Genomic DNA, 45495 nt, shown 5'->3' on the forward strand with positions numbered 1-45495 from the left:
GTATCGGTCGGGTGGTTCGCCGACGCAGGTGCGGGTGTCGCCGGATCTGGTGGCGCCGGGGTCGTTGCCGCCGGTGGGGCCGGGCACGGACATGACCGCGGTCACCACGTTGGTGCAGGCGCCGGAAGTGACGCCGCAGACGTCGGCGCCGCCGCAGCGGCAGTATGCGCCGACGCAGGTGATGATCACGCTTCCCGGTCTGCCGCCGATCCCGTGCGGGATCTTCTGCCCGCCTCCGCCGCCGGTGAATCCCTGTGTCGCGCAACCGGTTCCCGCTCCGATGCCGCAACCGGGACAGCCCGGCGCGGGGCGCATCCCCTTGGCGCCGGGGCAACGGTACGGCGCGGCCCCCGGGCAGCTCCCCGGCCCGGACGTGAACAGTGCCGAGGCCGAAGGCATTCCGCAAGCTGCCGGTGCCGAAGCTGTCGACTGCACGCAACCCGGAGCGGACACCGCCACCGGCCCCGCGCCTGACGCTCCGCGGCGGGACGGCGCACCACGCAACCCCGAACCTGCCATCACCACACCGCCCGCGCCGGAACCCGAGCCCGAACTGGTGCCCGCCGGAGAGCCGACACCCACGCCGCAGCCCGGGATCACCCTGCCCTTCGGCATCGTCATCCCACTGCCCGGGCCGCCCCCGCCGCCTCCGGCGGGCTGACCCAGAGCCCGACACACCGCCTGCTCGCATCGCCTGCCGCTATGCCGCCTGCGGGGTGTCACGGCGGTAGTTCTGAGGATGAACGGCGGCATCGGCCGCAGACCCATTGCGCTCGGCTTGTCCGCCGGAGGGATGCGCGAAATCCGATCCGAGTGTGGGCGAAGTCGCCGGGCGACTGAAGGAGTTCTTCGAACATTGCGTCCGGCTGGGCCGGATCATGGTTCGCCCGGCGGCGGGAGCCTACTTCGGTAAGAGATCGCACGCACTCGAAGGCGGCCGCAAGCGCGAGAGTGCACGACGCTGCCGCAAAGGCGTATCCGGACTGCGTCAACCAACGTATTGTGGTCGGTAGCTATCGCGTGGCATCTACCAGCGGCGCCCAAGAGACCCAGCGGTCTTCGAGGACGCCATTTCGTGCGGTGGGCGCTCGGCGAACGGGTGGTCCGGTGCACCGACCGGCGCCGATCGCCGGCGGCCGCGGTGACGAACCTTTACCGAGACCGGTCGAGCAGAGGTGATCTCATGAGGGCCACAGTCGGAATATCAGCGGAGCAGGCGGTGGTGCGCGGTGTGATGGTCTCGTCGACGGCGCGACGAGGCACTCGCCCGGCCGTGCTGCGCGAGATCGAACAGCCGGTCGAGCACTCCACCGCCGCCTCGGTGGCCGCCACGCTGGACGCGTTGACGTCCGCCGCGGGATCGCGCACCGAAATCGATGACGTCGCGGTCGCGTACCGCACCGTTGCCGAACGGCGGGCAATCGTCTCGCAACTTTCGTCGGCCACGTGGCGATCGTCGTCGCTGGTGTCGACCAAGACGGCGCTGCTCGCGCTGCTCGAGGAGATGCCGGGCCTGGGCGAGTACGACACGTTGCTGGTATCGGAGGTCGTCGGATACCACACGTCGTATCTCGTGGCCGGGCCGAATCGGGGCGAGATCCTGGTTTCCGGCACATGGTCGTCCGGTGTCGTCGACGCCGAGAGCGCGGATTCGGCGGTCGATCGGATCCGGCCCGCCCTGGAGGCGGCCGCGCTGCGGCCCGACGCCGTTGTGCTGTGCGGCGCGTCGGCGGGAGATCCGGACGTGGTCTCCGCGCTGCGGACCGGGCTCGACGCCCCGGTCATCGTGGTGCCCGACCATGCCAACGCCGCCGCTTACGGTGCGGCCTTGGTCGCCGCAGCTCCGTTCCGGCGCGCGGCGGAACCGGCAGTGGCCGATCGCAGGCATGGCGGCCGCGTGATCCTCGCCGGGGCCGCCGTCGCCGCACTGCTGGGCGGAGCCGCGATCGCGGTCGCGCAGGCGCGGGAGGACCGTCCGGCCGACGCCGAGATCGGCGGCCCCGCGGAGGCGTCCCTCACCGCCCCCCAGCCCGTCGACCCGAATCCAGCGCTCGCGACCCCGACGCCGGCGGCGGAGCGGGCGCCCGTGTCCATCGTTCCGGAGGCGGCGGTCACCCCGGAGCCGTATCCTGAGCCGCCGGCGCCGCATCCCGCGAACGCGCAGGCTCAACTGCCCCTGCCGGTGCCCCCTGGCCCCGAACCGCCGCCGGCCGAGCAGCAACCGCCGCCGCACCCGCGCACCACGACGGAATACCCCGAACCGACGACCGCCGCCGCCCCGAACGACACCTTCCTGTTCCCGGGCGAGTCGCCGCCGCCACCCTGGAACGCCGACCCGGCAGCGGTTCAGGCCTGGTGGGACAACCACGCGAAGCTGAAGGAGAGCTGGCTGAACGGCCGCTGACCCCGATCGGTGTGCCGCCGCCGTGATCGGCGGGGCGGCGGTACCTGCGGCCGGTCGATAAGCTGGCCGGGTGAGCGCACCAACGGTGGGATCGGTGGCGATCGTCGACGACCTGGAGGCCGTGACGACCCGAGGCCCTGAAGACGATCCCGCGGCGACCGGGATCGGCCGCGCCGGCGTGGAGGCGCTGTGGGCGTCGGTGCAGGCGTGGTACCGCTTGGGCACGACTCCGGCGATCCAGGTCTGCCTGCGCCGCGAGGGCAGGATCGTCCTGAATCGCGCCATCGGGCACGGCTGGGGCAACGCGCCGGGCGACGGGCCGGACGCGGTCAAGATCCCGGCTACCCCGGACACGCCGTTCTGCGGCTTCTCGACCGCGAAGGGCGTTGCCGGAGCGCTGATGTTCATGCTCGTCGAGCAGGGGGCGTTCACCCTCGACGAGCCGGTGTCCGGCTACATCCCCGAGTTCGCGTCGAACGGTAAGGCCGCCATCACGATCGGTGACGTACTTTCGCACTCCGCCGGGATCCCCTTCGTCACACCGCCGTATCAAGGCGTCGATCTGGTGCTCGACGAGGAACTGGCCGTGCGTGGGCTGGCCGACCTGGTCCCGAGTTGGAAGCCGGGACGGTTCCGCGTGTACCACGCGCTGACCATCGGGTTGATCCTGCGGCTGCTGGTGCAGCGCGCCACCGGCAAGCGGATGCGGGACCATCTCACCGAGCAGGTGCTCGAGCCGTTCGATTTCCGCTGGACCAATTTCGGTGTGCGACTCGAGGACGTCGGCAAAGTCGTGCCGAGCGTGAAAACCGGTCCGGCTCCGTCGCGCACGGCGACCTTTCTGGCGAGCAAGGCCATCGGCGGACGAATGGACCGGGCGTCGCGCTCGGCGACCGACGCCTTCCTCACCGCCGAATTGCCGTCGGGCAATCTGATCACCACCGCGTCGGAGTTGTCGCGGTTCTACGAGATCCTCACGCGCGGCGCACCGGACGGACGGCGCATCATCAGGCCGGAGACCTTGGCCGAGGCGGTGCGCCCGGCTCGCTGGATACCCGGTGTCGCCGGACGTGTCAGCCGGGCGGGGTTCGAACTCGGCGGGCGCAGGTCGAAATTCGGCCGCGACACCGGGTCGCACTTCGGGCGCAGCGGATTGACCACCCAGTACGGGTGGGCCGATCCGGCTCGTGGGCTGTCCGGGGCGATCCTCACCAGCGGCAAGGCCACCACCGACACCGAGCGGCCGTGGCAGCTGGTCGCTCAGATCTCCGCCACTGTGCCTGCCGACCGGTAGCCAAGCACCGGGCGCCCATCCGCGCCGATCGCCTCCACCAGTGAGAAGCCTTAGCCATCCGAACGATTTAGTCTGTTAACTCGCTTGTTGCCAACCCGTCGGGTTGTGCTAGCGCTAGCGGAACAGACTGACCCGTCGGCTCTTTGGCGGTGAAAGCGTTGGTGTTGATGAGGATTGACCTTGACGTGGCGGTGAGCGCACCCCGGCACGAGATGTTCCCCGACGAACGCGGGCGGTTCGGCGTGTTCGGCGGCAGATTCGTCCCCGAGGGCCTGATGGCCGCGCTGCTGGATCTGGAGGACGCCTATCGCCTCGCGCGAGACGACCCCGGGTCCGTGGCCGAGTATCGAGAACTGTTGCGGGACCGGGTCGGTCGGCCCACGCTGCTGCATCAGGTACGGCGCTTCGGAGAGTTGCTGGGTGTGCCGGGCGCCCGCGTGTATCTCAAGCGCGAGGACATGGCCCACACGGGCGCCCACAAGATCAACAACGCCATCGGGCAGGCGTTGCTGGCCCGGCGGATGGGCAAGAAGCGGATCGTCGCCGAGACCGGCGCGGGGCAGCACGGCGTCGCGGTGGCGACGGTGTCGGCGATGCTCGGATTGACCTGTGTGGTCTACATGGGAACCGAGGACATGCGCCGCCAGGCGTCGAACGTGATGCGGATGCGGCTACTCGGCGCCGAGGTGCGGCCGGTCGATATCGGCTCGCGCAGACTGAAGGAGGCGATCAGCGAGTCGGTCCGCGACTGGGTGTCCACCGTGGACACCACCCACTACCTGTTCGGCACCGCGGCTGGGCCCGCGCCGTACCCGCGGATCGTGCGGGATTTCCAAACGGTGATCGGCACGGAGACCAGGAATCAGATCGCGCGCGTCGAGGGCAGGCTGCCCGATTACGTCCTGGCCTGTGTCGGCGGCGGCAGCAATGCGATCGGGGTCTTCCATCCGTTCGCCGACGATCCGCAGGTGCGGCTGATCGGCGTCGAAGCGGCCGGACGGGGGTGGACACCGGCGAGCACGCGGCAACCCTCTGTATGGGCAGCCCGGGTGAGATCGACGGCTCCTACAGCTATCTGCTGCAGGACGAGGACGGCCAGATCGCGCGGACGCACAGCATCGCGGCGGGACTGGACTATCCGGGTGTCGGTCCCGAGCTGAGCCATTTGAAGGACAGCGGCCGGGTGACCTATCGGGCCGCCACCGACGCGGTGGCGCTGCGCGGCATGCAGGCACTCAGCCATACCGAAGGAATCCTCGCGGCATTGGAATCCGCCCACGCCGTGGGCTACCTGATGGAGATGGCCGACCGCGGTGAGATTCCCGCGGGCTCGCTGATCGTGCTGTGCCTGTCCGGCCGCGGGGACAAGGATCTCACCGTGGCCGCCGAGCGGCTCGGTGTGGCATGACCGCTGCTATGGTCGAAAGCGCCCATGGCGCCGGAGAGGGACCGCGCGCTACACCCGCGCACGAGGACGAGCCCTCTTGAAGTTTGTGCCCCGCCTGATCTTGTTCCTGGCGATTCCCGCTGTCTTGTTCCTGCTGCCCTGGTGGACGCTGGTTGCGGCGACCACCGAGGAATCCGGCCCGCTGTTCTGGCTGGGTTCGGCACTGTTCCTGCTCGGGTTCGCGTGCCTGCCCGCGGCGATGTATCTCGGCCACGGGCCCGTGCAGTCGGACGCGGCCTCGATCGTCGGCGACACCTTGCTTGGCGTCATGTGGGTGCTGTTCAGTTGGTCGGTGCTGGGCAATCTGGCGCGCGCGGGATTGACCGTCGCGGGCGTGGACGACCCGGCTCGCTCGCGGATCGTCGCGGCGGGCGTGCTCGCGGCCGCGACGGTGCTGGTGGTGTGGGGTGTGATCGAGGCGCGCCGGGTGCCGCGGGTACGCACGGTGGATGTCGCGATTCCAGGTCTCGGCTCCGCGCTGGACGGACTGCGCGTGGTCGTCGTGACCGACACCCATTACGCCGCGCTGAACCGGCTGCGCTGGTCGGAACGCGTGGTCGAGGTGGTCAACGCGCAACGGCCCGACATCGCCTGCCACGCGGGCGACCTCGCGGACGGATCGGTGGCGAAGCGGCACGCGCAGGTCGATCCGCTCGGCAAGGTCGAGGCCGAACTCGGCCGGTTCTACATCACCGGCAATCACGAGTATTTCGGTGACGCGCAGGGCTGGATCGAGCACATGGCCGCACTCGGCTGGCAGCCGTTGCACAATCAGCACGAGGTCGTGCGCCGCGGCGACGACCGGCTGGTGATCGCGGGCATCGACGACCCAACCGGCATCGGCTTGACCGGTCACGGCCCCGACCTGCCCGCCGCGCTCGCAGGGGCGGACCCGGACGTTCCGGTCGTCTTGCTCGCCCACCAGCCCAGGCAGGTCGCGGAGGCCGCGGCCGCGGGAGTGGCGTTGCAGATCTCCGGCCACACCCACGGCGGCCAGATCTGGCCGTTCCACTATCTGGTTCGCCTCGAGCAGCCCGTCGTGGCCGGGCTGAGCCGCCACAGCGAGCGCACTCAGCTCTATACCAGCCGGGGCACCGGATTCTGGGGTCCGCAGCTGCGGGTGTTCGCCCCGAGCGAGATCACCGTGCTGATCCTGCGTGCGGAGTCGGCGACCGGGTGAACCCCGGGGCGCCGGTCAGCGCGGGCCGGGCTCGGCGTCGGCGCGGCTGACGGCATCGGGTGCCGACGGCGGCGCAGGGGAATCGCCGGAACTCCACGCCTCGGTGACACCCGGAATGCCGTCCTGAACGATGTAACTGGCGCGGGTACGGATCGGCGCGCCGGGATAGCGGACATAGGGCACGACACGAAAGTCGTTGCGCCACAACTGGTGATCGAGTTCCACCCGGACGTACCCACGCTGGGCGTTGAAGAACTTGACGTCCGGATTCGCCGCGAGCAGACCGCGTCCCTTGTCGCTCAGGTCCACTCCGTCGCCGTTGCTGGTGATCGAGGTACCGGTGAATTCCGCCGCCACAACCGGTGATCCGGGATCGGAGTAGTCGCGCCGCAGGTCGGCGGCCTGGTTCTCGTGCCGGTCGCCGGTGATCACCACCAGGTTTCCGGCGCCGCGCGCCGCGGCGGCGCCCAGCACCGCGTTGCGGTCGGCGACGTATCCGTCCCACGCGTCGGTGGAGACGCCGACCCGTGGACCGGGGTCGGAGTCGTTCTGGCTCATGCCCACCTGGTTACCGAGGACCTGCCAGCGAGCCGGGGAGTGGGTCAGACCGTCGATCAGCCAATCGCGTTGTGCCGCACCGAGGATCGTGCGGTCGGGAGAGAAGCGCTCGGCGCAGTCGCTGACCACGGCGCCGCCGCAGGCCTGCGGGGTGCGGTACTGGCGCGTATCGAGCATGGTGATCTCCGCGAGGTCGCCGAACCGGAAACGGCGATGCAGCCGGATGCCCGCCGCGGACGGTAACTGCGCCAGGCGCAGCGGCTGGTGCTCGTACATGGCCTGGAAGGCGGCGGCGCGGCGCCTGCGGAACAGGGCGGGCACCCGCCAGATGTCGAGGCCGATGCCGGGCGCGTCACCGGCCCAGTTGTTGTCGACCTCGTGGTCGTCCATGGTGACCAGCCACGGGAACGCGGCGTGGGCGGCGCGCAGCGGTTGCTCGGATTTGTAGAGCGCGTAGCGCAGCCGATAGCCGGGCAGGTCGACGGCTTCGTCGCGAAAGTGGGGACCCATCGTGACACCCGCCCGCCCACGCAGCCAGGCCCGCTCGTAGATGTAGTCGCCCAGATGCACGACCAGATCCAGGTCTTCCCGGCTCATGTGCTCGTAGGCGGTGTAGTAGCCGGAACTCCAGGACTGGCAGGAGGCGAAAGCGAAGCGCAGCCGCGCCAGGGCCTGGCCGGGCGCCGGGGCGGTGCGGGTCCGTCCTACCGGCGACACGGCCGACCCCGCCCGGAACCGGTAGAAATACCAGCGATCCGGGGTCAGCCCGTGCACCTCCGGATGCACGCTGTGGCCGAGCGCGCGAGTGGCCACCGCCGATCCACGTGCCACCACGCGGCGGAAGTACTCGTCGTCGGCGACCTCGTAGTCGACCGTGACCGGGTGCAGCGGCATGCCGCCGAGGCCGTCGGGCGCCAGCGGGTCGGGGGCCAGCCGCGTCCACAGCACCACACCGTCGGGGGCGGGATCGCCGGACGCGACGCCGAGCGAGAACGGATCGCCGAGCCGGCGCGGGGCCGGAAAACGGGCACTACCCGCCGCTGCGGTGCCCGCCAGGACCGCGGCAGACCCCGCGGCGCCGAACCGGAACAGTTCCCGACGTGAGAGGGCCATACATCAGCGTAAAGCCGCGTACGGCGACGGGAAGGCGTCGCGCGAGCGGGTGCGGCGTCAGAGCAGGCCGCCGCGGCGAGCGTGATGCAGCGCGTCGACGCGGGAATTGGTGCCCAGCTTGCCGTAGATGCCGCGCAGGTGGGTCTTCACGGTGTTGACCGAGACCCCGAGGTCCTCGGCGATCTGCTGGGCGGTGCGACCGGAGGGCAACTGCTTGAGCACGGTCATCTCGGTGTGGGTCAAGGCGGGGTAGGCAGGCCTGCGCCGCGCCGCGGGATGACGGCGGATCGACTCCGCGAAGCTCTCCGCCCGGCCGAGACGGCCCGCGTAGCCGTCCAACAAGGGCATCGCGGCGGGCACGTCGAGGAACGGCCGCAGCAGCCGGTGCGGCGTCGCGGAACCCAGCGCGTTCTCCAGCGCGGCGAGGGCTTTGGCCGGAGCGCGGGACTCGTGCTGTGCCGCGGAGTAGAGCAGCCACCCGGTGACCGCGCTGACCGGACGCAGCTCGCCCGCGCGGTCCAGCAGTGGTTCGAGCACCGCGCAGGTCGCCTTGCGACGATCGGCCGCGGCGTGCAGTGCCGCATCGGCCAACCGCACCTCGGGCAGTTCGCCGACGATACCGCGGGCGCGTTCGACCAGCAGTTGCGCCGTCCTGGCATCGTGCACGCGCAGCAGCGCCCACACCACCGGCAGGATCAGGCTGCCGGTCGCCGCGGGCACCGCCTTGTGCTCGAGCAGGACGAGCAGGCTGCGGCGCAGCGCGTCGACCGCGGCCGACTGCTCCTCGGCTCGCTCGAGTTCGAGCAGGCGGCCCACGACGTGCGCGCGCCATCCCGCGACCGGACCGTGGGATCCGTCGTGGTCGACCCGCTCGGTGAGCACCGAGGCGATCTGCGCCGCGCCCGGCGTCTCGCCTTGCAGGTAGGCGCCGTAAGCGGCCACGGCGGTCGCCTGGACGGCGTCGGTGGTCTCCAGCAGCCCGTGTTCCTCCGCGATCGCCAGCGCGCGCGCCGCGCGGTCCCGCATCGCGGTGGCGGCGTCGACGGCGTCGGCGGCGAACGCCAGCCGGGTCAGCGCACGCAGCACCAGGCGAGGGCGCCCCGCGTGCTCGGCCAGCGCGAGCCCGGAGTGCAGCAACTGTTCTCCACGCGTGACCGCGCCGCCCGCGACGAAGGCGGTGGCGATCTGGATCTCGGTGTACGCGTCGAGATCGGGATCGCCGGTCGGCGCGACGTCCTCCGGAGACTCGGGCAGCACCGCCCCGGTGGTCGCCGCGACGTCGATGGTCGCGGCGAGGGTGAGCGCGTCCAGCCGCTGCGCGTCGGCGAAGGAGGCCTTGGCCGCGCGCCGCGCCGCCGCGGTGTCCAGGCACGCCACCGCGGCGGCCGCGCTGCCCGCGACGAGAGCGTCGACGACGCGCACCAGCCAGAGAAAGGGGTCGTCGAGCAACGCCGGCGCCGAACGGGCCAGATGATCGAACAGCGTCCGGCCCGTGCCGTCGAGAACCATGCGCAGCGCGCACGCCGACAAGAATTCGCACAGTTGCTCGTGGTCCGCGCTCGCGAGCTGATGCGGCAGCGCGGTCTCGGGCAGCCCCGCGGTCCGCAACCAGCGGGCCGACCGGCGATGCAGTTCCGCGCACACGTGCGGCCCGAGGCGGCGAGCTTCGGCGAGGAAATAGGCGCGCACCAGCGGATGACAGGAGAACCAGACGTCGCCGTCGCGCACGACCGAGTCGATCGGGAAGCCGATCAGGTCGAGTTCGTGCAGCGAGTGCCCCGCACCGCCGCCCACGAGTTCGTCGGCGAGCTGCTCGGTGAACGCGACGGGAATGCTGGTGCAGGTGAGGAACCGGCGCAGCGTGGGCGGCAGTACCTCGACGAGTTCCCCGAGCAGGAAATCGGTGACCGCGCGCGCCGGGCGGGCGAGAACGGCGAGCGCCGCGGCGCGGTCGTCGGATCCGGCGGCCAGATGGATGGCGGCGATGCGCACGAGCGCGGCCCAGCCCCGGGTCAGGGCGCCGAGCGCATCGAGCTCGGCGCCGGTGAGTTCGCACCCGTGGTGGCGGCACAGCGCGTCGATCTCGTCCGCGGTGAAGGCGAGTTCGCCCGCGCCCCAGCGGGTCAGCCGCGCGTGCAGTTCCAGGACGTGCCAGCGGATCGGCGGAGCCGAGCGGGCGCACAGCATCGTCGTGACGGTGGGCGGCGCATGGTGCAGGAAATATTCGATACCCGCGAGCAGGAGCGGATCGGTGAGCAGATGAGCGTCGTCGAGCACGAGGATCGTCGGCGTCGTGCGCGCGGCCAGTGTCTCGACGAGCGCCGCGGCGTACGCGGCAGGGGGACAGGCGTCGGTCGTGGTCGCGATCTCGAACCGCTCGTGCAGCACCGTCCACAGCGACGCCGCGTCGTCGAGCTGCTCGGTGACGGTCAGCCAGGCGACATCGGATCCGCCCGCGGCGTGCCGGGCGGCCCAGTCGGCCGCCAGCACCGACTTCCCGGTCCCGGCGGGTGCGCGCAGCAGTAGTACGTGCCCGGTGCCGGACATGCTGTCGGCGGCGGCGTACAGATCGGGCCGGGGAATCGGAGTGAACGGCAACGCCGGTATTTCGGCAGCGGACCGCGCCGCGGCGGGGATGCGGCGTAGAGCGGGGACGTGCGATGTGGTCACCGTGCCTCCCGGGCCGTGTGCTGGCAGATCACTACCGCGCCTCGGTAGCGGAACATACCCGGTGCGAAGTCCGCTCGATCAGATCGTGTGTCGTCGTTATGGAACTTTCATTTCGCGCGAACGCGAAATATCGGAGTCATCCGAAACGGGTGAAGTGCTGGACGGGGCGACTGGTGGAGATTCGGAAGGCGTCCATTACTTCCCGAGAAAGGGGGCGACCGATGACGCACATGACCGAACCGGAGGCACACCCCGTTCGCCGTGGCATCGCGGCGGGCACGTCCATCGCGGCCGCGATCCTGCTGCTCACCGTCGGTGTGCTGTCGATCTTCGAGGGGATCTCCGCCGTCGCCGAGGACGAACTCATCGTCGTCGGCGCCGACTACGTCTACAAGTTCGACACTACGACGTGGGGCTGGATCCACATCGTGCTCGGCATCCTCCTGGTCATCGCGGCGCTGGGCTTGATGACCGGCGCGACTTGGGCGCGGGTGGTGGCGATCTGCCTGGCCGCGCTGTCGATCATCGCGAACTTCCTGTGGCTGCCGTACTACCCGGCGTGGTCGATCCTGGTGATCGCGCTGAACATCGTCGTGATCTGGGCGGTCGCCACCTGGCGTCCGGAAGCCGTCTGACCGGGCGAACATTGTGGCATGTCACTACTCCGGCGTGCGGGAATCGTGGTCCGCCGGTGTGGGTGGGACGGGGGTGGCGGCGATACCGGCTCGGCGGGCAGCGTTGCGGAGAGCAAACTCCGGCGATCGCCCGGTGAAGTCGGGGTTTCCGCTGCCCCCATAGGTGAGGTTGTGGTATCCACCTTCGAGACCGCACTACGAATTCGAAGGGACGCCAATGCCCAGCAAGCCCCCGCTCGTTCTCCTGCACGGTGTCACGATGTCCGAACGGGTGTGGGATGACGTCACACCCTTGCTCGCCGCGCGGCACGAGGTGATCACGCCGACCGCGGTCGGGCATCGGGGCGGACCGCAGGCCCTGCGGCGTCCGGCCCGGGTCGAGCACTTGGTGGACGACATCGAACGGCGGCTGGACGGGCTCGGACTGCGCCGGGTACACGTCGCGGGTAATTCGCTGGGCGGCTGGATGGCCATCGAATTGGCCCGGCGCGGGCGAGCCGAGACCGTCTGCGCGCTCTCGCCAGCGGGCTTCTGGGAAGCGGGGGGCCGAAGCCGTTCGGCCGCGACCCGCCGCATCGCCCGCGAGGTGAGCACCGGGCGGCTGCTCGGCTTCCTCGCCCCGGTGGGCCTGCGCAGCGCGGTGGTGCGGCGAACGGCGTTGCGCAACATCGCCGTCCACGGTGATCGCGCCTGCGCGGCGCAGGCCATGACGTTCCTCCGGGACCTGCTCGGCTGCACCGTCACCGCCGATCTGCTCGGCACCGACGAACAGATCGCCGCGCTGGACCCGTTGCCGTGCCCGATCAGGGTGGCCTGGTCGGAGCACGATCGTGTGCTGCCCGCGCAGATCCACTTACCGATCGCGCGGGCGCGGCTGCCCGAGGCCGCGTTCTCGGTTCTGCCGGACACCGGTCACGTTCCGATGATCGACGACCCCGAGCTGGTCGCACAGACGATCCTGACCACCACGAGCATGACCGCCGCCGAGGCATCCTAGGGCTGCCCTGATTCGCGCGGCCGCGGCTCACGCTCCATGGGAACGGGCCGCTCACACGTCGAGCAGGTGCGGCAGTCCGGCGCGGTAGCGGTCGGCGTCGATGCGTTTCCACGGGTCGAAGACCGGCAGGGACACCAAGGGAAAGACCGGGACGCGGGGCGCGGGATCGTCGGCGGCGTCGAGGATCGCGTTCGTGGCGGCGCGGCCGGATTCGTTGGCCCCCTCCATGGTGGCGAGGTCGATGTTGTTGCGCACGTGGTCGCCGCCGAAGAAGAGGTTCGGCACAGCGCAGCGGGCCTCCGGGCGATGGTCGTAGGAGCCGACGGTGTTGACCAGCAGTGGGGTTTCGTTGTGGATGCCGCTCGCGGTCCAGCTGACTCCGGGGTCCAGATGCCAGTAGCGGATGTCCTCGGGACGCAGCCAGCCCGTGCCGGTGTTGAGCCATTCGCTCAGCTGTGCCCACACCTCTTCGGCGATCTCGGCGGCGGTGCACTGTTTGGCCGTTCGGTGGAAGCGGATGCCTGGGGAGTCCCAGTCGGAGATGTCCACCGAAAGGCATTCCCGCACGGTGCCGTCGCCGTACCGGGCGGCGAAGTCGCCTACCCACATCGGCGCTTGACGCAAGGCGGTGAGCGCCCACGGCGAGCCGAGCGCGGCGATGTGGCCTTCCGGCAATTCGGTCGGGCGGGAGAGGTAGTACTGGATGCCGACCATCCAATCGGTCCGGAGTTCGCGCATGCCTGCCAGATGCGGGTCGGCGTCGATGATCTCGTCGCTCAGCAGCGCGACCGCCTTGTCCACCGGCATCGCGCACAGATACCAGTCCGCGGTGACCGCGCTGGAGCGGCCGCTGGGATCGGTGACGATTGCCGAGGCGATCCGACCGTCTCGCAGCTCCAGCCGCCTCGCCCGCTGCCCCAGCACGAATTGCACGCCCCGCGACCGCAGGTGCGTCACCCACGGATCGATCCAGGCTTCGTTGGTGGGGCGGTTGAGAATACGGTCGATACCGGCGGAGTATTGCGGGATCGCCCCGGTTCCCGCCAGGACCAGGGCCTCCCCGATGGTGCCGATCGTGCGGGCCGAACTCGACTGGGGTTTGGCCGCGACGGTGATGCGGGTGAGGGCGCTGACGAGGTATTCGCGGTAGGCCGCCGACTTGCCTTCGGCGCGCAGGATCTGTTCCCACGTCACGTATTCCCATTGCCCGAACCGCCGTTCGGTGCACGAGGTGAACCAGACGGCCATCTGTTTGGCGAAGAACGCCAGTTCGGCCGGGGGCAGTTCGGGAATGAAGCCGAAGGCGCCGATCAGCGTGTTCTGTATGCGCTGTGGTGTGAGCTGGTCGAGGCCCCCGAAATCGACCGGTGCAAACAGTGGCGGCCTGCCGCGGAATCCCGCGACCGTACCCTCGACGCGAACCAGGTTGCCCGCCACGCCATCGGCATTGCCGGGGAACGGAATTCGGCGCATGGTGTCCGGAAGATTCTGATAGCAGCCGGGGAAGAACCGGAAGCCGTGCTCGCCGGGCAGGTCCGCGCGGCCGTCGGCGCCGGTGCCCGGCACGCCCATACTGCGTGCCTTGCCGCCGAGGAACGCCGGTTCGTACACGGTGACCTCGTAGCCGCGTTCGATCAGTTCGTGTGCCGCCGAGAGCCCGGCGACTCCGCCGCCGAGAACCGCGACCGACTTTCCGCCGGTGCGTAGTCCTGGCGTTCGGCGCACTTCCGGTGGTGCGGCGTGGGCTGGGGCGGCGGCGACGGAGACTCCCGCCGCGAGCGCGCCGCGCAGCAGGTCGCGGCGGGTGAGGTCCAGGGTCGGCCGAGGGCGCGGGTCATGCATGTCGATCTCCTGAAGATGCCGCGAGACTGTCTCGCGGCGGCCGGGACGGGATGGCGTCGGCGGGCCCGGTGCTGGTGAAGGCCCGGGCTTCCCTTCGTTCGGAGACCGTGTCGCGGCATTCGCCGACCAGGTCGGCGAGGACGGGCCACGGTGCCCGCCACGAGTCGCGCAGCGCTCCCGCCGCGAACGCTGCGGCGCGTGCGGGAGTGAAGACGTCCTTCGGTTCGACGGTGCGGGAGAAGACTTCGGTGACCCGGTCGGCCAGCACGGGGTCGCCGGCGGCCTTGCGGTAGAGCTCGAACTCCAGCGGGCGCATCGCCGTGCCCCGGGCCAGGCGGTTGGTCCACTGGTAGACGCCTAGGCACTCGCGATCGCGCAGCTGTTCCCACGCGGTCAGGACGATGTCGAGATGCGCGGTGTCGTCGAGGGCGGGTGCGGCGAGTTCGCCGAGCAACCGGCCGTAGCGCAAGGCGTCGCGTATGCCCTGCGCGGTCACCGGGTCCTTGAAATGGCCCGCGTCACCCGGCAGCGCCCAGCCCGGCCCGGTCGAGCGCCGGAAGTAGGACGCCAGGCCGGTGGCCGCACGCACTCGCCCGACTCTGCGGCAGTCGCGCAGCCGCAGCCCAAGACCCGGTAGTCGGTCGATGGCCTCCTGATACCGGCGCTCGGCCCGGCCGGCGCCCGGCTCGGGAGGCTGCGCGGGCGGTTGGACCAGGCTGAGCAGCAGACCGTCGTCGCAGGGGAACGCGGTGCCGAGGTCGGGACCGCAGCGCCATTGCGCGGCGACGTGCCGCTGGTCGGTCGCGCCGTCGTGCCAGTACGCGAAGTAGCAGTCCCGCCCGCTCGGTGCGGACAACCGGGGCGGGGCGGCGCCGACGAGCCGGGCCACCGTACTGCGGCGGCCGTCCGCCCCGACGATCAAGCGGGCGCGCACCTCGTGCACGCCACCGGCTTCGGTGTAGCGGACGCCGACGCAGCGACCGCCGGACCACACCAGGTCGGTGACCCGGACGCCCTCTCGGATCCGCGCTCCGGCCGCGACGGCGGTGGCCACCAGCGCGGCGTCCAATCCGGTCCGCCGCACGCACATCGCGTGGCCGATGCCGTCCACCGGTGTGAACGACGACCGGACCTGAAGGCCGCCACCATCGGCGAAGGCCGTGGTCAGCGGGGGCGCGCCGAGCCGAAGGACGCGCTCTAGAGCGCCCACGCGGCGCAGTTCGGCCAGGCCGGCGGGCCACAGCAGGTGTGTCGAAAGGGTGTCGGACGGAAAGCGCGCCGAGTCCAGCGCGACGACGTCCCGCCCCGCCGTGGCGAACGCGATGGCGGCCGCGGAGCCCGCGCAGCGCGCGCCGACCACCACCACGTCGGTGTACTCGATTGCCGGAGAGGAGGATCCGCGCATCCCCGAACACCTCGGTCAGATAGTCTCGGACACTGTGTCCGATCGATCGTGAGCCGTGTGTGCCCGAATGTCAATATCGGTGCCGTGTCGGCAGAATGGACGCCATGGTGGGACGCACCCGACCGGCACAGCCGAGTAAGGCGGCCGCCGCGCCGCAGAGAGGAGCCGGATGCCCTCGCTGACCCGAGTCCCCAGAAGCGCGCGGAAACCGGTCGATGACCGGCGCGCGGAATTCGAACGACGTGTCCTCGCCGCGGTGGAGGAGTTGCTCGCCGACGGCACGCCCTACACCGAGATCGCCGTCCACCGGATCGCCGCCGCGTCGCAGTCGGCACGGTCGACGTTCTACCGGTACTTCCCGGACAAGAGTCAGCTGCTGATCAGGATGGCAGAATTGGCCACGGCCGATCTGTTCGAGGCCGCCGAGCGCTGGTGGCTCGCCGAGCACAGCGGGCGACAGGCCGGTGTGGTGGCTGCCGTGCGAACCATGATCGCGGGCTTCCGCGAGCACCGCTCCCTGCTGCTGGCGCTGAGCGAGGTGGCCGCCTATGACCGCGACGTCGGCGCGTATTGGCGCGGGCGGGTCGCGGAGTTCGTGCGAGTGGTGCGATCGCGATTGGAGACCGAGCTGGCCGAGGGCCGGATCAGCCCGGCGATCGACCCGCAGGCCACCGCCATCGTGCTCACCTCGATGATCGAGCGGGCGATCGCGGCGAGCTTCTCGTCCGGGTCGGGAGTCACCGACGACGCCCTGGCGGAGGCGCTGGGCCGCGCCATCTGGTTGACCGTATACGGCGACGCACCGTCCTCCTGACGGATCACTCGGCGGCACAAGCGGTCCCATTGCTACAGTCGCGCCCATGACGCAACCCGGACCGCCCCTGCGGATCGGCATCCTGGGCGCCGCACGCATCGCGCCCGCGGCTCTCGTGCGGCCCGCCGCGGCGAGCCCGGACGTGGTGGTCGCCGCCGTGGCCGCCCGCGAGCCCGGACGCGGACGCGCGTTCGCCAGGAAGCACGGCATCGCGCGGGTCTTCGACAGCTACGCCGCACTGATCGCCGCACCCGACATCGACGCGGTCTACAACCCGCTGCCCAACGGTCTGCACGGCCGGTGGACCAAGGAGGCGCTCGCGGCGGGCAAGCATGTGCTGTGCGAGAAGCCGTTCACCGCCAACGCCGCCGAGGCGCGGGAGATCGCGGCGCTGGCCGCGACGTCGGACCGGGTGGTCATGGAGGCGTTCCACTACCGCTACCACCCGATGACCAGGCGGGCCGAGGAGATCATCGCCTCCGGCGAACTCGGCGAGCTGGTGCGGGTGGACACCGCGATGTGCTTTCCGCTGCCGCGGTTCTCGGATATCCGCTACGACTACACCCTCGCAGGCGGGGCGCTGATGGACGCGGGCTGCTACGCGGTCCACATGGCGCGGGTCTTCGGCGGCGAGAATCCGGATGTCGTCGCGGCGACGGCGAAATTGCGTGGCCAGGATATCGACCGCGCGATGAGCGCCGAGCTGCGCTTTCCTTCCGGTCACACCGGACGGCTGCGTTGCTCGATGTGGTCGTCGGACGTGCTGCGCATCGGTGCGCGAGTGGTGGGCGAACGCGGTGAACTGCGGTTGCTCAATCCGGTGGCGCCGCAGCTGCCGCGCAGGCTGTCGGTGCGTTCGGAGCGCGGCAGTCGCACCGAGCAGGTCTCGCGCCGCAGCACCTACGCCTATCAGCTCGACGCCTTCGTCGCGGCGGTGCGGCACGGCGAGCCGGTCCTCACCGCGCCGGACGACGCGGTGGCGACGATGACGGTCATCGACGCGATCTACGCGGCGGCGGGTTTGCCGCTACGGCAACCGGCCTGACGCGGCGATCGCCTCGGTGTAGACCGCGACCAGGCGTTCGGTGAACCGGGACTGCAGCGTCCGATCCGCGTGCCGCGCCAGCACCTCGCGCATGGCGTCGAGCCGGTCCCGATGCTGCGCCAGCAGGCGCAACGCCTCGGCGAGCGCGTCCGTCGAGGCGTCGCGCGCACGGAATTCGCCGCCTTCGGGGACGGTTTCGGTGACGTCGGGGTCGCAGTGCAGCACCGGAATCCCGGCCGCGACCGCTTCGAGCAGCACCATGCCCTGCGTGTCGCACCCGGCGGACGGGAACAGCAGCACGTCGTTGGCACGCATGGCCGTAAGGCACTCCGCCTGGCTCACTTCGCCGTGCAGCCGGACCCGCTCACGCAGGCCGGGCCGGTCGACGGCCGAGCGCAGGCGCGTTTCCAGCGCTCCCGCACCGTAGATGTCCAGGGTGCAGCCCTCGGCCAGGCGCACCGCCTCGACGGCGTCCAACGGTCGCTTCTCCGCGGAGAAGCGACCGCACCACAGCACACGCAGCCGCGGCCCCCGGTCGCGGGGACGCTCCGGGAGGGCGCGCACCAGATCGTCGTCGACTCCGTTGGACACCACGTGCAGCGGCCGATCCACCCCGTGAGCGGCCAACCGCTGCGCGAAATGCCGTGTCGGCACCACGACGTGGTCCGCGGCCTGTGCCTGCGCGACGAGCGGCCGCCAGGCGTGCCGCGCCGTTCGGCTTTCCGGCAGGCGCGGCAGCTCCTTGCGCAAGCCGACGAACCCGCCGTGCAGCACGCGCATGGTGAGGGCGGCGAGGTAGGGAAACGGCGAATTGCGTTCGATGAAGGAATCGTCGCGGCTGTGCATGGACTGGACGACGGGAAGTCCGTGCCTGCGCGCGGCGCGCAATCCGGCGATGCCCGCGCCGTAGGTGGTCTGCGCGTGCACGACGTCGAAACCGCGCTCGGCGAAGACCGTGTCGATGAGGCGCGCGTTCCTGCGGGTCGGCAGCGCTACCGGATACCCGTTCACGCTCATTCCGCCCGTGGTCGTGAGAACGACGATCCCGGAGTCCGGCGGTGTGGGCTCCGGCGGGGGAATGGTGAACACGGTGACGCGATGCCCGAGCCGTTCCAGCGCCGCGCGTTGCGCGCGCATCGACGTCTGGATGCCGCCGAGGGTGGCGGGGTGGAAATCCGCGAACATCGCGATGCGCAGCGAACGTCCCTCGCCCGGTGGCTCGCTCACGCCGTATCCCGCGTTCGGGGTGTGGAGCAGCCGTCGAGGAATTCGAGGATGTGCCCGTACACGTCGAGTGCGGAGCCGCGTCCGAGGAAGGTGTCGAGATGGCCGTAGGAAGGGATCTCGACGTAGCGGACGTCCAGCCCGGGGTGCCGGGCGGTGAGCACGTCGTGGCACAGCTTGTTGGAGTCGAGCCAGACTTCGTTGCGGCTGCCCGACAACAGCAGGACCGGGCAATCGATCCGGTCGGCGTGGTCCAGCGCGTTCTCCGGTAGCACGCGGTAGCGGTCGTCGTTGTCGTTCCAGCGCTGCACGGCATGCGCCAGCTCCATCCGCCGCAACTGCGGCAGCACATGCACCGGGACCGGCCCGAACAGTTGCGCCAAGCGGTCGTGGGTGCGCGGATCGAGATGGTCGTGGACGAACAGCTCGGCACCCATGCCCCAGCCGCCGTGGACCATCCGGCAGGTGGGGTCTGTGCATTCCCCTTTCCGGGTGAGCAGCGCGTACAGCAGCGTTTTCCGCGACCACAGCCCGACTTTGCGGAAATCGGACTCGAGGTGATGGACGCGGGAGCCGAGCAGTTCGCCGCCGACGAGCACGCGCATCCGCACCGCGGCGCTCACTTTCGGAGTGAGGAACACGCCTTGGGCGACGACTCCGGCGAGGCCGGGCACCAGGCCCGCGGCCATGCTCATCGACAGCGCCAGGGCGCCGACGCAATGCGCGACCACGAACAACCGCTGGTCGCCGATGCGTCCGCGGATCTCCTCGACGGCTCCGGGTAGGTCGTAGAGCGCCACGTCGTCGAAGCTGAAACGCGGGCCTGCGGCGTTGTAGGGCAGCCGACAGCTGCCGCGCCAGTCCAGCAGCCACGGCTGGTATCCGGCGTCGACGAGAGCGTCGACGATCGTGCGGATCTCCGGCAGCAGGAACATCTCCGAGGACACGCCGTGGCCGTGGACCAACAGAACCGAGGGCCGCTCGGGATCGTCGACGACCACGCGCCGCAGGCCGAGCAGGGTCCCGTCGGCGGTGCGGAACGGGATCTCCTCCACGACCGGTGCGGCTCCGGGCCGGATGGGGGTGAGCATCAGCGCGACTCCTTCGCGTTGCGGCGCAGATCCAGCAGTTCGGTGCCCACGCGCAGCGCCGGTTCCAGCAGGCCCTTGCCGAGCTGGGATCCGAACCAGCTCAGCCACAACAGTTTCGCGGTCCGCCGCTGGCGTTCGGACAGGCGTGGGTCCACCCGGATGCCGTCGATCTGATCGTGCAGGTAGGTGTGCAGGGGGACCGCGACCTCGCCCGCGAGGCTCGCCGGTTGGTCCTCCCGGCCGAGTTCGACGGTCAACGTGCGTGCCTGCCGGATGATCGTGCGGCGCGCCTCGGCGTATTTGTAGCCCGACAGCCACCACGTCCCGCCGTCGGCGTCGCGCAGCGACAGCCGGTAGTGCATCAGCGGGTGTTTCAGTCCGTGCCGCATAGGGATGCCGTCGTGCGGACGCACCGACGCCACACCGGATACCGTGAGCGGGCCGTCGTGCAGACGCGCGCACCGCAGCTCGCCCCCGACATCGACCGTGCGCCCGGCCACCAGCTGGTGGGTGCTCGCGATGGACAGCCGCAGGTCGAACGTGCAGGGAGTGTCCGCCGCCGCGTCGACGGGCCCGATCGTGCCCACCAGGGTCTCCGCGAACCACAGATACGGTGAGTCCTCCGGCTGTGGCAGCCGTGCCAGGCCGGTGCCCGCGAGCATCTCCAGCGTCTTGTGTTGCGACCGGGCGCCGTAACGGACCGGTTGGGGCAGGTTGTGCGCGCGCAGGAAGGCGCGGGTGCGTTCGTCGGTCGCGGCCGGAACGGACGCCATCGTCTCCAGCGGATGACGCGCGGTAGGGCTGCCCAGCACCTGCGCCAGCGATTCCAGCTCCGGGACCGGCTCGGTGCGGATCCGCTCGACCACCTCGTCACACCAGGCGGCCCAGTGCCGCACCCGCATGTCCATGCCGATCGCCGCCGATTCACCCAGCATCTGCTCCAGCGTGGTCGGCGTGCCGGTGAGATGGTAGTTGTGGCCCCACGCCGTCGGTGCGCACACGATCGCCGCCGCGACCTTGCTCACCCAATCGACCGGGGCCACATGGAGATTGCGCAGCGCGGGGACGGTGCCGAACCGCGACAGCGCCGCGATGATGCCGCTGTTGAGGTCGCGCGGATTGTGCGCGCCGGTCTCGCGGTGCCCGCCGATTCCACCAGGGCGCAGCACCGTGACGACCAGTCCGTGTTCGCGGGCGCGCCGCAGGACGGCCTCGGCCGCCCATTTCGTCCGGTCGTAGCCGATCACGAGTTTGCCGATGTTCGCCACCGGATCGTCCTCGCCCATCGAGGCGATGCCGAGCTCGTTGAACACCGCGATGGAGGAGACGTGGTGCAACGGTTTCGGTCGTCCGGTTGCCGCCAGCCGGGCCAGGGTCAGCGGGCCGAGCACGTTGCCGCGGCGCAGCGACCGGTAGCCACGCAGGAAGTCGACCGCCGCGCCGACGTTGACGATCGCGTCGATCTCCTCCGCCAGCGCGGCCCACGCTTTCTCGGAGAGGCCGAGATTCGGTTCACGCAGGTCGCCCGGCAGCACTGTCACCCGCCTGCGCACCTCCGGCGACCACGGCAGCAGGAAACGCGTCAACGCGGCGGCCAGCCGGTCCAGGGCGTCCGCGTCGTCGCGCGCGCGAACGAGGCAGACGACGTGGGCGTCGCTGCCGCGCAACAGGTCCAGCAGCAGGTGGCTGCCGAGGAAGCCGGTGGCGCCGGTGAGCAGAACGCGGCGCGGCGCGACCCGCTCCGGCGGGTCGGTGAAGGGCAGCCGGTCGGCTCCGGCGACGTCGGCCATGAGCTGCGCGAGTTCGTCGTCCACGGTATCGGCCACCGGCGACCGCGTTTCGCGTTCGGTGGCTTCCGCTCGCGCGCCCAGCCAGCGCCGCGCCAGCCTGCGCGGCCGCGCGTCGGCGAACACGTCGTCCAACTCGAGGTGGACGTCGAGTTCCCTGGCGAGCGCCGCCACGAATTGCACCGCGGCGACGGATGTTCCGCCGCCGTCGAAGAAATCGGTGTCCGGCCCGAGAGGCTCGACGGTGAAGCGGTCGGCCACCTGGATGACCGCCGCCGTGAGCGACTCGGTGTCCCACGCGCCGGGACGCGCGATCGCCGCCGTCGCGGTGGCCACGTCGCCGCCCGCGCGGGCCAGCAACGCGGACACGTCCAGACCGCCGCCGCGTTCGATCGCCTCGGCGAGGTCGCGCCGATCGGCTCGCTCGGCGGGCGGCGGGTACGCGCCGTTCGGACTGCGCACAGGAAACTCCTTGTCGGCCATGGTCATCGCGCCCAGGATCGGAACGTGCGCAGACGCTCCAGCGGCACGTCGACCTCGATTCGTTCGCTGTCGATGTGGCCGCCGCCGAGCGCGGCGGCCAACCGGCGGGCGGGCACGTTGCGCGCGGTGCGGTGCACGGTCATACGCACCGTCGCGCGATCCAGCGCCGCCGCGCGGTCGGCCAGCCAGCCGAGCAGGCGTTCCTCGACGCCGCGGCCGAGGGCGCGGCAGCTGAGATGCCATCCGCGCACACACAGCGCGGTCGCGTCGGTGTGCATCGCCAGCACGGCGATCGTCCCGTAGTCGCCGAACCGGTCGCGCGCCGCGGCGGTCCACACCTCGCCGTCCTCCCGCCAGCGGTCGACATCCTGGTCGGTGCTCGAGCCCAGCGCGAATTGGCTGGTGCGCCGGACCAGTTGGACCGCACGCGTCAAGCCGTGGTCCGACAGCGGCTCGACGGTCACCTCCAGATCCAGTTGGTCCAGGAACTGCGCGAAATCGACGTGCTCCCTGGCCAAATCGCGTTCGCGCTCGTGCCGGTAGAACTCCGCACGGCCGGCGTCCTCCGCGGTCACCGCCACCGGTGTCACCGGCCACAACCGGGTCAGGAACGCGGTCAGCTCCTCGATCGGGGGACAGGTCACCGCGAGCACTTCCGGCAGGCGGGAACGCATCTTCGCGATCTCGACCGGGTTGTCGTCCAGATAGACCACCTCCTCCAGCGCGAGGCCCAACGTTCGCGCCGCCGCCTCGAGCCGGTCGGTCTTGCTGTCCCACCCGGTGCAGACGAGGGTGAAATCGGTGGCGCGCAGCGGACTGTCCGGGCGGTCCAGCACCGCTTGGACGGAGTCCTCGTCGTTGTTGCTGATCAGCACCAGCAGCGTGCCCGCGGCGCGCCATTGCCGCAAGCGCCGCGCCAGCGTGCGCCGCGGCGGATCGAAAGTGACCGCCGCGGGGCCGATCTCACCCACCACGCCACTCCACAGTGTGTCGTCGCCGTCCACGGCGATGACCTTCGGCGCGGGCAACAGGGCCGTGCGGGCGACGGCGGCGAGCGTCAGCGCCACCGCCGCCTGGAACTCCTCGGTGAACGGCAGGTGTGCCAGCGCGTCGGTCTGCGCGTCGAAGCGATGCGCCACCCGGTGGTCGCGAGTCCAGTCGGTTTCGGTGAGAACCGCGACGCCAGGGATCTCCCGTAGCCGCTCGGCGGTCAGCCGGTCCCACCGCGTCAGTCGCCCATCGGGTTCGGGCGACGGGAGGACGCCGACGATGATCGGAACGCGCGCGCGTTCGGCGGCTTCCCGGACGGCGGCGGGATACCGCGCGGCAAGTTCGTCGAGATCGTCGTCGGTGAGCGGTCCGAATCGCTCCAGGTCCGCCGCGCGCAACAGCACGATGCCCAGGGCGGTCGACGGTTGGGCGAAGACCCCGGACGGGTCGCGCAGCCCGGCCAGGACGTGGTGGTACGGCGCCTCGAACACGGTCGGACCGTCGATGCCGTGAGCGTGTGCCGCCGCGCGATACAGATCCGGCAGCTTGCCCAGCGCGAACGTGGCCGCGAACGCGACGCCGCGCGGCGCCTCCGGACGCGCGGGGCGCACCGGCAGCCCGGGACGCTCCACCACCTCCTCGAGCAGCGCGAGGTAGTCGCGCCCGAGCCGGGTGCAGCTCGCGTCATCGATGATGTCGGCGTTGTAGGTGAACCAGATGCGGTCCGCTCCGGCGAGCACCGCCACCATGAGGTCGAGATCGGAGTATCCGGTGCCCACCGGAATCAGGTCGGCGCGGTGCACCGGCGCATCGGCCCGCAGATAGTTGAAGTACACCGCGACCAGCGGCGCGTTGTCCCGATACAGGCCCTCCGCGGCGAGCGTGGCGAGCACGTCGGAGAAACCCGCACCCGGCACCAGCAGGCGCCGCAGCCGGTCGCCGGACCTGCGCAGTAGGTCGTCGATCGACTCGCCGGGCTCGACGGTCGCCGGATACGGCACGGGCACACCGAAGTAGCCGACCGCGGTCGGCGCGTCGGCGTGGATGCGGGTGTCCACCGGCACGGCGAGCGCGAAACGATCGGTGTCCTGCCGCCGGGCGAGCAGCACTGTCAGCGTGCCGAGGAACAGCGCCGCGGGCGTGATGCCCAGCTCCCGAGCGCGTCGCGCCGCCCGCTCGCGCAGCCCCGCGGGCAGCTCCAGCAGCACCTCGCCGGCACGGTGGGTGCGCTGAGCAGGCCTGGGCCGGGCGAGGGTGAGTTCGAGGCGGCCGCATCCGGCGAATTCCGCGCGCCACTCGGCGTCGGGCTCGGCCTGCGGCGCCTGGGCGGCGAGCAGATCGTGCATGTCCTTGTTGGACAGCGTGTCCGGGAACTGGGCGCCGGACAACTCGGCGCCGATCTCTTCGGCGATCAGCACCATCGACTGGACATCGCACATACCGTGGTGGGCTCCGAAGACGAGCTCCTGCTCGCCGGAATCGGAACTCAGCAGTTCGAACCGCCACAGCGGCCCCTCCGCCAAGTCGAACGGCTCGCGCATCAGCTCGCGGAACCGGACGCGCGTGACGGCGTGATCGAGCCGGTCGACGGCCGACGAGCGCAACAGCGGCCCGCCCGGTCGGGACCGCACCTGCAACCGGGTGCCGTGCTCGTCGCTGGGCACGATCACCGTGCGCAACGCCGCGTGCCGCGCGGCGAGGCGGTCGAGAATCGCGTCCAGTTCGGCGTGTTCCACCGTCCTGGGCAAGCGCATGGCCAGCCCGCCGGTCTGGGCGACGCTCGGAATGCCTTGCTGGGCCGTGCGCAGCAGCCGCATCAGATCGCGGGTGACGGGCAGCGTGACGACCTCGGGGACGTCCTGGTCGTCCGGGCGCGCGGCGGGCTCGCCCGTCTGCGTGCGCGCCGCCTCGCCGACGAGATATTCCGCCAGCGCGGCGGGACTGCGCCCGGCGAAGATCTCGCTCAGCGGCACCAGGATGCCGGTGTCGTCGCGCAACCGGTTGCGCAGTTCCACCGCCATCAGCGAGTCCATGCCCAGCCCCTGGAACGACCGGTCCGCCGCGATGGCCTCCGCACCGGAGTGCCCGAGCACGTCGGCGGCCCGGCGCGCCACCACGTCGATCGCGATCGCGGTCGCCTCGGCGGGCGGCAATCCACGCAGCCGCTCGGCGAACCGGGACCGCACCGACGGGTCGGCGGCGTCGCGGTGCACGACCGTTCGGCGCGAAGGCGGACGGATCGTCCCGCGCAGCAGCAGCGGAACATATGGTGCGCGCCGCATCGCGTCGGCATCGATCCGCAGCGGCGCCAGCACCGGCTCGTTCCGGCGCAACGCCGCGTCGAAGGCGGCCAAGCCGTCGCGCGCGCCGAGCGGGCGCACGCCGGAGCGTTCCATGCGCCGGATGTCGGCCGCCGCCATCACCTCGTGCATGTCCAGGCTCCACGGACCCCACGCCAGCGACTGCGCGGGCAGGCCTCGGGCGACGCGATGGGTGGCGAGGGCATCGAGGTAGGCGTTGGCGGCGGCGTAGTTCGCCTGCCCGGGATTGCCGAGAAGGCCCGCGACCGAGGAGAACAGCACGAAGCACGACAGGTCCATGCCCGAGGTCAGCTCGTGCAGGTGATACGCCGCGTCGACCTTCGGCCGCAGCACCGCTTCGAGCCGTTCGGGCGTCAGCGAGCCCAGCGTGCCGTCGTCGAGCACCATCGCGGCGTGCACGACGCCGCTGAGTGCGCGTCCGCGCAGCATTTCGGCCAGCGCGGCACGGTCGGCCACATCGCAGCGGGCGAAGACCACGTCCGCGCCGAGACCGGTGATCTCGGCGCGCAGGTCCTCCGCGCCGGGGCCGTCGGCGCCGCGGCGGCTGGCGAGCAACAGCTTCGTGACCCCGTGCGCCCGCACCAGATGCCGCGCCAGCAGCGAGCCGAGCCGCCCCGGCGCTCCGGTGACGAGTACGAAACCGTCTCCGAAATCGGGGGCGGCACCACCGGACACCGGAGGACGCACCAGACGCGGCGCGAACAGGACGCCGTCACGCACCAGCGCCTGTGCCGCACCGGAGGCGAGCACCGTCGCGACGTCGACCTCGGCGTCAGCACTGTCGACCAGCACGATGCGGTCGGGGTTCTCCGACTGCGCTGTGCGGGCCAGGCCCCAGACCGCCGCTCCCGCGGTGTTTTCGATGTCCTCGCCGGGCAGCGCCATCGCCCCGCGGGTGCGTACCACGATGGTCGCCGCCGCGAGTCGCGGATCGTCGAGTGCCGCCTGCAGGCCTGCGAGCGCGTGCCGCACCGCCGTGTGCACCGTATCGATCGAATCGCCTCGAGCGGCTTCGATGATCACCGCGTCCGGCGCGGGCTCGTGCGGACCGAGCCGCGACCATGCGACGGCGGTGACCGGCCGCGGCGTCATCGGCGTCGGAAGCGCCGCCCACTCCGGCCGGAACAAGGTGCGGTGCGCGGCGGACAACGCGCTGTCGAGCAGCTTCGCCTCGGGTGCGGGCCGAAGGAGCAGCGACCGTATCGACACGACCGGTTGTCCGGTGTGATCCTCGGCCATGACCCGCACCCCGCCGGAGTCGTCGAGCGAGATCCGGACCCGCAACGCCGTCGCGCCGGAGGCATGCAAGCGCACGCCGGTCCAGGCGAACGGCAGCAGCGCCGAACCACTCTCGTCCGCGCCCAGCAGCAGCGCCGCGTGCAGCGCGGAGTCGAGCAACGCGGGATGGAGCTCGAAGCGTGCGGCATCGCCGTGGGCGTGCTCCGGGAGCGCCACGTCGGCGAAGACGTCCCCGCCGCGCCGCCACGCCGCGCGCACCGACCGGAACAGCGGCCCGTAGCGATGCCCGCGATCGGACAGTCGCGCGTACATGTCCTCGACGTCGACGGCCGTCGCCCCGGCCGGAGGCCACCGGTCGGCGTCGAGGCCGCCGGAATCGGTCTCGTCCGTCGCCGCCAGGATCCCGCGGGCGTGCAATGTCCACGAGGTGTCGAGATCGCGTTCGAGTCGCGAGTGGATCGAGACGGGTCGGCAACCGTCGGCGTCGGCGTCGGCGACCACCACCTGGATCTGCACCGCGGCCTCCTCGGTGAGCACCACCGGGGCGTGCAGCACGAGTTCGCGCACGTTTCCGGTGTCCACCTCGTCACCGGCGCGGATGGCGAGTTCGACCAGAGCGGTGCCGGGCAGGACGACCGCCGCGGGCGCGGCATGCTCGGCCAGCCACGGATGGGTCCGCAGGGAGATCCGGCCGGTCAGCGTCACGCTACCGGAATCCGGTTGCGGCACAACGGCGCCCACGAAAGGATGGCTCGCGGACCGCAATCCCAGCGCCGCGGCGTCCTCGGACACCGATTCGGTCCAGAACCGCCGCCGGTCGAAAGCGTAGGTCGGCAGGTCGACGCGGCCGTGCGCGGGCGTGAGGCGGGTCCAGTCGAGGTCGTGGCCGGCCACCCACAGCGCGGCCTGGGCGCGGGCCAGGCTGCGCGGACCGTCCTGGTCACGCACCAGCGAGCCGACCGCGACGACCTCGTGACCGGTGTCCTCCGCGACGGCTCGCACCGCCGTGGTCAGCAGTGGATGCACGCCGAGTTCGACGAAATACCGGTATCCGTCGCCGATCATCCGCTCGATCGTGCTCGCGAACCGGACCGGTTCCCGCGCATTGCGATACCAGTAGTCGCTGTCGGCGGGGTCGGTCATCCGCCCGCCCAGCACCGTCGAGTACCAGGGAACGACCGGCGCGGCGGCGGCCGCCCCGGCGAGTTCGTCGAGCAGTTGCCGCCGGATGGGCTCCAGCAGAGCGGAATGCCCGGCCAGCGCGGGTCCCGCGGCCAGCATCCGCACGTCGACCTGTTCGTCCTCCAGTTCGCGCACGAGCGCCTCGACCGCCTCGCGCGCTCCCGCCACGACCGTGGAGCGGGGGATGTTGATCGCCGCGATCGATACCGCTGTGTCCGTTGCCAAGCGTTCTTCGAGTCGCTGTGCGGGCAGGCCGATCATCGCCATCGCGCCCTGCTCGGTGATGCCGGCCATCAGGCGGCTGCGTGTCACGACGACGTGGGCGGCTTCGTCGAGGCTCAGCGCACCGGAGACGTAGGCCGCGGCGATCTCGCCCTGGCTGTGGCCGATCACGGCATCCGGTATGACGCCCGCGTCCCGCCAGGTGGCCGCCAGCGCCGCCATCGTGGCGAACAGCAGCGGTTGCACGAGGGTGAAGTCGCCCAGTTGCGCCGCGGTGAGACCGAACAGCGCGGTCGCCAGCGACCATCCGGTGCGGTGCCGGAACGCTTCGTCGCAGCGCGCGAACTCGGCGCGGAACACTTCGGAGCGAGCCAGCATGTCACGTGCCATCCCGGCCCACTGCACGCCCTGCCCGGGGAAGACGAATGCCGTCTTGCCCGCGGTGAGCGCCGCGTCCGCGCCCACGACCACATCGGGCGCCGCTCGGTGCTCGACCAGATCGCCGAGTGCGGAGAGCATTTCGCCCCGCTCGCCCGCCACGACGACGGCCCGCCATTCGAACGGCGTGCGGTGCAGAGCCAGCGAGCGGGACACGGGTGCGGGATCGAGTGTGGGATCTTCGGTGAGGTGATCGAGCAGGCGTCGGGCTTGACCGTGCAGCGAGACCCGGTTGCGTGCCGAGATCGGCAGCAGCGCGATCCCGCGACCGCCCGGTTCGTCGTCGAACGGGCCGGACTCGTCGTCTACGGCGGGCGCTTCTTCGAGAACGAGGTGGGCGTTGGTGCCGCTGAGCCCGAACGCGCTCACTCCGGCGCGGCGGGGCCGATCGCCTCTCGGCCACGGCGCCGAATCGGTCCGCACGGCCAAACCGCTGCCGTCCCAATCGATCTGCGGCGTCGGCGGCCCGTCATGGGCCATCCCCGGTATCCGCTCGTGTTGCAGCCCGAGTACCAGCTTGACGACGCCGCCGATGCCGGCCGCCGCTTGGGTATGGCCCACATTGGATTTCAGCGAACCCACGCCGAGCGGGCGTTCGGGCTCCCGGTCGGGACCGAAGACGCGCGCCAAGGCGCGTGCTTCGATCGGATCGCCGAGGGCGGTGCCGGTGCCGTGCGCCTCCACGTAGTCCAGGTCCGCGGGCCTCAGCCCGGCGGCGCGCAACGCCGCCTTGATGACCTGCTCCTGCGCGAATCCGTTGGGCGCGCTGATACCTTGGCTGCGCCCGTCCTGGTTGACCGCGGAGCCGCGGACCACGGCCAGCACCCGGTCGCCGTCGCGCCGGGCGTCGTCGAGCCGCTTCAGCAGCACCAGACCGGCGCCCTCGGCCCACACCGTGCCGTCCGCGCCCGCCGAGAACGGCGCGCACCGTCCCGACGGCGACAGCACACCGAGTTTGCACAGCTCCACGTGCGCGGTCGGTCCCATCAGCAGCGTCGCGCCGCCGGCCAGGGCCAGATCGCATTCGCCCGCGCGCAGCGCCTGCGCGGCCAGATGCATGGCGACGATCGATGAGGAACAGGCCGTGTCGAGGGTGACGGCGGGTCCGTGGAAACCCAGCGTGTACGCGACCCGCCCGGAGGCCACACTCGGGGAGAGCCCGGTGCCGACCTGCCCGTTCAACTGGCTCGGAGCGGGGTCGGCGAGATAACCGGTGCTGTACACCCCGAAGTACACCCCGGTCGTGCTGCCCTGCAGCTGTCTGGGGTCGCGGCCGGACCGTTCGATCGCCTCCCAGCTCAGCTCCAGCATGAGCCGCTGCTGCGGGTCCATCACCGCCGCCTCGCGCGGGCCGATGCCGAAGAACGCGGCGTCGAACTGGTCGACCTGGGTGAGGTAGCCGCCGCGGAAGGTGTAGGCCTTGCCTTCCGCCGCCGGATCCGGGTCGTAGAGCCCGTCGACGCTCCAGCGTCCTGGCGGCACCTCCGACAGGCCGTCGCGTCCGTCGTCGAGCAGGCGCCACAACGCTTCCGGATCGTCGGCGCCGCCGGGAAACCGGCAGGCCATCGCGATGATCGCGATGGCGTCGTCGCTGCGCTCCTGCTGCGGAACGGGCGCGTCCTCGGTTGCGGTATCGTGCAGCGCCGCCACGACTTGCGCGATGGTCGGGTGCTCGAAGAACAGGTTGGTGTCCAGACTCCGCCCGACCCGGTCGGAGAGCTCCACGACCAGTTCCACCAGATCCGCTGAGCCGAGACCGAATTCGACCAGCGGCCGGTGCACGTCGATGCGCGCCGGATCGAGGTAGGCCAGCCGGGCGATGATCTCCACCAGCCAGCTCCGCATTTCCTCGGCGCCGAGCGCCTCGCCTCGCGGTGCGCCCGACGGTGCACCGGCCTCGTCGAGTTCTCCGCGGACAGGCGACACCGGCGCGAACTCGTCGTCGAGATACGCCGCGCGGCAGGCTTGTCGCTGAACTTTGCCGCTGCTGGTCTTGAGGAGGGCGCCGGGCCGGATCAGGACCACCGATCGCAGCGTCAGCGCGTGTTCCGCGCCGATCGCCGCGCGGATCGCTGCTTCGGCGTCGGCGAGCTCGGCGGGATCCTCGGTGCGCACTTCGGCGACCACCACGGGCAGCTCTCCGTCGATGCCCCCGTCCACCGAGAACGCCGCGACGCACCCCGGGCGGACGGCCTCGTGCGCGGACTCGACCGTCGACTCCAAGTCCTGCGGGTAGTGGTTCTTGCCGTCGATGATCAGCACATCTTTGCGCCGGCCCGTGACGAACAGCTCACCGCCGGAGAAGAATCCGAGATCGCCGGTGCGGAGGAAAGCGCGATCGTCATCGTCCAACCCGGCATGGAAGGTCTCGGCGGTAGCCGTCTCGTTGCCCAGATACCCTGCGGCGACACTGGTTCCGGTCACCCAGATCTCGCCCTCGACGCCGTCGGCGCACGCGGTGTGCCGGTCGGGATCCACGATGACGATCGACAGCCCTTCGGCCGGGCTCCCCACACCGACCAGCTCGGACCGGCCGGGCGGCAGGATCACCGTCGGCGGCGCGCCGAGCTGCGCGGCGCTGACGATGAGCGTGGCCTCGGCCAAGCCGTAGACCGGCTGGAACGACTCCGCCCGGAATCCCGTACTCGCGAAGGTGTCGGCGAACCGGCGCACCGTGGCCGGACGCACCGTCTCCGCACCGTTGAACGCCACTCTCCAGCAGCTCAAGTCGAGGCGGTCGATTTGTTCGGAAGTCGTGCGGCGCAGGCACAGCTCGTAGCCGAAATTGGGGCCGCCGCTGGTGTGCGCGCCGAACGTGGAGACCGCTTGTGGCCAGCGCTCGGGGCGCTGCAGAAAATCCTTGGGCGACAACAGCACCGCGTTCGCGCCGACGAACATCGTCTGCAACACGGGGGCGATGAGCCCCATATCGTGATACATCGGCAGCCAGCTGACGAACAGCGCGTCGGTGAGCGAAGCCAGCAGATCCGGCGTATGGCCCAGTGCCGTGGCGATGGCGCGTTCATTGTGCAGCAGGTTCGCGTGGGTGACCACGACGCCGCGCGGCGCGCTCGTCGAACCCGAGGTGTACTGCAGGAAGGCGATCGAGTCCGGCCCGACGGCGGGCCTGCGCCACGAGTCCGCCGCGTCGTCGGGGATCTCGTCGGTCGCCAGCCAGGCCGGCTCGCCCAGTTCGGGCAGGTGCTCGATCGGCGCGGTGGCCTCGGCGCGGACCTGGGCGGTGGTGAGCACCGCGTCCACGCCGGCATCGGCGACCAGGTGCCGCAACCGCCGCAGGGACCGGGAGTCCAGCTGCGGTAGCGGGGCGGGCACGGCGACGACGTCCGCGGCCAGACAGCCGAAAAAGCTTGTGATGAAATCCAATCCGGACGGGTACAGCAGCAGAGCCCGGCGGATGCCGCGATCCTGCAACGCGGCGGCGATCGCCCGCGCCCGGGCAGACACCCCGGCATAGGTGATGTCGTCGGTGGGGCCGTCGGCGTCGCCGGTGCGCAAGAAGCGGTACGCGGTCGCGGCGGGCACGGTCTCGCCGCGGGTGAGCAGGATATCGAGGAACGAACGGTAATCGGTCATGCGGTACAACCTTCGGAACTCGACGGTCACGGTTGTCGTGCGCTCGCCGGTCGCCGCCGCGATCGGTCCGCGACGGCCGACCGGCAGCTCATGGTCGGGGGGTCGCGGCGGCGAGTTTCTCGACGGCGTCGACCGCCGCGGGCACGCCGTTCTCCTTCGCGGCCGTGTGGCCGACCTCTGCCGCTCGCTGCCGCACCTGGGGCGTCAAGACCTGCGCCAACGCGCGATGCAGACGATCGGTGGTGATCGTGCGATACGGGAAGGTCGCTCCGATGCCGAGCGCGGCGATGCGCCAGCCGTAGAAGAATTGATCGCTGTGCACCGGGATCACCACGGCCGGGATCCCCGCTCGCACCACGTCATGGGTGTTGCCGCTGCCGCCGTGGTGCACCACCGCGGAGCACCGCGGCAGGACGCGGTCGTAGTCGAACGAATCGATGATCAGCAGGCTGCGGTCGGCGCTGAACCCTTTCGGGAATCCCTCGCCTTTCACCGTGACGAGTGCCCGCGCGCCCAAGCGCGCGCAGACCGTCGCGATCATCTCGCGGCATTCCACCGGATCCAGCACGGGCATTCCGGTCATGCAGAAATAGATGGGCGGCGACCCTTCGTCCAGCCACGCGTCGAGCCCCGGATCGATGACCGCTTCGCCCCAGGCGTCACGCAGCGGCTGCGGCAGAACGGAAGCGCCCACGATCGTCGCGCGGTCCGGCCAATCGTGCGGCTTGGGCAACAGCACCGGGCTCACCATGTGGACCAGCGGTATCCGCTCCGCACGCAGGCGCCGGAAAGGATTGCGCGGCCTGCCTGGCAGGCCCATGTGACGGCGCAATTGCCGGTCGACCTTGCGATACAGGAACGTATAGGACCATTCGAACAGGCTGTAGCTCGCCCGTGACAGCGTGCGCGACGAGGTCATGTTCTTCGCCATGAACGACGACGGGAACTCATCGGTGCGTTCGAGCGGATAGGGCAGGCAGCCCAGTACCGGCGTCCCGGTCTTCTCACGGAACTCCATCGCCCACGGCAGCGTCGACGCGCAGGCGACGACGACGTCCGCGGACGTGCAGGCGCGCAGGAGTACCTCGTGCATCGCGACACCGCGCTCACCTTCGATGATCCGCACCGTGTCGAGCATGATGCGCACGAACGGCAGCGTCTTGCCGGAGGCCAGCGCCCGCTTGGCCGCGGTCGTCTCGAGCAGTTCGGCGGCGTCGAAGGGAATCACATGGGGTTCGAAGCCCGCGTTGCGCACGATCTGCGCTTGATTGCGGGTGGCGGTGATGTCCACCTCGTGACCGCGGGCGCGAAATTCCTGCGCCAACGCGAGATATGGTTGATGATCGCCCCGGGTACCTGCGGGCAACAAGGCCACACGCATACTATCGACTTCCGCTCGTGCACTGGGCTCGTCCGGCCGAATCCCACGAATCGGCCGACATCTGGTTCGTTGTCGGGGTCCGCCTCCCGCGGACGTCCCGCTCGCTCGACAGAGTTCGGAACGGTACTCGGCCCCCCGCCGTTCTCAACGGGCCGATTGCCTGTCTGCAGAATCGAGAGTTGGTCCTTTCGTTCGAACGATGAGCCGACGGACCGCGCCGAACCCGGCGTGGTCGGTTCCGCGAAACCGGCGCAGGCCAGTATCCCGGCTCGACCGGGCGTCGTCCAGACTAGGCGCGGACCGGGGTGCATTCTTCTCAGTGCTGGGAGGTAGCGGCCCTGGAACCCACGGCCGAGCCGACCGGAAAACAAGGGGCGTCAAGCGGATCCGGCGCGCTACGGTGCCCGGATGCGCGATACCGACGATTACTTCGGCGAGCAGGTCGCGGCCACCTATGACGAGTCCTCGGCCGCGATGTTCGAGCCGGGCGTCGTCGACCCGGCGGTGACCTTTTTGGCAGAGTCGGCCGAAGATGGCCCGGCCTTGGAATTCGGCATCGGAACGGGGCGGATCGCCTTGCCGCTCGCCGCGCGCGGAGTTCCCGTGCACGGCATCGATACGTCACCCGCGATGCTCGCCCGGTTGCGTGCCAAGGCCGGCGGCGACGAGATCGCCGTGACCATCGGAGATTTCGCGTCCACGAAGCTGACGTCCCGATTCTCGCTGGTCTACCTGGTGTTCAACACGATCATGAACGTGACCACCCAGGCGGGTCAGGTCGCCTGCTTCCGCAATGCGGCGGCCCACCTCCGACCCGGCGGCCGCTTCGTCGTCGAAGTCATGATGCCCGAACTGCGCGGGCTGGCGCCCGGCCGCAACACGGTGCTGTCTCGGACCGGATCGTCGAAATGGGCCTACGACGAGTACGACATCGCCACGCAGACGATGAGTTCGAACTACCTCGAGGTCGTCGAGGGACGCGGCAGCTACCGATCGATTCCGTTCCGCTACGTGTGGCCCGCGGAATTGGACCTGATGGCCGAGATCGCCGGCCTGCGGCTGGATGCGCGGTGGGACGGGTGGACACGCGAACCGTTCACCAGCGAGAGCCGCGGACACGTCTCCGTCTGGCAGAAGCCCGGCGGCTGAGCCCGGCGCTGCGGGTTGGGTCGTCGTCCGGGGCGACGTGTCCTCGCCGGTGGTGGGTCGAACGCGCGGAACGCGCTGGGGCGTACCGATCCCGTCACCACACGCGATAAGGCACGGTGGCGGTGTAGCCGGTGGTGCGGTCCAGGAGGACGGTCAACCGCAACTGCCAATAGCCGGGGAGGGCAACGCGCACCGGTTGGGAAACGAAATAGTGCGGGCCCAGTTCGACGGGCTCGATCCGTCGGAAGGGAACGTCGATGGGGACCGAGGCATCGCCGGCACGGGTCAGTCGGCCGGTGACGGCGGAGGCGTCGATCGGGGTTCCGCTCGCGTCGCGCAGGTGGACGGTCAGCTCTTGTTCGCCCGCACCGGCGCCGTCGACGGTGACCTCGGCTCGTGCCCGGCCGAGGTCGGCGGTCACCGTGATCCGCGGGTCGTAGGCGTCCCTGGCCGGTGTCGTGCCCGCGAGGACACCGGTCACCACCAGAACGGCCGCCAGAAGGACGAATTCGAGGCGCAGCGCCGAGTGCGGAACGCGGCCGCGAACGATTCGTCGCGCGGCGAGCACAACACCGGCCGCGGCGAGCGCCAGCGCCGATTTGAGCAGCAGGAGCCGACCCCACGACGTCGTCCACAGTGCCGCGAGCGGGTCGACCGAGCGGAGGCTCTGATAGACGCCGGTCAGCACGAGCGCGGTGACGGCGGCGATCGCGACGCGGCCGAAGCGCGGGAGCAGGGCGGAGCGGTCGGGCCGCCGCCGGACCGCGACGGCCAGCACGACGGCACCCACCCACAACGCCATCGCGAGCACATGGACCGCGGTGGAGAACAACGCGGCGGGTCGGTCTCCCCCTGCCAGGGCGTGGCCCGACTCCGCCGTCGCCACGACGATCACCGCTCCCGCGACGGCGATCACTTTCGGTCGCGACCGACCGGCCGCGAGCGCGGCACCGGCGACAGCGCGCACCACGGCCGCCGCACCCGGCGAGGATGTGAGAGCCTGCGCCCACACCTGTGGATCGGCCCAGCCGTCGGGGCCGGTGAGGCGAGCCGGTGTCATGGCGAGCCCGAGTAGCGAGACGGCGACGACGGTGACCGCCCCGATCCCGGTCAGTTGCGCGACCAGCGCCGTCCTGGTCCCCGCACGCCACACCAGCAGCGTCACCCCGGGGACGCCGACCGCGAGCACCACACCGAGATATCCGACGGCGGTGAGCATCCTGGCTACGCCGTCGGCGGTGACCGCGATCGGATCACGAGGTGGATCGCCGAGGGTCAGGTCGGGCGGCACCCGGATACCGAACACACTGGAACCGCTGACCGTGTGACCGTCCGCGGACAGCACCACCCAGCTCAGCAGATACGTCCCAGTGGGCAGCTCGGGCCGCACTCCGACCGCGACGGCACGGCCGCCGTCGGCGGCCGACACCGCCTCGGTGTCGACCCGGCGGCCGTCCTTGTCGGAGACGGTGACACCGGCGCCCGCCGCCGTCACCGGTTCGTCGAAACGCACCGTCACCCGCGTCGGAGCGTCCGGGACGGTCGCACCGTACGCGGGGTCGGTGGCGACGAGCACGGCATGCGCCGACGCGACCGCCGACGGAGCCAGTAATACGGCCGCGACCGCGAACAGCCCGGCCAGCAGTTCGCGTGCCAGGACGGTCACCGGCTGCGCGCGCCGCGCACGAACGGCGCCGCCGCCAGAGCCAGCGCGCCGAGCGCCACCACCAGCGCGATCCAATCGACCCATCCACCGGAATCCGAATTCCGCGGATCTACAGGCGATTGCGCGGACGCCGCCGCGGTGGCGCCGGGCGCCTCGTGCCCGCTGTGGCCGGATTCGGCGCTCAGACGCACCACCGGAGCCGGTTTGTCGGGCGGTGTCCCGTCGGTGCTGCGTTCGATCCAGGAGACCACGGTGCCGTCGCTGTAGGTCTGGATCGCGGGCAGCGCGAGTTCCCGGACATCCGGCAGCGGACCGAGCAGCAGCCGGAATTCCCCGAATTCCCCAGGCCGCACGGCGGACCCGGGTTGCGCGGTGAACGTCACCGACGACACGGCCGAGGTCACCGTGGCGCCGTGCCCGTTGTCGATCGGCGCGGGTAGCGTGGTGCGGCGCGTCGACACATCCCATCCGGGTGTCGTGGCGGTGCGTACGACGGCGAGCGGATGGTCCAGGGGCAGGCCGACTTCCAGCCGCACGGTGCCCGCCGTCTCGGATTCCGTGGGAACCCGCAGCGTGACCACGCTGTACCCGCCGGGGGCCGCGTCCGGTGCGCCGGCCGTGACGTGCGCGGCCGCGATTCCCGGTCCGGCGCACAGCCCGGCCAGCACCATCGCGGCCGTGGCGGCCAGACGTCTCACTGCGAACCTCCCTGTCGTTCTCCGAGTTCCCGCGCCGCGGCCGTGATGCGCGCGGCGTCGACGAGCGTGATGGCCCGCCCTTCGTGCGCCACCACGACCGGCCCGGAATGGCCGGAGATCCGGGCGGCGGCGCGGGTCAGCGGTTCCGTGGTGCCCGCCACCGGAAGCGGCGGTGCCAGATGAACGATGACGGGGTCGTCGTCCGGCGCACCGGCCAGCGTCGTCGCGACCGCCGCGCCGAGGATTTCCGGTACCACGACCGGTCCGGTCTCGTCGCGCAGCAACAGCACCGGAAGCGCGGGTGCCGCGCCGAGCAGCGTTCGAGCGTGGGCGACGGTCGCATCCGACGGGATGGTGCGCGGACTTCCGGCGACCTCGCCCACCACATCGGCCACCGTCGGTCCGGTCACTCGGTCGCGCAGCGCGAAGCCGAAACGGCCGAGCCACTGGTCGTCGAAATATTTGGTGAGATAGGAGCGACCGGAGTCCGGGGCGATGACGACCACCACGTCGTCCGACCGCAGTGTCCGCGCGACCCGCAGGGCGGCGGCGATCGCGGTTCCCGACGATCCGCCCAGCAACAGCCCCTCCTCGCGGGCGAGGCGATGCAGCACCTCCAGTGCCTCCGGGTCACCGATCCGCTCGATGTGATCCACGACGGCGGGGTGATACGAGGTGGGCCACTGGTCGTCCTCGGTGTCGGGATGCCGGTAGTGTCCGACGGATTCGACGTACCAGGCACGACCGTCGCCGCCGCCGTAGACGGAGGTCTCCGGGTCGGCGCCGATCACGCGGACGGCGCCCCCGGACACCTCTTTGAGGTACTCGCCCGCGCCGGTGACGGTGCCGCCGGTACCAACGCCCGCGACGTAGTGGGTGATTCGCCCGCCGGTCTGGGCCCAGATCTCCGGACCCGTCGTCCGGTGGTGCGCCGCCGGATTCGCGGGATTGTCGTACTGCCCGGCGAACCACGCGCCCGGGATCTCGGCGGCCAGCCGGGTCGCGACCGTGCGCACGTGCTCCGGATGATCGGCCGGCCGCCCGCCCGGGGTCACCCGCACCTGTGCGCCGTAGGCGCGCAACAGCGCGATCTTCTCCTCGCTGGTCTTGTCCGGCACCACCACGATCGTTCGGTAGCCGCGGGTCGCGGCGATGGCGGTCAACGCGATGCCGGTGTTGCCGGAGGTCGCCTCTACGACCGTGCCGCCGGGCCGCAGCTCACCGGAGGCCTCGGCGGCGTCGATCATCGACCGTGCGGCCCGATCCTTCACGCTGCCCAGCGGATTGAGGTACTCGAGTTTGACGTATACCATCGCGGTGATCCCCTCGGTGACCCGGTTCAGCCGGACCAGCGGGGTATTGCCGATCGCGTCGGTGACGGAGTCGAAGACCCCGCTCGTGCGCGGGTGGGTTGCGGTCACGCGACGGCCCTGCCTGTCTCGCCGAGCAGCCGCAGGATCTCGCCCCGCAGCCGCAGATATTCCGGATCGTCATGTGCGCGGGGCCGGGCCAGTTCGATAGGCACGTCCCGCACCACCTTCCCGGGCCGGGCGGAGAAGACCACGACCCGGTCCGCCAGCCGCAACGCCTCGTCGACGTCGTGGGTGACCAGCACGGCGGTGAACCCGTCCTCCCGCCACAGCCGGACGATCTCGGTCTGCAGCGTGGCGCGGGTCAGCGCGTCGAGCTTGCCGAGCGGCTCGTCGAGCAGAAACAGCCGCGGCCGGTTCACCAGCGCCCGCGCCAACGCCACCCGCTGCGCCATCCCGCCGGACAGCTGCGCCGGATACGTGTCCCGGAAACCGTCGAGACCGACCAGTGCGAGGGCTTCGGCCACCCGGGGCCGGTCCTCGGCCAGGGTGCCGCGAGCCTGCGGTCCGAGCGCGACATTCTGCTCCACGGTCCGCCACGGGAACAATGTCGGATCCTGGAACATCAACGCCCGGTGCGGATCCGGGCCATCGATCGGCGCACCGTCGGCGCGCAGCACGCCCCGCGACGGCCGCTCGAGTCCCGCGAGCAATCGCAACAAAGTCGACTTGCCGCACCCCGACGGCCCGAGCAACGCGACGAACTGCCCCGCTTCGATCCGCAGGGACACGTCGGTGAGCACCCGCAGCCGGCCCAGTTGCTGGGCGCGGGTCGGTTCGGGTGCGGGCCGCCCGAGCAGGCGCTCGACGACGTTGCGCGGGCGTGCGCCCGCCACCGCGAATTGATGTGAGACCGCATCGATCTCGACCGCGCTGCCGCGTGCCGCGCCGCTCACCATCGCACCAGATCCTTCTCCCAGGCCAGCACGCGGTTGCGGACACGGAACAGCAGCAGCATGAGCGTGCGGCACACCACCACCATGATCACGATCGCCGCGTACATCCGCGGATAGGCCGCCCACCCCTTGGTCCACTGGATGTACCAGCCCAGACCGTTCTTCACGCCGAGCAACTCCGCGACGGCCAGCGCGGCCAGCGAAGCGCCCAGACCCATGAACAGTCCGGTGAAGATGCTCGGCAGAGCGCCGGGCACCGCGACCCGCCAGACGAGGAAATGCTTGGACGCCCCGAGAGTCTGCGCGACATCGAAGTAGCCGCGCGCGACCCCCGCGATGCCCGCGCGGGTGAGCACCGCCACCGGGAACCACACACCGAACGCGACCATGAAGATGCTGCCGCTGTAAGTGGTGGGGAACAGCACCAGCACCACCGGCAGCAGCGTGCCCGCCGGCACCGGGCCGACGGTCTGCAGCACCGGATTACCCCAGTAGGCGGCGAGTTTCGACCAGCCGAGAGCGATGCCGGTGCTCAGGCCCGCGACCGCGCCGATGACGAACCCGACCGCCAGCAGCAGCATCGAATGCCACGTGCTCGACGCGAGCAGGCCCGCGTCGCTGTAGAACACCAGCAGCATCTGCTGCGGCGACGCGAAATGCGGGGGTTGCAGCCACCCGGTCTTGGCGGTGGCGAATTCCCAGAACAGCACCCAGACGCCGAGCACCGCGATCCACGGTGTCCAGTACCGCAGCCGCAGGGTGGCCGCGCGGTCGCGGTAGGCGTAGGCCGCCCACAGCGTGAGCGCCGCCGTCCAGGCGGTGAACAGCCCTCCGGCCGCCAGCGGCGCCGCGACGTCCAGTCCGTCCGGGACCGCGAGCGTGACCACCGCGGTCAGAGCCCACACCGCCCAGGCGAGCGCGAAGCCGAGCGTCGGCGGATAACGTGTCACCGCGGTTTCCGGCGGCCGCGTCGCAGGAGAGGTCGAATCGGCCCGGACGGCGGCGGTGTCGGCCGTTGTCGTCATCGCGGTGTCACCAGTTCAGCCCGAGATCCGCGTAGACCTTGCCGGCCAGCGCGTTCGGATCTGTCTTGCGGTCGAGGTAGCCGGTCTTGGCGAATTTGACGATGCCGGAAGTGATCTCGCTCTCGAGTCGCGCCGCCGACGGGTTGTACCCGTAGGTCTTCAGGATCGCTTCGATGGTCGGTTGGTCCGCCGCGACGTACTTGTTGTCGACTTCGATGGCCGCGGCCTGCGGGATGTTCGCGCCCGCCCATCGGCTGCCCTCGGCCCACGCGGTCACCAGCGCCCGCGCCACGTCCGGGTCCTCGCGCAGCAGCCGCCCGTTGATGGCGGTCGCGCAGCAGTAGAGCTGCCGGTTGGTGCCCTGGGAGTTGTTGGTCAGTTCGCGAGCCTTGCCCTTCAGTGTGGGCAGCAGGCCGTTGGGGTCGCTGGCCGCGATCGCGGCGATGTCACCGCGCACCAGCGCGTCGGTCAGCTGGTCGGCGGCGAAGACCCGCCAGTCGATGTCCTCGCTCGGGTTGATGCCCGCGTCGAGCAGGTCCAACGAGAAGAACGACATCGCCGAATCGCCGATCGCGCCGACGCCGATCGGCTTGCCCCGCAGCTCGGCGACGGACTTGATCGGGCTGTCGGGGGGCACCACGATGCGCAGGCAGCCCTCGTGCAGCCCGGCGGCGAGTTTGGCGTCGATGCCCTGTTCGATCGGTTTGAGCCAGGAGAAGAAGATGCCCGGCGCCGCGTCGAGTTTGCCCGCGCCCACCGCGTCCTTGATCTCGTCGCCGCCGGTTTTGACGATCTGCACATCCAATCCGTGCTTCTCGAAGATCTTCTCGTGATGCGCCACGTACAGCGGCGCCTCGCAGACGCCGCCGCCGTAGCCGATCTTCAGGGCGCGGTTCACCCCTCCGGCGCCGGGAGTGCGGCGTGTGGTGAGCCACGCGGCCAGGCCGCCGCCCGCGACCACCGCCGCGGCGATGCCCGCGCCCGCGAACAGCTTGCGCCGCGACAGTGCGGGAGTGTCCGGTTCCGCCGGTGCTGCCAGATCCTCGTCCTCCGGATCCACCGGGGCGGGCGGGTCCGCGGGCGCGGTGAGCGCGTCGTCCGGCTCGCCGCCCTGCTCCGGGGCGTGCTGATCGTCGTTGTCTGCCATGTGCTCGATGCCTTTCCCTGCTGGCCGACGGTTCACCGCGCCCGAGATTCCGGCGGGCCGGGCGCACCGATCAGCCGAAGCGCCGGAGGCTCTCAGGTTCGCAGCAACACCTTCGCGGAGACATATTTCGCGTCAGCGCGATCGAATTCGGCTGCCTTGTCGTCGCAGCGGCGGCGTGGGGGAAGCACAGGCGGTGGTGTTCGCAATTCGGGTGGGATGCCGTCGATCTCGCGCGTTGTCCCGCTTCGGAGGTCCGGTTCACCGACGCGACCGACCAGTGTCGTCTTGCCCGGCCCCGTCGCCGACGGCGGGATCGCGTGGATTGTTCGGCTGGCCGGAGCCGCTTCGGCCGATGGCGTTGCCGCTCGAAAAAGGAAATGCAGCGTACGAATGTCGATTGCGCACATCGGTCACCGATAGCCCGCCACCGCTTCTTTCTCCGGTCGCGCTCGTCCTGGCAGGGCGGTTTGCCACTGCGCCGGGTGCGCGGGCAATATGTGGAGGCTCGACGGTTGCCGCAATAGCTGTTCGCCGCGAACCGTCCTGCGCCGCGAGGGGGACCCCGGTGTTCCGGGGGCGGAACCGATCTGTTATTTACTGGCTACGATTGTTTTTTCGACTGCACGCGCTCGGTAACCGTGAAGGGATTATCTGTATGGCACGCAAGGTCGTCGTGACACTGGTCGATGACTACGACGGCAAGTCTCAGGCCGAGGAAACCGTGTCTTTCGCCGTGGACGGCGTGGCCTACGAGATGGACTTGTCGACGGAGAATGCCGGTCAGTTGCGCGGATTCTTCGAACAATGGGTTCCGTATGCCCGCAAGGTCGGCCGTGCGCGGCGCGGCCGCGGCGGTGTCGTGCGGTCGGCGAACGACCGGGAACAAGCCACGGTGATCCGGGAGTGGGCGCGCAAGAACGGCATCGACGTCTCGGCGCGTGGACGTATCTCCGCCGAGGTGGTCGAGGCGTACAAGAAGGCGAACGGGTAGCTCCGGGACAGTTCGTCTCGGTTCGTGGCCGTCCTCGCGTCTGCGGGGACGGCCACGGCATTCTTACCGCGCCGCGCCGCGATAACAGCGCTCGACGCGGGTAAACGATCGGTATGACGGTCACGATAGGCGCTCCGAAGCAGGACCTGCCCCGCCCGCGCGGCGAGCTGTCGGAGGCGGTGGTGAAACTGCTGGGCAGCCGACCAGGTGGTTCGGTGCCGGTGCCGGGCTCGGTGGACCCGTACGGCGAAGACCTGCATCTGGCGCTGCACACCTGCTACGAGCTGCACTATCACGGTTTCGCGGCCGTCGACGCGGGATGGGAATGGGACCCGGGTCTGCTGGGGCTGCGCGCCGCGCTGGAACAGCGATTCCTGCGCGCGCTGCGCGAGGACGTGTCCGGTGGCGATGATCTCGACGCGGAGCTGGAACGGTTGCTGGTGACGCCCGCCGACCCGGAGGGGTTGAGCCGTTTCCTGCGCGACGAGAGCGAATGGTGGCAGATGCGCGAATATTTCGTGCACCGTTCGATCTATCACCACAAAGAGGCCGACCCCTACGCCTGGGTGATTCCCCGGCTGCGCGGCCAAGCCAAGGCGTCGCTGGTGGCGGTGGAGTTCGACGAGTTCGGAGGCGGGCGCGGCGAGCGCGTGCACGCGCAGCTGTATGCCGATCTGCTGGCGGGCGCCGGGCTCAACCCGGACTATCTGCACTATCTGGATGTGGTGCCCGCGCCGATGCTCGCGCTGATGAACATGATGTCGCTGTTCGGGCTGCACCGGTCGTGGCGGGGCGCGCTGGTGGGGCATTTCGCCACGGTGGAGATCACCTCGCCGCCGGGCGCGCAGCGGCTGGTGGAGGCGCTGGAACGTTTGGCCGCCGACCCCGCGTGTCTGCTGTTCTACCGCGAGCACGTCGAAGCCGACGCGGTGCACGAGCAGGTCATGCGCACCGGCGTGATCGGCGATCTGCTCCGGCGGGAGCCCGAGCTGACCGAGTCGGTGGTATTCGGTATCCAGGTGACGAACCTGCTCGAGGACCGATTCGCCGATCATGTGCTCGAGGCCTGGCGCGCGGGCCGCAGCTCGTTGCGGGAAACCGGCAGCGGGGCGGTCAGCGGGGGTGATTGAGTACCGCTGGGCGGGCTATCCGGCGAATGTGATGTTGATTCGACCCCCCGGTGTCTATCCGCCGCAGCTGGACACCTGGCTGCTCGTCCGCGCTCTGTCCGAGGCGGGTGTTCCGAGCGGCGGGCACGCGGTGGACGTGTGTACCGGCACCGGCGCCTTGGCCGTCGCCGCCGCGTACGCGGGAGCCTCGAAGGTGACGGCGGTGGACGTGTCCAGGGCCGCGGTGGTGTCCGCGTGGCTGAACTGCCGGATGCGCGGTATCGAGGCCGAGGTGCTGCGCGGTGATTTCGCCGCGGTCCTCGGCGGGCGCAGTTTCGATCTGGTGCTGGCCAACCCGCCGTATGTCCCGGCCCCCGTGGGGGTCCACACGCGCGGCATCGCTCGTGCGTGGAATGCGGGTTCCGGGGGGAGGGCGGTCCTCGACCAGTTGTGCGTGGCGCTGCCCGCCCTGTTGAAACCGCGTGGTGTCGCGTTGATCGTGCATTCGGCGCTGTCGGATCCGGATACGACGCTGGCCCAGCTGCGCGAGCGAGAATTGAAGGCCGCTGTCGTGGCCAGGGCGACCGTGCCGTTCGGGCCGGTGCTGCGCCGCCGCGCGGACTGGCTGGAATCGGCCGGGCTGATCGGACCCGGCCAGCGTATGGAAGATCTGGTGGTGATCCGTGCCGACCGAATCCGGCAATGAGCAGTGGCGGCGAGTGACGCTCACCGCCGACGGCCCCGCGTTGATCGAGGGCCCGGTCGAGTTCGTCACCGCGGACGGCCGGACGGTGCGCTCCGACCGGTTCCTGGTGGCCTTGTGCCTGTGTAAGCGCTCGAAGAACTACCCGTTCTGCGACACCAGCCACCGTAAGCATCGCCGTTCGTCGTGACCGCGGGTCACTTCGGCGAACGGTCCGAGCGCAGGTCGCGCACGGTGTCGAGCAGCGCCTCGGCCGCGCAGGCGGTGGTCTGCTCGAGCACGTCCTCCGGTTCCCCGTCGAACTGATGGTGCCATGCGCGCACGTCGTGCTCGGTGGCGATCGCGAACCACACCGAGCCCGGCGGCTGTCCGTCCTGCGGGTCGGGACCGCCCGCGCCCGTGACCGCAACGGCGACAACGGCATTCAGCAGGCTCCGGACACCGGTGGCCATCGCTTCGGCCGCGGGACGTGACACGACCGGCACGTCGGGCACCCCGAGAACCGTTCGCTTGACCTCCGAGCTGTAGGCGACGAGGCCGCCGCGAAACCAGGTGGAAGAGTCGGGCGCGGCGCCGAACGTGGCGCACAGCCTGCCCGCGGTGAGCGATTCGGCGACCGCGACGGTGGTTTCCGAGCGCTGCGCCAATTCGGCCAGCGCGTGTGCGTAGTCGTCGGCGTGGGGCATCTTCGTCCTTCCTGTGCTGTCCGCGGCTCACCATACGACCCGCCGAGGGTCCGGCCGCGCGGCGGACGTCGCGGTTTCGGGGGCGCGGCGCCGGGAATGTCGGCAGAGAACCGGCCCCGACGCAAGGAGAAAGCGATGACCACCGACGCGATCGTGCTGCTTCGTGACGACCACAAGGCGATCCGAAAACTCTTCCGGGAGTTCGAGAAAGCAGGCGACGACGCCATCCGGACCAAGGCGAACGTGGTGAACAAGATCATTGAGGCGCTCACCGTGCACACCTATCTCGAGAACGAGTGCATGTACCCCGAGGTGCGCAAGCTCGTCCCCGAGCTCGAGGACGACATCCTGGAGTCCTACGAGGAGCACCACGTCGCCGACGTGCTGGTCAGCGAGCTGGCGACGATGAAGCCCGACGACGAGCACTTCACCGCCAAGACCACCGTGCTGATCGAGAACGTCGACCACCATATCGATGAGGAGGAGAACGAGTGGTTCCCGAAGGTGCGGGAACGCCTGGGACGTAAGCAGCTCCAGGAGATCGGGGCGCGGCTGCAAGAGCTGAGGAAGAAGGCGCCGACCTCGCCCGCGCAGCCGTCGGCTTTGAAGAAGGCCGTCGACGCCGTGCTGGCCTGATCCGGTCGGGGGGGGGGGGGGGGGGCGGCGGGGGGGGGGGGGGGGGGGGGGGGGGGGGGGGAA

At 70.7% G+C, this 45495-nt stretch carries 31 protein-coding genes and 1 pseudogene; 16 read left to right on the forward strand and 16 right to left on the reverse strand.

Annotation, left to right across the window (positions count from 1 at the left end; translation table 11 throughout):
• From ACIA5H_RS25525 to ACIA5H_RS25550, 6 genes and pseudogenes are all read left to right on the forward strand, one after another.
• Positions 1-661, forward strand: a pseudogene (locus tag ACIA5H_RS25525) (lytic transglycosylase); the annotation flags it as partial.
• A 522-nt stretch (positions 662-1183) separates the two neighbouring features.
• Positions 1184-2404 (forward strand): hypothetical protein, encoded by a 1221-nt coding sequence (locus ACIA5H_RS25530; RefSeq protein WP_379256379.1) that lies wholly within the window; start codon positions 1184-1186, stop codon positions 2402-2404.
• 70 nt (positions 2405-2474) lie between these two features.
• Positions 2475-3698, forward strand: coding sequence for a serine hydrolase (locus tag ACIA5H_RS25535; RefSeq protein ID WP_397077763.1), 1224 nt, complete (start codon positions 2475-2477; stop codon positions 3696-3698).
• Between the two features lie 167 nt (positions 3699-3865).
• The gene (locus ACIA5H_RS25540) at positions 3866-4858 is read left to right on the forward strand and encodes a tryptophan synthase subunit beta (protein WP_397077765.1); all 993 of its coding nucleotides are present in this window, start codon (positions 3866-3868) and stop codon (positions 4856-4858) included.
• 23 nt (positions 4859-4881) lie between these two features.
• Positions 4882-5106: a hypothetical protein gene (locus tag ACIA5H_RS25545; protein WP_397077767.1), complete on the forward strand. Its 225-nt coding sequence runs from the start codon at positions 4882-4884 to the stop codon at positions 5104-5106.
• Positions 5107-5182: 76 nt separating this feature from the next.
• Positions 5183-6325: a metallophosphoesterase gene (locus ACIA5H_RS25550; RefSeq protein ID WP_397077769.1), complete on the forward strand. Its 1143-nt coding sequence runs from the start codon at positions 5183-5185 to the stop codon at positions 6323-6325.
• A 15-nt stretch (positions 6326-6340) separates the two neighbouring features.
• On the opposite strand, the gene ACIA5H_RS25555 is transcribed toward ACIA5H_RS25550, so the two are convergent.
• Entirely contained in the window at positions 6341-7996 is a 1656-nt protein-coding gene (locus ACIA5H_RS25555; protein WP_397077771.1) for an alkaline phosphatase D family protein, read from the reverse strand.
• A 57-nt stretch (positions 7997-8053) separates the two neighbouring features.
• Complete coding sequence (locus ACIA5H_RS25560; protein WP_397077773.1) at positions 8054-10666, reverse strand: LuxR C-terminal-related transcriptional regulator; 2613 nt, start codon at positions 10664-10666, stop codon at positions 8054-8056.
• 221 nt (positions 10667-10887) lie between these two features.
• Here ACIA5H_RS25560 and ACIA5H_RS25565 point away from each other — a divergent pair, with 221 nt between their 5' ends.
• Together ACIA5H_RS25565 and ACIA5H_RS25570 are read left to right on the forward strand one after the other, a co-directional pair.
• Positions 10888-11301, forward strand: coding sequence for a hypothetical protein (locus ACIA5H_RS25565; RefSeq protein WP_355080529.1), 414 nt, complete (start codon positions 10888-10890; stop codon positions 11299-11301).
• A gap of 217 nt (positions 11302-11518) precedes the next feature.
• Positions 11519-12298, forward strand: a complete 780-nt coding sequence (locus tag ACIA5H_RS25570; protein ID WP_379255815.1) for an alpha/beta fold hydrolase — start codon at positions 11519-11521, stop codon at positions 12296-12298.
• 51 nt (positions 12299-12349) lie between these two features.
• On the opposite strand, the gene ACIA5H_RS25575 is transcribed toward ACIA5H_RS25570, so the two are convergent.
• Both ACIA5H_RS25575 and ACIA5H_RS25580 read right to left on the reverse strand, forming a co-directional pair.
• Positions 12350-14140 carry an FAD-dependent oxidoreductase gene (locus ACIA5H_RS25575; RefSeq protein WP_397077776.1) on the reverse strand — a complete coding sequence of 597 codons (1791 nt, stop codon included), beginning with the start codon at positions 14138-14140 and terminating at the stop codon, positions 12350-12352.
• A complete protein-coding gene (locus ACIA5H_RS25580; RefSeq protein ID WP_379255813.1) occupies positions 14133-15545 on the reverse strand; it encodes an NAD(P)/FAD-dependent oxidoreductase in 1413 nt (470 codons plus the stop codon). Before ACIA5H_RS25580 ends, ACIA5H_RS25575 begins: the two co-directional genes overlap by 8 nt.
• Before the next feature lie 169 nt (positions 15546-15714).
• Between ACIA5H_RS25580 and ACIA5H_RS25585 the strand changes: the two genes are divergently transcribed.
• Together ACIA5H_RS25585 and ACIA5H_RS25590 are read left to right on the forward strand one after the other, a co-directional pair.
• Entirely contained in the window at positions 15715-16359 is a 645-nt protein-coding gene (locus tag ACIA5H_RS25585; RefSeq protein WP_397077779.1) for a TetR/AcrR family transcriptional regulator, read from the forward strand.
• 46 nt (positions 16360-16405) lie between these two features.
• Entirely contained in the window at positions 16406-17404 is a 999-nt protein-coding gene (locus tag ACIA5H_RS25590) for a Gfo/Idh/MocA family protein (RefSeq protein ID WP_379255809.1), read from the forward strand.
• Here ACIA5H_RS25590 and ACIA5H_RS25595 read toward each other — a convergent pair.
• The 5 genes from ACIA5H_RS25595 to ACIA5H_RS25615 form a co-directional block, all read right to left on the reverse strand.
• On the reverse strand, positions 17387-18631 hold the full coding sequence (locus tag ACIA5H_RS25595) for a glycosyltransferase (protein WP_397077781.1): 1245 nt from the start codon (positions 18629-18631) through the stop codon (positions 17387-17389). The genes ACIA5H_RS25590 and ACIA5H_RS25595 overlap by 18 nt on opposite strands.
• Entirely contained in the window at positions 18628-19719 is a 1092-nt protein-coding gene (locus tag ACIA5H_RS25600) for an esterase (RefSeq protein WP_355080543.1), read from the reverse strand. Before ACIA5H_RS25600 ends, ACIA5H_RS25595 begins: the two co-directional genes overlap by 4 nt.
• A complete protein-coding gene (locus ACIA5H_RS25605) occupies positions 19719-21995 on the reverse strand; it encodes a thioester reductase domain-containing protein (protein WP_397077784.1) in 2277 nt (758 codons plus the stop codon). The genes ACIA5H_RS25600 and ACIA5H_RS25605 overlap by 1 nt, the downstream gene beginning before the upstream one ends.
• Complete coding sequence (locus ACIA5H_RS25610; RefSeq protein WP_397077786.1) at positions 21992-31975, reverse strand: HAD-IIIC family phosphatase; 9984 nt, start codon at positions 31973-31975, stop codon at positions 21992-21994. Before ACIA5H_RS25610 ends, ACIA5H_RS25605 begins: the two co-directional genes overlap by 4 nt.
• Before the next feature lie 88 nt (positions 31976-32063).
• Entirely contained in the window at positions 32064-33356 is a 1293-nt protein-coding gene (locus ACIA5H_RS25615; protein WP_397077788.1) for a glycosyltransferase, read from the reverse strand.
• A 408-nt stretch (positions 33357-33764) separates the two neighbouring features.
• On the opposite strand from ACIA5H_RS25615, the gene ACIA5H_RS25620 reads away from it, so the two are divergent.
• A complete protein-coding gene (locus ACIA5H_RS25620; RefSeq protein ID WP_397077790.1) occupies positions 33765-34505 on the forward strand; it encodes a class I SAM-dependent methyltransferase in 741 nt (246 codons plus the stop codon).
• Between the two features lie 94 nt (positions 34506-34599).
• On the opposite strand, the gene ACIA5H_RS25625 is transcribed toward ACIA5H_RS25620, so the two are convergent.
• The 6 genes from ACIA5H_RS25625 to ACIA5H_RS25650 are packed head-to-tail and all read right to left on the reverse strand — an operon-like array spanning position 34600 to position 41307.
• The gene (locus ACIA5H_RS25625; protein ID WP_397077792.1) at positions 34600-36171 is read right to left on the reverse strand and encodes a copper resistance protein CopC; all 1572 of its coding nucleotides are present in this window, start codon (positions 36169-36171) and stop codon (positions 34600-34602) included.
• On the reverse strand, positions 36168-36869 hold the full coding sequence (locus ACIA5H_RS25630) for a YcnI family protein (protein ID WP_379255797.1): 702 nt from the start codon (positions 36867-36869) through the stop codon (positions 36168-36170). Before ACIA5H_RS25630 ends, ACIA5H_RS25625 begins: the two co-directional genes overlap by 4 nt.
• Positions 36866-38290 carry a PLP-dependent cysteine synthase family protein gene (locus ACIA5H_RS25635; protein WP_397077795.1) on the reverse strand — a complete coding sequence of 475 codons (1425 nt, stop codon included), beginning with the start codon at positions 38288-38290 and terminating at the stop codon, positions 36866-36868. The genes ACIA5H_RS25630 and ACIA5H_RS25635 overlap by 4 nt, the downstream gene beginning before the upstream one ends.
• The gene (locus tag ACIA5H_RS25640) at positions 38287-39138 is read right to left on the reverse strand and encodes an ABC transporter ATP-binding protein (protein WP_397077797.1); all 852 of its coding nucleotides are present in this window, start codon (positions 39136-39138) and stop codon (positions 38287-38289) included. Before ACIA5H_RS25640 ends, ACIA5H_RS25635 begins: the two co-directional genes overlap by 4 nt.
• Positions 39132-40160 carry an ABC transporter permease gene (locus ACIA5H_RS25645; protein WP_397077799.1) on the reverse strand — a complete coding sequence of 343 codons (1029 nt, stop codon included), beginning with the start codon at positions 40158-40160 and terminating at the stop codon, positions 39132-39134. The genes ACIA5H_RS25640 and ACIA5H_RS25645 overlap by 7 nt, the downstream gene beginning before the upstream one ends.
• A 7-nt stretch (positions 40161-40167) precedes the next feature.
• The gene (locus tag ACIA5H_RS25650) at positions 40168-41307 is read right to left on the reverse strand and encodes an ABC transporter substrate-binding protein (protein ID WP_379255792.1); all 1140 of its coding nucleotides are present in this window, start codon (positions 41305-41307) and stop codon (positions 40168-40170) included.
• A 655-nt stretch (positions 41308-41962) separates the two neighbouring features.
• Between ACIA5H_RS25650 and ACIA5H_RS25655 the strand changes: the two genes are divergently transcribed.
• The 4 genes from ACIA5H_RS25655 to ACIA5H_RS25670 all read left to right on the forward strand — a co-directional run bounded on the left by ACIA5H_RS25655 (position 41963) and on the right by ACIA5H_RS25670 (position 44300).
• Positions 41963-42298: an Lsr2 family protein gene (locus ACIA5H_RS25655; RefSeq protein WP_397077802.1), complete on the forward strand. Its 336-nt coding sequence runs from the start codon at positions 41963-41965 to the stop codon at positions 42296-42298.
• A gap of 113 nt (positions 42299-42411) precedes the next feature.
• Entirely contained in the window at positions 42412-43428 is a 1017-nt protein-coding gene (locus ACIA5H_RS25660) for an iron-containing redox enzyme family protein (RefSeq protein WP_397077804.1), read from the forward strand.
• A gap of 31 nt (positions 43429-43459) precedes the next feature.
• Positions 43460-44113, forward strand: coding sequence for a HemK2/MTQ2 family protein methyltransferase (locus tag ACIA5H_RS25665; protein ID WP_379255787.1), 654 nt, complete (start codon positions 43460-43462; stop codon positions 44111-44113).
• Positions 44091-44300 carry a CDGSH iron-sulfur domain-containing protein gene (locus ACIA5H_RS25670; protein WP_355080570.1) on the forward strand — a complete coding sequence of 70 codons (210 nt, stop codon included), beginning with the start codon at positions 44091-44093 and terminating at the stop codon, positions 44298-44300. The genes ACIA5H_RS25665 and ACIA5H_RS25670 overlap by 23 nt, the downstream gene beginning before the upstream one ends.
• Positions 44301-44307: 7 nt before the next feature.
• On the opposite strand, the gene ACIA5H_RS25675 is transcribed toward ACIA5H_RS25670, so the two are convergent.
• Entirely contained in the window at positions 44308-44796 is a 489-nt protein-coding gene (locus ACIA5H_RS25675; protein ID WP_397077807.1) for a CinA family protein, read from the reverse strand.
• Between the two features lie 135 nt (positions 44797-44931).
• On the opposite strand from ACIA5H_RS25675, the gene ACIA5H_RS25680 reads away from it, so the two are divergent.
• Positions 44932-45432 carry a hemerythrin domain-containing protein gene (locus ACIA5H_RS25680; RefSeq protein ID WP_379255785.1) on the forward strand — a complete coding sequence of 167 codons (501 nt, stop codon included), beginning with the start codon at positions 44932-44934 and terminating at the stop codon, positions 45430-45432.
• The last annotated feature ends 63 nt before the right edge of the window (positions 45433-45495 follow it).

It is taken from the genome of Nocardia sp. NPDC051900 (assembly GCF_044452545.1).
GTDB classification, from domain to species: Bacteria; Actinomycetota; Actinomycetes; order Mycobacteriales; family Mycobacteriaceae; genus Nocardia; species Nocardia sichangensis.

Bases quoted from the DNA above. Each gene is read 5' to 3' on its own strand.
- ACIA5H_RS25620 (WP_397077790.1), top strand. From the start codon at position 33,765: ATGCGCGATACCGACGATTACTTCGGCGAGCAGGTCGCGGCCACCTAT.
- ACIA5H_RS25615 (WP_397077788.1), bottom strand. From the start codon at position 33,356: ATGCGTGTGGCCTTGTTGCCCGCAGGTACCCGGGGCGATCATCAACCA.
- ACIA5H_RS25665 (WP_379255787.1), top strand. From the start codon at position 43,460: ATGTTGATTCGACCCCCCGGTGTCTATCCGCCGCAGCTGGACACCTGG.
- ACIA5H_RS25585 (WP_397077779.1), top strand. From the start codon at position 15,715: ATGCCCTCGCTGACCCGAGTCCCCAGAAGCGCGCGGAAACCGGTCGAT.
- ACIA5H_RS25655 (WP_397077802.1), top strand. From the start codon at position 41,963: ATGGCACGCAAGGTCGTCGTGACACTGGTCGATGACTACGACGGCAAG.
- ACIA5H_RS25675 (WP_397077807.1), bottom strand. From the start codon at position 44,796: ATGCCCCACGCCGACGACTACGCACACGCGCTGGCCGAATTGGCGCAG.
- ACIA5H_RS25555 (WP_397077771.1), bottom strand. From the start codon at position 7,996: ATGGCCCTCTCACGTCGGGAACTGTTCCGGTTCGGCGCCGCGGGGTCT.
- ACIA5H_RS25565 (WP_355080529.1), top strand. From the start codon at position 10,888: ATGACGCACATGACCGAACCGGAGGCACACCCCGTTCGCCGTGGCATC.
- ACIA5H_RS25645 (WP_397077799.1), bottom strand. From the start codon at position 40,160: ATGACGACAACGGCCGACACCGCCGCCGTCCGGGCCGATTCGACCTCT.
- ACIA5H_RS25660 (WP_397077804.1), top strand. From the start codon at position 42,412: ATGACGGTCACGATAGGCGCTCCGAAGCAGGACCTGCCCCGCCCGCGC.
- ACIA5H_RS25640 (WP_397077797.1), bottom strand. From the start codon at position 39,138: ATGGTGAGCGGCGCGGCACGCGGCAGCGCGGTCGAGATCGATGCGGTC.
- ACIA5H_RS25600 (WP_355080543.1), bottom strand. From the start codon at position 19,719: ATGCTCACCCCCATCCGGCCCGGAGCCGCACCGGTCGTGGAGGAGATC.
- ACIA5H_RS25680 (WP_379255785.1), top strand. From the start codon at position 44,932: ATGACCACCGACGCGATCGTGCTGCTTCGTGACGACCACAAGGCGATC.
- ACIA5H_RS25540 (WP_397077765.1), top strand. From the start codon at position 3,866: ATGAGGATTGACCTTGACGTGGCGGTGAGCGCACCCCGGCACGAGATG.
- ACIA5H_RS25605 (WP_397077784.1), bottom strand. From the start codon at position 21,995: ATGACCATGGCCGACAAGGAGTTTCCTGTGCGCAGTCCGAACGGCGCG.
- ACIA5H_RS25530 (WP_379256379.1), top strand. From the start codon at position 1,184: ATGAGGGCCACAGTCGGAATATCAGCGGAGCAGGCGGTGGTGCGCGGT.
- ACIA5H_RS25575 (WP_397077776.1), bottom strand. From the start codon at position 14,140: ATGCATGACCCGCGCCCTCGGCCGACCCTGGACCTCACCCGCCGCGAC.
- ACIA5H_RS25650 (WP_379255792.1), bottom strand. From the start codon at position 41,307: ATGGCAGACAACGACGATCAGCACGCCCCGGAGCAGGGCGGCGAGCCG.
- ACIA5H_RS25580 (WP_379255813.1), bottom strand. From the start codon at position 15,545: ATGCGCGGATCCTCCTCTCCGGCAATCGAGTACACCGACGTGGTGGTG.
- ACIA5H_RS25610 (WP_397077786.1), bottom strand. From the start codon at position 31,975: ATGACCGATTACCGTTCGTTCCTCGATATCCTGCTCACCCGCGGCGAG.
- ACIA5H_RS25590 (WP_379255809.1), top strand. From the start codon at position 16,406: ATGACGCAACCCGGACCGCCCCTGCGGATCGGCATCCTGGGCGCCGCA.
- ACIA5H_RS25570 (WP_379255815.1), top strand. From the start codon at position 11,519: ATGCCCAGCAAGCCCCCGCTCGTTCTCCTGCACGGTGTCACGATGTCC.